At 68.3% G+C, this 57,134-nt stretch carries 51 protein-coding genes, 4 tRNA genes, 4 pseudogenes and 2 riboswitches (2 of these 61 only partly in view); of the genes and pseudogenes, 39 read left to right on the forward strand and 20 right to left on the reverse strand.

Features of this window, described 5'->3' with window-relative positions; genetic code table 11:
- The 3 genes in view from QAD21_RS04965 to QAD21_RS04975 are tightly spaced (at most 57 nt apart) and all read right to left on the reverse strand, a layout consistent with a single transcriptional unit that may run on beyond the window.
- On the reverse strand, window positions 1-847 hold the 5' portion of the coding sequence (locus QAD21_RS04965; protein ID WP_058253359.1) for a saccharopine dehydrogenase NADP-binding domain-containing protein. 446 nt of this gene lie to the left of the window's left edge; only the first 847 of its 1,293 coding nucleotides appear in the window; the start codon lies at window positions 845-847; its stop codon lies off the left edge, out of view.
- Between the two features lie 57 nt (window positions 848-904).
- The gene (locus QAD21_RS04970) at window positions 905-1,990 is read right to left on the reverse strand and encodes an AbrB family transcriptional regulator (RefSeq protein ID WP_068970029.1); all 1,086 of its coding nucleotides are present in this window, start codon (window positions 1,988-1,990) and stop codon (window positions 905-907) included.
- A gap of 45 nt (window positions 1,991-2,035) precedes the next feature.
- Window positions 2,036-2,653 carry a class I SAM-dependent methyltransferase gene (locus QAD21_RS04975; RefSeq protein ID WP_058253339.1) on the reverse strand — a complete coding sequence of 206 codons (618 nt, stop codon included), beginning with the start codon at window positions 2,651-2,653 and terminating at the stop codon, window positions 2,036-2,038.
- 64 nt (window positions 2,654-2,717) lie between these two features.
- Here QAD21_RS04975 and menD point away from each other — a divergent pair, with 64 nt between their 5' ends.
- Window positions 2,718-4,421 carry a 2-succinyl-5-enolpyruvyl-6-hydroxy-3-cyclohexene-1-carboxylic-acid synthase gene (gene menD, locus QAD21_RS04980; protein WP_280360594.1) on the forward strand — a complete coding sequence of 568 codons (1,704 nt, stop codon included), beginning with the start codon at window positions 2,718-2,720 and terminating at the stop codon, window positions 4,419-4,421.
- A 77-nt stretch (window positions 4,422-4,498) separates the two neighbouring features.
- Window positions 4,499-5,041 (forward strand): hypothetical protein, encoded by a 543-nt coding sequence (locus tag QAD21_RS04985; RefSeq protein ID WP_068970036.1) that lies wholly within the window; start codon window positions 4,499-4,501, stop codon window positions 5,039-5,041.
- Here the strand turns inward: QAD21_RS04985 and QAD21_RS04990 are convergent.
- Window positions 5,022-5,642, reverse strand: coding sequence for a Type 1 glutamine amidotransferase-like domain-containing protein (locus tag QAD21_RS04990; RefSeq protein ID WP_078113036.1), 621 nt, complete (start codon window positions 5,640-5,642; stop codon window positions 5,022-5,024). The two genes, QAD21_RS04985 and QAD21_RS04990, sit on opposite strands and share 20 nt — an antisense overlap.
- A gap of 107 nt (window positions 5,643-5,749) precedes the next feature.
- Between QAD21_RS04990 and QAD21_RS04995 the strand changes: the two genes are divergently transcribed.
- Both QAD21_RS04995 and QAD21_RS05000 read left to right on the forward strand, forming a co-directional pair.
- Entirely contained in the window at window positions 5,750-6,904 is a 1,155-nt protein-coding gene (locus QAD21_RS04995) for a glycosyltransferase family 1 protein (protein ID WP_068970035.1), read from the forward strand.
- A 75-nt stretch (window positions 6,905-6,979) separates the two neighbouring features.
- Window positions 6,980-7,717, forward strand: a complete 738-nt coding sequence (locus QAD21_RS05000) for a demethylmenaquinone methyltransferase (RefSeq protein ID WP_068970034.1) — start codon at window positions 6,980-6,982, stop codon at window positions 7,715-7,717.
- On the opposite strand, the gene QAD21_RS05005 is transcribed toward QAD21_RS05000, so the two are convergent.
- Both QAD21_RS05005 and QAD21_RS05010 read right to left on the reverse strand, forming a co-directional pair.
- Window positions 7,714-8,670 carry an oxygenase MpaB family protein gene (locus QAD21_RS05005; protein WP_078113037.1) on the reverse strand — a complete coding sequence of 319 codons (957 nt, stop codon included), beginning with the start codon at window positions 8,668-8,670 and terminating at the stop codon, window positions 7,714-7,716. The two genes, QAD21_RS05000 and QAD21_RS05005, sit on opposite strands and share 4 nt — an antisense overlap.
- 124 nt (window positions 8,671-8,794) lie before the next feature.
- Window positions 8,795-10,053 (reverse strand): annotated as a pseudogene (locus QAD21_RS05010) (geranylgeranyl reductase family protein).
- A gap of 117 nt (window positions 10,054-10,170) precedes the next feature.
- On the opposite strand from QAD21_RS05010, the gene QAD21_RS05015 reads away from it, so the two are divergent.
- On the forward strand, window positions 10,171-11,187 hold the full coding sequence (locus QAD21_RS05015; RefSeq protein WP_280360596.1) for a polyprenyl synthetase family protein: 1,017 nt from the start codon (window positions 10,171-10,173) through the stop codon (window positions 11,185-11,187).
- 33 nt (window positions 11,188-11,220) lie between these two features.
- Here the strand turns inward: QAD21_RS05015 and htpX are convergent, their stop codons facing one another.
- From htpX to QAD21_RS05045, 6 genes are all read right to left on the reverse strand, one after another.
- On the reverse strand, window positions 11,221-12,078 hold the full coding sequence (gene htpX, locus QAD21_RS05020; protein ID WP_280361594.1) for a zinc metalloprotease HtpX: 858 nt from the start codon (window positions 12,076-12,078) through the stop codon (window positions 11,221-11,223).
- Window positions 12,079-12,244: 166 nt separating this feature from the next.
- Window positions 12,245-12,736 (reverse strand): YajQ family cyclic di-GMP-binding protein, encoded by a 492-nt coding sequence (locus tag QAD21_RS05025; RefSeq protein ID WP_058253332.1) that lies wholly within the window; start codon window positions 12,734-12,736, stop codon window positions 12,245-12,247.
- Window positions 12,737-12,787: 51 nt separating this feature from the next.
- Window positions 12,788-13,615: an ABC transporter ATP-binding protein gene (locus QAD21_RS05030; RefSeq protein ID WP_159370200.1), complete on the reverse strand. Its 828-nt coding sequence runs from the start codon at window positions 13,613-13,615 to the stop codon at window positions 12,788-12,790.
- A complete protein-coding gene (locus tag QAD21_RS05035) occupies window positions 13,608-14,402 on the reverse strand; it encodes an ABC transporter permease (protein ID WP_058253330.1) in 795 nt (264 codons plus the stop codon). Before QAD21_RS05035 ends, QAD21_RS05030 begins: the two co-directional genes overlap by 8 nt.
- Window positions 14,377-15,402: an ABC transporter substrate-binding protein gene (locus tag QAD21_RS05040; protein ID WP_203235931.1), complete on the reverse strand. Its 1,026-nt coding sequence runs from the start codon at window positions 15,400-15,402 to the stop codon at window positions 14,377-14,379. The genes QAD21_RS05035 and QAD21_RS05040 overlap by 26 nt, the downstream gene beginning before the upstream one ends.
- 8 nt (window positions 15,403-15,410) lie before the next feature.
- Window positions 15,411-16,121 (reverse strand): TenA family protein, encoded by a 711-nt coding sequence (locus QAD21_RS05045; RefSeq protein ID WP_159370202.1) that lies wholly within the window; start codon window positions 16,119-16,121, stop codon window positions 15,411-15,413.
- Window positions 16,109-16,202: riboswitch (TPP riboswitch) on the reverse strand. Its footprint overlaps the gene before it by 13 nt.
- A gap of 155 nt (window positions 16,203-16,357) precedes the next feature.
- Between QAD21_RS05045 and QAD21_RS05050 the strand changes: the two genes are divergently transcribed.
- The 11 genes and pseudogenes from QAD21_RS05050 (at window position 16,358) to rplA (ending at window position 23,181) form a co-directional block, all read left to right on the forward strand.
- Window positions 16,358-16,438: transfer RNA gene (locus QAD21_RS05050), tRNA-Tyr, on the forward strand.
- 117 nt (window positions 16,439-16,555) lie between these two features.
- A tRNA-Thr gene (locus QAD21_RS05055) sits at window positions 16,556-16,628 on the forward strand.
- Between the two features lie 21 nt (window positions 16,629-16,649).
- Window positions 16,650-16,723 (forward strand) — tRNA-Met (locus QAD21_RS05060).
- Between the two features lie 93 nt (window positions 16,724-16,816).
- Entirely contained in the window at window positions 16,817-16,984 is a 168-nt protein-coding gene (gene rpmG / locus QAD21_RS05065; protein ID WP_045823858.1) for a 50S ribosomal protein L33, read from the forward strand.
- Window positions 16,985-17,078: 94 nt separating this feature from the next.
- Complete coding sequence (locus QAD21_RS05070) at window positions 17,079-18,176, forward strand: fused (3R)-hydroxyacyl-ACP dehydratase subunits HadA/HadB (protein WP_058253328.1); 1,098 nt, start codon at window positions 17,079-17,081, stop codon at window positions 18,174-18,176.
- A 225-nt stretch (window positions 18,177-18,401) separates the two neighbouring features.
- Window positions 18,402-20,054 carry an ATP-binding cassette domain-containing protein gene (locus QAD21_RS05075; protein WP_280360605.1) on the forward strand — a complete coding sequence of 551 codons (1,653 nt, stop codon included), beginning with the start codon at window positions 18,402-18,404 and terminating at the stop codon, window positions 20,052-20,054.
- A gap of 222 nt (window positions 20,055-20,276) precedes the next feature.
- Window positions 20,277-20,349, forward strand: a tRNA-Trp gene (locus tag QAD21_RS05080).
- Between the two features lie 39 nt (window positions 20,350-20,388).
- A complete protein-coding gene (gene secE / locus QAD21_RS05085) occupies window positions 20,389-20,862 on the forward strand; it encodes a preprotein translocase subunit SecE (RefSeq protein WP_058253327.1) in 474 nt (157 codons plus the stop codon).
- Window positions 20,863-20,932: 70 nt separating this feature from the next.
- Window positions 20,933-21,811: a transcription termination/antitermination protein NusG gene (nusG, locus tag QAD21_RS05090; RefSeq protein WP_280360607.1), complete on the forward strand. Its 879-nt coding sequence runs from the start codon at window positions 20,933-20,935 to the stop codon at window positions 21,809-21,811.
- A gap of 137 nt (window positions 21,812-21,948) precedes the next feature.
- Window positions 21,949-22,383 (forward strand): 50S ribosomal protein L11, encoded by a 435-nt coding sequence (gene rplK, locus QAD21_RS05095; RefSeq protein ID WP_004021736.1) that lies wholly within the window; start codon window positions 21,949-21,951, stop codon window positions 22,381-22,383.
- Between the two features lie 82 nt (window positions 22,384-22,465).
- A pseudogene (rplA, locus tag QAD21_RS05100) lies at window positions 22,466-23,181 on the forward strand (50S ribosomal protein L1).
- A gap of 70 nt (window positions 23,182-23,251) precedes the next feature.
- On the opposite strand, the gene QAD21_RS05105 reads toward rplA, so the two are convergent.
- From QAD21_RS05105 to QAD21_RS05120, 4 genes are all read right to left on the reverse strand, one after another.
- Window positions 23,252-24,895: an HNH endonuclease signature motif containing protein gene (locus QAD21_RS05105; RefSeq protein WP_280360609.1), complete on the reverse strand. Its 1,644-nt coding sequence runs from the start codon at window positions 24,893-24,895 to the stop codon at window positions 23,252-23,254.
- A gap of 205 nt (window positions 24,896-25,100) precedes the next feature.
- On the reverse strand, window positions 25,101-26,180 hold the full coding sequence (locus tag QAD21_RS05110) for an ABC transporter substrate-binding protein (RefSeq protein WP_280360611.1): 1,080 nt from the start codon (window positions 26,178-26,180) through the stop codon (window positions 25,101-25,103).
- Window positions 26,181-26,191: 11 nt separating this feature from the next.
- Window positions 26,192-26,998 carry an ABC transporter ATP-binding protein gene (locus tag QAD21_RS05115; RefSeq protein ID WP_280361596.1) on the reverse strand — a complete coding sequence of 269 codons (807 nt, stop codon included), beginning with the start codon at window positions 26,996-26,998 and terminating at the stop codon, window positions 26,192-26,194.
- A gap of 23 nt (window positions 26,999-27,021) precedes the next feature.
- Window positions 27,022-28,101 carry an iron ABC transporter permease gene (locus QAD21_RS05120; RefSeq protein ID WP_068971794.1) on the reverse strand — a complete coding sequence of 360 codons (1,080 nt, stop codon included), beginning with the start codon at window positions 28,099-28,101 and terminating at the stop codon, window positions 27,022-27,024.
- A 46-nt stretch (window positions 28,102-28,147) separates the two neighbouring features.
- Window positions 28,148-28,326: riboswitch (cobalamin riboswitch) on the reverse strand.
- A 116-nt stretch (window positions 28,327-28,442) separates the two neighbouring features.
- Here QAD21_RS05120 and QAD21_RS05125 point away from each other — a divergent pair.
- Window positions 28,443-29,396, forward strand: a complete 954-nt coding sequence (locus QAD21_RS05125) for an L-lactate dehydrogenase (RefSeq protein ID WP_078113046.1) — start codon at window positions 28,443-28,445, stop codon at window positions 29,394-29,396.
- Window positions 29,397-29,398: 2 nt separating this feature from the next.
- Here QAD21_RS05125 and QAD21_RS05130 read toward each other — a convergent pair whose 3' ends face one another.
- Window positions 29,399-30,283, reverse strand: coding sequence for an alpha/beta fold hydrolase (locus QAD21_RS05130; protein ID WP_137809762.1), 885 nt, complete (start codon window positions 30,281-30,283; stop codon window positions 29,399-29,401).
- 125 nt (window positions 30,284-30,408) lie between these two features.
- Here QAD21_RS05130 and QAD21_RS05135 point away from each other — a divergent pair, with 125 nt between their 5' ends.
- From QAD21_RS05135 to QAD21_RS05160, 6 genes are all read left to right on the forward strand, one after another.
- The gene (locus tag QAD21_RS05135; protein WP_280360615.1) at window positions 30,409-30,801 is read left to right on the forward strand and encodes a hypothetical protein; all 393 of its coding nucleotides are present in this window, start codon (window positions 30,409-30,411) and stop codon (window positions 30,799-30,801) included.
- Between the two features lie 150 nt (window positions 30,802-30,951).
- Window positions 30,952-31,224, forward strand: a complete 273-nt coding sequence (locus tag QAD21_RS05140) for an excalibur calcium-binding domain-containing protein (protein WP_280360616.1) — start codon at window positions 30,952-30,954, stop codon at window positions 31,222-31,224.
- A gap of 21 nt (window positions 31,225-31,245) precedes the next feature.
- Window positions 31,246-31,722, forward strand: a complete 477-nt coding sequence (locus QAD21_RS05145; protein ID WP_280360618.1) for an AraC family transcriptional regulator — start codon at window positions 31,246-31,248, stop codon at window positions 31,720-31,722.
- Window positions 31,719-32,177 carry a VOC family protein gene (locus QAD21_RS05150; RefSeq protein WP_159370208.1) on the forward strand — a complete coding sequence of 153 codons (459 nt, stop codon included), beginning with the start codon at window positions 31,719-31,721 and terminating at the stop codon, window positions 32,175-32,177. The genes QAD21_RS05145 and QAD21_RS05150 overlap by 4 nt, the downstream gene beginning before the upstream one ends.
- Before the next feature lie 50 nt (window positions 32,178-32,227).
- Window positions 32,228-32,929 carry a DUF1275 family protein gene (locus QAD21_RS05155; protein WP_280360620.1) on the forward strand — a complete coding sequence of 234 codons (702 nt, stop codon included), beginning with the start codon at window positions 32,228-32,230 and terminating at the stop codon, window positions 32,927-32,929.
- 10 nt (window positions 32,930-32,939) lie between these two features.
- Window positions 32,940-33,770 (forward strand): DUF2786 domain-containing protein, encoded by an 831-nt coding sequence (locus tag QAD21_RS05160; RefSeq protein WP_058253315.1) that lies wholly within the window; start codon window positions 32,940-32,942, stop codon window positions 33,768-33,770.
- Here the strand turns inward: QAD21_RS05160 and QAD21_RS05165 are convergent.
- Window positions 33,767-34,709 (reverse strand): annotated as a pseudogene (locus tag QAD21_RS05165) (YhjD/YihY/BrkB family envelope integrity protein). The gene QAD21_RS05160 and the pseudogene QAD21_RS05165 overlap by 4 nt on opposite strands.
- 117 nt (window positions 34,710-34,826) lie before the next feature.
- On the opposite strand from QAD21_RS05165, the gene QAD21_RS05170 reads away from it, so the two are divergent.
- Window positions 34,827-35,345: a TIGR04338 family metallohydrolase gene (locus tag QAD21_RS05170; RefSeq protein ID WP_280360622.1), complete on the forward strand. Its 519-nt coding sequence runs from the start codon at window positions 34,827-34,829 to the stop codon at window positions 35,343-35,345.
- Between the two features lie 6 nt (window positions 35,346-35,351).
- On the opposite strand, the pseudogene QAD21_RS05175 reads toward QAD21_RS05170, so the two are convergent.
- Window positions 35,352-37,378 (reverse strand): annotated as a pseudogene (locus QAD21_RS05175) (CocE/NonD family hydrolase).
- A gap of 214 nt (window positions 37,379-37,592) precedes the next feature.
- Window positions 37,593-38,780: a glycoside hydrolase family 76 protein gene (locus QAD21_RS05180; protein ID WP_159370211.1), complete on the reverse strand. Its 1,188-nt coding sequence runs from the start codon at window positions 38,778-38,780 to the stop codon at window positions 37,593-37,595.
- Window positions 38,781-39,059: 279 nt separating this feature from the next.
- Here QAD21_RS05180 and rplJ point away from each other — a divergent pair, with 279 nt between their 5' ends.
- From rplJ to QAD21_RS05255, 15 genes are all read left to right on the forward strand, one after another.
- Window positions 39,060-39,590: a 50S ribosomal protein L10 gene (gene rplJ / locus QAD21_RS05185; protein WP_004019499.1), complete on the forward strand. Its 531-nt coding sequence runs from the start codon at window positions 39,060-39,062 to the stop codon at window positions 39,588-39,590.
- 87 nt (window positions 39,591-39,677) lie between these two features.
- Window positions 39,678-40,067 (forward strand): 50S ribosomal protein L7/L12, encoded by a 390-nt coding sequence (rplL, locus tag QAD21_RS05190; protein ID WP_004019500.1) that lies wholly within the window; start codon window positions 39,678-39,680, stop codon window positions 40,065-40,067.
- 306 nt (window positions 40,068-40,373) lie between these two features.
- Window positions 40,374-41,330, forward strand: coding sequence for a hypothetical protein (locus QAD21_RS05195; protein WP_280360627.1), 957 nt, complete (start codon window positions 40,374-40,376; stop codon window positions 41,328-41,330).
- Between the two features lie 371 nt (window positions 41,331-41,701).
- Window positions 41,702-42,928 carry an ABC transporter ATP-binding protein gene (locus QAD21_RS05200; protein ID WP_068970872.1) on the forward strand — a complete coding sequence of 409 codons (1,227 nt, stop codon included), beginning with the start codon at window positions 41,702-41,704 and terminating at the stop codon, window positions 42,926-42,928.
- Between the two features lie 2 nt (window positions 42,929-42,930).
- Window positions 42,931-43,737 carry an ABC transporter permease gene (locus QAD21_RS05205; RefSeq protein ID WP_004023366.1) on the forward strand — a complete coding sequence of 269 codons (807 nt, stop codon included), beginning with the start codon at window positions 42,931-42,933 and terminating at the stop codon, window positions 43,735-43,737.
- A gap of 2 nt (window positions 43,738-43,739) precedes the next feature.
- Window positions 43,740-44,621 carry an ABC transporter permease gene (locus tag QAD21_RS05210; RefSeq protein WP_058253306.1) on the forward strand — a complete coding sequence of 294 codons (882 nt, stop codon included), beginning with the start codon at window positions 43,740-43,742 and terminating at the stop codon, window positions 44,619-44,621.
- A gap of 1 nt (window position 44,622) precedes the next feature.
- Entirely contained in the window at window positions 44,623-45,990 is a 1,368-nt protein-coding gene (locus QAD21_RS05215; protein WP_165630498.1) for an MCE family protein, read from the forward strand.
- Window positions 45,987-47,069, forward strand: coding sequence for an MlaD family protein (locus QAD21_RS05220; RefSeq protein ID WP_058253304.1), 1,083 nt, complete (start codon window positions 45,987-45,989; stop codon window positions 47,067-47,069). The genes QAD21_RS05215 and QAD21_RS05220 overlap by 4 nt, the downstream gene beginning before the upstream one ends.
- Before the next feature lie 5 nt (window positions 47,070-47,074).
- A complete protein-coding gene (locus QAD21_RS05225) occupies window positions 47,075-48,181 on the forward strand; it encodes an MCE family protein (protein ID WP_065629320.1) in 1,107 nt (368 codons plus the stop codon).
- A complete protein-coding gene (locus tag QAD21_RS05230; protein WP_205333515.1) occupies window positions 48,181-49,512 on the forward strand; it encodes an MCE family protein in 1,332 nt (443 codons plus the stop codon). The genes QAD21_RS05225 and QAD21_RS05230 overlap by 1 nt, the downstream gene beginning before the upstream one ends.
- Window positions 49,512-50,855 (forward strand): MCE family protein, encoded by a 1,344-nt coding sequence (locus QAD21_RS05235; RefSeq protein WP_159370212.1) that lies wholly within the window; start codon window positions 49,512-49,514, stop codon window positions 50,853-50,855. Before QAD21_RS05230 ends, QAD21_RS05235 begins: the two co-directional genes overlap by 1 nt.
- On the forward strand, window positions 50,852-52,093 hold the full coding sequence (locus tag QAD21_RS05240; protein WP_205333516.1) for an MCE family protein: 1,242 nt from the start codon (window positions 50,852-50,854) through the stop codon (window positions 52,091-52,093). The genes QAD21_RS05235 and QAD21_RS05240 overlap by 4 nt, the downstream gene beginning before the upstream one ends.
- Before the next feature lie 102 nt (window positions 52,094-52,195).
- Window positions 52,196-52,849 (forward strand): hypothetical protein, encoded by a 654-nt coding sequence (locus tag QAD21_RS05245; protein WP_065629321.1) that lies wholly within the window; start codon window positions 52,196-52,198, stop codon window positions 52,847-52,849.
- A 296-nt stretch (window positions 52,850-53,145) separates the two neighbouring features.
- Window positions 53,146-53,922 carry a hypothetical protein gene (locus QAD21_RS05250; RefSeq protein ID WP_307814805.1) on the forward strand — a complete coding sequence of 259 codons (777 nt, stop codon included), beginning with the start codon at window positions 53,146-53,148 and terminating at the stop codon, window positions 53,920-53,922.
- A gap of 343 nt (window positions 53,923-54,265) precedes the next feature.
- Window positions 54,266-57,134, forward strand: the 5' portion of a protein-coding gene (locus QAD21_RS05255; protein WP_247451586.1) for a DNA-directed RNA polymerase subunit beta. 638 nt of this gene lie beyond the right edge of the window; only the first 2,869 of its 3,507 coding nucleotides appear in the window; its start codon is at window positions 54,266-54,268; the stop codon falls past the right edge of the window.

A 57,134-nucleotide genomic window follows, 5' to 3' on the forward strand; every position in this document is an offset into this window, starting at 1 on the left:
TGCCGTAAGCGTTGTCCAGCAACGCATTCGAGCGCCGCACGATCCGGGTGTTGTGGGCGGCCATGAAGAAGGGCGCGAGGGTGCCGCGCAGCGATGGGTCGACCTTCTTGGCGTTGATGATGGACAGGTCGCTCGGTTCGTCGGACAGGCTGACCCGCGGGACCTCGCCGGGGCCGCCCGAGAGGGCCTGCGGGTTGAGCATGAGCCGTCGGGACTGGGCGTTGCGGGCCTCCTCGGCGATGACCCGCATCGAGTCGATCGTTCCGCCGGAGATCCCGCCGCGGAAGGACGCGACGACGAGGGTCGTGTCGGTCATCTCGCCGGCGGCGTCGTCGGAGACCTTTCGATGCAGCGCGTAGGTGGTGATGTCGGAGGGCACGGAGTCGAAGCCGCAGGAGGGCACGATGCGGGCCCCCGAGGCGGCGGCGACGTCATGGACCTTGTCGATCGCGTACCGCACGAACGGCACCTCGCCGGTGAGGTCGACGTAGTCGGTTCCGGCGGTGGCCGCCGCCACGATGAGGGCCTCGCCGTACTTGAGGTAGGGGCCGACGGTGGTGCAGACGACCTGGGTGCGCGCGACCATCGCGTCGAGCGCCGCGGGTGATTCCGCGTCGGCGATGATCAGCGGCCAGTCGTGTGCGCGCAACGGCAGCCGCTTGCGGGCGTCGGTCAGCTTCGACTCGTTGCGGCCCGCCAGCGCGATCTTCGTACCGATCGGCGCGTGGTCGGCCAGATACCGTGCCGTGAGTTCGCCGACGAAGCCGCTGGCGCCGTAGACCACGACGTCGAATTCGCGGCCGTGGGAGGTGGATGATGTCGTGTCGGTGTTCGATTCCCCGCTCATCTTCCCGACCTTACGTGGGACCGGGGTCACACGTAACCGTCGAGTCGGGCGAGACGGTCACGACGCCCGCCGAGCGGCGAGGCGCGCGGCGAAGGGCGCCACGAACAGCATGAGCAGGACGCGCAGGATCTGGGCGGCCACGACGAACGCGACGTTCCCGCCCGCCCCGGTGGCCGCGGCGAGGACGGCGTAGATCCCGCCCGGAGTGGTCGCGAGATAGCAGTCGAACATCGACTCGCCGGTCCACGCGGACAGCACGACCCCCAGCAGGGCGCAGCCGGCGCCGATGACGAGGATCAACACCAGCGCCAGCGGCAGGACACGGCCGATCGCACGCAACCGCGGCATCGTGAATCCGAGGCCCGCCTGCCAGCCGATCACCGCGTAGGCGACCGCGAGCAGTGCGGGGGACACCTCGGCGGAACCGGCGATCCCGGTCAGTTCGGCCGCGGTGGCCAGCGCCAGCGGACCCAGCAAACCGGCTGCGGGCATGCGCAGCAACCGGCCGAGCGGGATCCCGACGCCCAGGCACACCGCCAGCAGTAGCAGTCCCCAGCCCTGATTCTGCAGCGTTTCCGCCGACCAGGCGTCGGATCCCGGTGCGACGGCTCCGTTTTCGGCACCGAACACGAGCGAGGCGACCACCGGGATGGTGACGGTGACCAGCGCGACGCGCAGGTACTGGATGACCGCAACCATCCGTTCGTCGCCGCCGAACTCGCGGGTCAGCGCCACCAGCCCGGACGCGCCGCCCGCGACGAGCGCGAGCGAGCCGGTCAGGGAGTCGACGTCTCGGTGCAGCCCGAGCAGGGCGCCGCAGGCGATCGAGATGACCAGTGTCCCCAGGCCGATGACGAGCACCGGGAACCACGACGACCCGAGTCCGCCGACGGTCTCGGGCTCGGCCATTGTGCCGATGAAGACGCCGAGGACACCCTGCGACGCCACGAACGCCCATCGCGGGACGATCGGGTCGTCGGATTCGTCGGCGTCGGTGTTCGTCCGGCCGGGCGCGCGGCCGGCGATCGCGAGAGCACCCGCGACCACGAGCCCCGCGAACAGGGCGGCGGCGTCGACCTCGAGGAGCTCCAGAACGAGCGTCGCGACCGCGGTGAGGAGAATCAGCACTGTCCAGCGACGCACTGGCTCCACAGTAGGCCCGCCGCCGGGAGCGGAGCGAGCGGGACCTCAGACCGGCCGGGCGGTCCCGACGGTCAGCGCGCCGAACGGCTTCGGTACGCCGGGCTGATAGAACGCATCGACCGGCCCGAGTGCGAAGCCGGCGGCGGTGAGCTCGGCGCGTACGTCGCGGGTGAGATGGCAGCCGCCTGCGACGCGTTTCTGGATCGGTTCGAGTCGGCGCTGCCACCGCCGGACGCGGGCGTCCGGGGCGGAACCGTGTTCGAGGAATCCGAGTTGTCCGTCCGGACGCAGCACGCGGCGGAGTTCGGCGAGCGCCGCCTGGTGGTCGGGGATGGTGCACAGGGTGAAGGTGGTGAGCGCGGCGTCGAACGAGTCGTCGTCGAACGGCAGTCGTTGGCCGTCGAGTCCGGCACGTTCGATGGGCACCGGGGAGGTGGCGACGCGGTCGGCGGCCATCGACCATCCGACGGTCGACGGTTCGACGGCCGCGACCTCGGTGAGCCCGGCCGGGTAGACGCCGACGTTGAGGCCCGAGCCGAAGCCGATCTCGATCATCCGGCCGGACAACGACGCGCAGGCCCGCGCCCGCAGCGGGGTCAACGCCGCCATGCCGCAGGTGCGCTCGATGAGGTGCGGCAGGACTCGATCGTCGTAAAAGCCCACGTGACGAGGGTAACCCCGCTCCCCGCCGCGATGTGTGGACTCGGGAGAGCACTAGGCTTGTGGGATGAACCGACCGGCCCAGAACGCCCCCGGGCCCAACCCGTCCACACTGCAGGCCCGGGTCATCGTCGACGAGATGATCCGCGGCGGTGTCCGCGAGGCCGTGCTGTGTCCGGGGTCGCGCAACGCGCCGCTCGCCTTCGCCCTCCACGCCGCCGACGCCGCCGGGCGATTGCGTCTGCACGTGCGGATCGACGAGCGCTCGGCGGGTTATCTGGCTCTGGGGCTCGCGGTGTCGTCTGGACAGCCCGTCCCCATCGTGATGACCAGCGGCACCGCCGTGGCGAACATGGGACCGGCGGTCTTCGAGGCCAACTATGCGCGGGTGCCCCTGGTCGTCGTCAGCGCCAACCGGCCGTACGAGCTGCTCGGTTCCGGCGCCAACCAGACCGTCGAACAGTTCGGCATCTTCGGGACCCAGGTGCGTGCGGCGATCAGTCTGGGCCTCGCCGAACAGGATCTCGACACCAACAGCCAGTGGCGGTCGGCGGTCGGTCGCGTGCTCGCCGCCGCCCGGGGCGCGCGTACCGGCAACGCCGGCCCGGTGCAGTTCGACATCCCGCTGCGCGAACCGCTGGTCCCGGACCCGGACGAACTCGCCGGCCCCGACCCGTCGACCGACCTCGGCTCCTTCTCCGGACGGCCCGGCGGACTGCCCTGGACGCAGGCGCCGGTCGGCAAGCTCGACGTCCCGCTGCCCATCGACCTGTCCCTGGACACCGTGGTCGTGTCGGGGCACGGGTCGGGTGTCCATCCGGGGCTTGCCGGGATCCCCACGGTCGCCGAACCGACGGCACCGCGGCCGGCGACGCCGCTGCATCCGCTGGGCCTGAACTCCGTCCGGCCCCAGCAGGCGATCATCTGCGGTCGGCCGACGCTGCACCGCGGGGTGTCCCGCCTGCTCGCCGACCCCGAGGTCCGCGTCTACGCGCTGACCACCGGTCCGCGCTGGCCCGATGTCTCCGGCAACGTCTACGCGACCGGCACCCGGATCGAGGTCGTCGGCGAGCCGCGCGAGGACTGGCTCAAGGAGTGCGCGGCGGTACAGGAGCGGGCGGCCTTCGCCGTCACCGCCGAACTCGACGAGCCGGGCCCGGCCACCGGGCTCCACGTCGCACGGGCGGTCAGCGACGCCATGGCCGCCGGCGACCAACTCGTCGTCGGCGCCAGCAACCCCATCCGGGACATCGCCCTGGCCGGCCGGATCGCCGACGGGGTGCGGGTCCTCTCGAACCGCGGGGTCGCGGGTATCGACGGAACCAATTCGACGGCGATCGGTGCCGCGATGGCACGTGACCGGGATCAGGCCGGCGCGCGGACGATCGCCCTGATGGGCGACCTGACCTTCGTGCACGACGCGACCGGTCTGGTCATCGGCCCGGGCGAGCCGCGCCCGTCGTCGCTGCGGATCGTGGTCGCCAACGACGACGGCGGCGGGATCTTCGGTCTGCTCGAACAGGGCGACCCGCGCTACAACACCGGGCTGTACGCCGGGGCCTACGAGCGGGTCTTCGGGACCCCGCATCGGACCGACATCGCGTCGATGTGCGCGGGTTTCCACATCCCGCATCGTCGGGTGGGGGTCGGTGAGCTCGGCGCGGTGCTCGCGGAGGAGCCTGCTCCCGGCGGGATCGAGGTCGTCGAGGTCGCCACCGACCGCGAACGGCTGCGATCCGTCCACGCGGCGATTGCGGCGCGCCTTCGGTAGTGCGGCCGGTGCGTCCCGGCGGTGCGCGACCGGTCGGGCCGGGCACCGGCGGATCGGTGCCCGCTAGTCTGAACGGCATGAATCCGGTGATCCAGCGACGCGTGCAGCTCGGTCTGCTCGTCGTCGGCGTGACGATCACCTTCATGGCGATGACGCTCATTGCCGGTTGTTTCAAGAACGACGCGACGATCGAGGCCAGCAAGGCGACCGTGATGGCCGAGGTCGTGTCCGTGGACAGCCTGCACGCCGCGGTGAATTTCCAGACACCCGACGGCTCGTTCCACAGTCCCCGCTTCGGGCTGCTGTATCCGACCGAGCTGAGCGAGGGACAGCGCATCAGCGTCGACTATGCGGTCTACAACCCGGATCTCGCCCGCCCGACCGGTCGCACCGCGGTGCTGTCCATCATCCCCGCCCTGTCGGTGATGGTCGGAGCGTGGCTCGTCATCGGCCTGCTGATGGTCGGGGTCGCGGAGTCCAGTCGTCGCTGGGCCCGCCGCGGCACCGCCGACGACGCTGTCGCCGAGGACTCCGACGCCGAGGACTCCGGCAGCGACGCGGCAGACCGGGACCCGGCCGCGGCCGACCAGGACGAGACGGTCAGCCCGGGATCACCCTGAGGTCTCCGCCGGCGACGACGATCGCCTCGGCGTCGGTCAGGAAGTGCAGCCGGTGCTCGGCGCCGAACCGCTGCCTCGTCGCCGCGATCGGTCCGCGACCCCCGACGGTGCCCTCCGCGTGCGGGATCACCGTGGTGTCGATCAGTCCGAGGCCCGCGGTCGAGGTCAGGGGTGCGGCCTCGGCGGGATCGTCGAGCAGCGACAGGGGAGCGATGTCGGGGCCGACGACCGCGGCGCCCGCGCTGACCCCGATGTAGGGGAGGCCGGCGCGGACCGCGTCGACGAGGGTGCGGTCGGCACCCGCCAGGCGCAGCGCCCCGAGTAGATGGAAGGTGTTGCCGCCGGCGACGAACACCGCGTCGACCCCGGCGAGCTCCTGGGCGAAGACGGCTGACCCGGTCAGTTCTGGATCGAGGTCGGTCACCTCGAAACCCTGCTGCCGAAGGGTGTCCCGCTCGAGGTCGAGCCACGCGTGATCGGGATAGATCGACGACGCGGTGGGGACGTAGCCGATGCGGCAGCCCGGCTCGGTCAACGGGGCGAGGAACTGCGGGACCGGGGTGAGCCAGCGACTCAGCAGCAGGAGGTGGGTGTCGGCCACCCCTCCACTGTGCCCGGTCGGAGGGCAACGCACCGTTCATCCTGAATTGGGTGGGCCGACACGTGCGCCGTGTGGTCCGGTCAATTCTGCGGGGGACGATCGCGATCATGCGCGTCGCGATCGTCGCCGAGAGCTTCCTGCCCCAGATGAACGGGGTGGTCAATTCCGTCCTCCGGGTTGTCGACCATCTCGAGTCCACCGGCCACACCGTGGTCGTCATCGCACCCGACACCCCGCGCGGCGTGCCGGGCGGGCCGCGGATGGTCGGCCGCCGGACCCCGGTGCACCTGCTGCCCGCGGTGCAGGTGCCGCGGGTGACCTCGCTCCCGGTGGGAGTGCCGTCGCCGCTGCTGTACCGCACCCTGCGCGACTTCGAACCGGATGTCGTCCACCTGGCGTCACCGTTCGTGGTGGGTGCCGCGGGCGCCGTCGCCGCCCGGGCGCTCGGCGTGCCCGTGGTCGCCGTGTTCCAGACCGACGTCGCCGGGTTTGCGGCAGCCTATCGGCTGGGTGCGGTGGAGAAGCTGGCCTGGCGCTACACACGCCGGCTGCACGAGATGTGCGACCTCACCCTCGCGCCGTCGACCGCGACGCTGGAGGTCCTCGCCGCCCACGGCATACCGCGACTCGCGCGCTGGGGTCGCGGCGTCGACGTCGGACTCTTCTCGCCGGACAAGCGCGACCCGTCGCTGCGCGCGGACTGGCTGGGTGCCGCCCGCGACGCCCTGGTGGTCGGGTTCGTGGGCCGGCTCGCGCCGGAGAAGCACGTCGAGCGACTGGCCGGACTGTCGGGCAACCCGCGCGTGCAGCTCGTGATCGTCGGGGACGGCCCCGAGCGGGACCGGCTCCAGCGCGCCATGCCGGATGCGGTGTTCACCGGTGAACTGCGCGGGGAGGCGCTGGCCCGCGCGTACGCGAGCTTCGACGTGTTCGTGCACGCGGGCGAACACGAGACGTTTTGTCAGGCCATCCAGGAGGCGATGGCCAGTGGCCTGCCCGTGATCGGTCCCGACGCCGGCGGCCCGCGCGACCTGGTGTCGGCGTTCCGGACCGGATATCTGCTGGAGGTCGGACGCTTCGCCGCGGAGCTGCCCGCGATCGTCGAATCCCTGCACGACGAGTCGGTCCGGGCGGCGTTCGGCCGAGCCGCGGTACAGGCCGTGCGTGCGCGCACCTGGCCGTCGGTGTGCGCGGAGCTCGTCGGTCACTACGCGCGCGTGACGGGCCGCGGAGTCGTCACCGAGGTGGGGCGGCCCGCCTGAGGTGGCGGCCGACCGCCCGGCGAGGCGACGCACCTCACGGCGGTCCTGGCCTGAACGACCGGTAGCGTGATCGGCATGTCATCGACGGGCGCGACACCACCGGAACGAGCGGGTCTGGGCCGGACGAGTGTGGGCCGGGCGAGCCTGGAGAAGGACCCGGCCGAGGTCGCGGCCATGTTCGACGGCGTCGCACGCCGCTACGACCTCACCAACACGGTCCTGTCGTTCGGCCGGGATCGCGGCTGGCGCAAGAAGACCCGTAGGGCACTCGACCTGCGCCCGGGCGATGTCGTCCTCGACCTCGCGGCCGGCACCGCGGTGTCGACCGTCGAACTCGCCTCCTCGGGGGCGCACTGCATCGCCGCGGACTTCTCGCTCGGCATGCTCAAGGCCGGTGCGCATCGGGACGTGCCGAAGGTCGCCGCCGACGCTCTGTCGCTCCCGTTCGCCGACGATTCGTTCGACGCCGCCACCATCTCCTTCGGCCTGCGCAACGTCAACGACGTCCCGACGGCGCTCGCCGAGCTCCGCCGGGTACTCAAGCCCGGCGGACGACTGGTGATCTGCGAGTTCTCCACGCCGACGCTGAAGCCGTTCCGCACGGTGTACATGGAGTACCTGATGAAGGCGCTGCCCGCGGTCGCGACGAAGGTCTCGAGCAGCCCGGCCGCGTATGTCTATCTCGCCGAGTCGATCCGGGCGTGGCCGGACCAGTTCGCGCTGGGCGACCTCATCCGCGACGCCGGGTTCACCGGGGTGCGGTGGGAGAACATGACCGGTGGGATCGCCGCGATCCACTCGGCGCGGGCCTAGTGGTTCGCGGCCCGCGGGGTCTCGTCGTGCGACACCGGGCACCCGGGCGCGAAGGTGCCGAGGTCGTCGATGCGGAAACCGCCGGGGTAGCTGCGAACCTGCTTCGTCTGGCGACCGAAGAGCGGTTCGGTGCGGGGTGACGCGAAGAGGCGGATCGCGAGACCGCGAGCCTTGAGCCCGCCGCGCACCAGGACCCGTTCGACCGCGGTCGGTTTCGGATATCCGAACGCGCCGAGGAGCCGATCGTCCATGAGCGCGAACGACATCCGACGCACCACCGCCCGCGGCAGCAGCTTGTACGGCATGAACGTGCCGAGCAGGTCGAGGGTGGCGTCGGCGACGGCCAGGGAGTCGGGACTGAAGGCGAAGTGGGCGGTCTCGTACTCGTCGTAGAACGTCTTGAAGTCGTCGTAGGTCTCGGGGATGTCCTTGATGCCCATCAACTGGCCGAGCCGGCGGTAGTAGTTGGTGAGGCCGAGGATCTCGTGGTTGGTCAGTGAGCGCCACTCATAGGAGTTGACCCACTCGACCGGGCAGACGACGAAAGTGGCCAGCACGTAGAGGAAGTCGCTGTTGGGGATGTCGTACATGCCGTGCATCTGGTTGATGCGCCGGATGCCGGCCCGTCCGGCCGGGCTGTCGACCCCGTGCTCGATCGGGGCGTCGAGCAGCAGGACCGTGTCGTCGTAGCGCTTCTGCGTCGACTCGGTGAATTGGCTGGTCTTGTACAGGAGGTCGCCGATCGACGGCACCGCGTAGGTCCGGAACAGGGCGAAGCTCAACGCCTGCGTGATGCCCCACGGGAATTCCTGCGTGCCCAGGGCGCGGGCGATCGCGGTCGGGTCACCGACGGCATCCATGCGGTCGATCTCGCCGCGCAGGTGGTAGCGCTGTGCCAGGCGGTTCTGGACGGCGTGCTTGGCTCGGGTGGCGAGAGTGGATGCGGCGGACATCGTCCATCTCCTGGGTCGACGGGTGGCCTGATTCTGTCACAGCTGTGGCCGCGGCCACACGTGTTGGAACACTACAGCCCGATCGTCTCAAAGCGCCACCGGGTTGGCGGCCCGGCGGCCCCTCTCACGAGAAGGGCGGGCGCGGGTCGACCTGCCGGGAGACCCGCCCGGCGGTGCGCCAGGCGCGGGCCACGAGGTCGGCATCCTCGGCGGTGATCAGGTTGCCCATGACCCGCACCACCATGGACATCAGTTGCGGCGACCGGATGCCGGGCCGGCCCAGGGTGGGGACGGTCTTGGGCATGGTGAGCAGGCCGGCGAGACGGCGGGCGGCGGAGAAGGCGAGCCCGTAGTGCTCCACCAGCACATCGCGCCACCGGTCGGTGTAGTCGTCCGTGCCGAGGAGTTCGACGGCGAGCCGGGCGGTCTCCAGGGCGTAGTCGATGCCCTCGCCGTTGAGCGGATTGACGCACGCGGCGGCGTCGCCGATCAGCATCCAGTTGCGACCCGCGACACCGGACACCGCACCACCCATGGGCAGCAGGGCGGACGTGATCCGGACGGGTGGGCCGTCGAGAGCCCACTCGTCGCGCACCATCGCGGCGTAGTGCTCGAGGATCGGTCGAAGTGCCATGTGCGCCGGGCGTTTCGACGTCGCGAGCGCGCCCACGCCGACGTTGACCTGTCCGCCCCCGGCCGACCCGAGGGGGAAGACCCAGCCGTACCCGGGCAGCAGTGCGTCGTCGGGTCCCCGGAGTTCGAGGTGCGACCCCATCCAGTGCGAGTCGCGCGCGCCGACGGTGCGTACGCCCGGGCGGCGACTCCGTAGGCGGTGTCCCGATGCCATTGCCGCCCCAGCGATTTGCCGATTCCCGAACGGACGCCGTCGGCGACGACGAGGTCGGTGACCCGCATCGTGTGTGTGCCCGCCGGCGTCGCGAAGGTCACCGCGCCCACCCGGTCGCCGTCCATCTCGACGCCGATGGCTTTGGCGCCCTCGATCATTCGCGCTCCCGCCGACACCGCATGCGTACGGATGGCGTCGTCGAACTCGGTGCGTGCCACCGCGCTGCCGTAGGCGGGGAACCGGCCGGAGGGCCACCGGACCTGCTGGCGTGCGCCCCAGCCGTTGAGCAGGAGTCCGTCGATGCGCGGACGGTCGTCGAGGAGTGCGCCGAGCCCCAGCGCGTCGAGTTCGGCGACGGCCCGCGGCGTGAGGCCGTCGCCACACGTCTTGTCGCGCGGGAACACCGCGGCGTCGGCGAGGACCACATCCCGGCCGGCGGCGACGGCATGGGCGGCCGCCGCCGATCCACCCGGTCCGGCGCCGACGACGAGGACATCGGCGGAATCGGGGAAAGGAGGCGTCGTGTCCGTGCTCACCCGACCAGTATGTCCGGACCCCCGACGGGCTAGGCTCGCAGCAGGTGGGGTCTACGCGGCAGCCGCGTGTCCGCCGTCGAGTAGTTGCCGGATCAGACGAGATGGGGCCGCGTTTCCGTGAAGTCCACATTCGCCGGGGTTGACCTGGTGTCGGATGAGTTCGCCGATACGGTGCGCTCGTCGCTGCAGCGGGTCGAGAATCTGTTGCTCGCCGAACTCTCGTCGGGTGACGAGGTCATGACCGAGGCGGCGACCCACCTCGCGAAGGCCGGGGGCAAGCGGTTCCGGCCCATGTTCGCGATCCTGGCCGCCCAGTTCGGTCCGCGCCCGGATTCCGACGATGTCATCACCTCGGCGACGGTGGTGGAGATGATCCACCTCGCCACGCTCTATCACGACGACGTGATGGACGAGGCCGCGATGCGCCGCGGTGCGGCGAGTGCCAACGCGCGCTGGACGAACAGCGTGGCCATCCTGTCCGGAGACTTCCTGTTCGCGCGCGCCTCGCGACTCGTCTCGACGCTGGGCCCCGAGGCGGTGCGCATCATCGCCGAGACGTTCGCCGAACTCGTCACCGGCCAGATGCGGGAGACGGTCGGGGTCAAACCCGGCGCCGACCCCATCGAGCACTACCTGCAGGTCGTCTGGGAGAAGACCGGCTCGCTGATCGCCGCCGCCGCCCGCTTCGGCGCGATGGCCTCCGGGGCCGAGCCCGACGACATCGAGCGGCTCTCCCGCATCGGCGACATCGTCGGAGTCGCCTTCCAGGTGTCCGACGACATCATCGACATCAGCTCGGTGTCGGTGGAGTCGGGCAAGACCCCGGGTACCGACCTTCGCGAAGGCGTCCACACGCTGCCGGTCCTCTACGCGCTCGTGGGCGACGACGCGACGTCGGCCCGGTTGCGCGAACTCCTGGTGGCCGCCGACGGCGCCGCCCGGCCGCTCACCGACGACGCCGAGGTCGCCGAGGCGATCGAACTGCTCGGTTCGTCGGCGGGTATGACCGCCGCCCGGGCGAAGTTGCAGGAGTTCGCCGACGAGGCGCACGCGATGCTGGCCGAACTCCCCGAGTCGCCGGCCCACCGTGCCCTGGCGTCGCTCGTGGACTACACGATCGAACGCGTGGGCTGAGGGGTCGACCGGCAGGATCTCTGCTCAGCCGGCTCAGCGACCGTCGCGGGCCATCTCCTGCAGGCGGCGGATGCGTTCCGCGGTCGGCGGGTGGGTGGCGAACATCTTGGCCATCCGGTCGGTCGCGCGGAACGGACTCTCGATCATCATGTGCGACTGGGCCGCGATGTCGGGCTGCGGCGGCAGCGGCGCGGCCTGCACCCCGCCGGAGATCTTCGCCAGCGCCGATGCGAGTGCGAGCGGATCCCCGGTGAGTTCGGCCCCGGACTGGTCGGCCTGGAACTCGCGTGAGCGGGAGACGGCCAGCTTCACCAGGGTGGCCGCGATCGGTCCCAGCAACGCGATGAGCAGCATCGCCAGCGGGTTCGGCGCGTTGTCCCGCCCGCCGAACGCGCCCATGAACATCGCGAAGTTGGCCAGGCCGCTGATCACCGCCGCCATCGCGCCGGCGATCGAGCTGATGAGGATGTCGCGGTTGTACACGTGGGACAGCTCGTGGCCCAGCACGGCGCGCAGCTCGCGCTCGTCGAGCAGGTGCAGGATGCCGGTGGTGCAACACACCGCGGCGTTCTTCGGGTTGCGGCCGGTCGCAAACGCGTTGGGCGACTCGGTGGGGGAGATGTAGAGGGCGGGCATCGGCTGGTGTGCCGTGGTCGCCAGCTCACGCACGATCCGGTACATGACCGGAGCCTGCAGTTCGGTGACCGGTTGCGCGTGCATCGCCTTCAGCGACATGGTGGCGCTGTTGAAGTAGACGTAGGCGTTCATGCCGACGGCGACGATCACCGATCCCCACAGGATCAGCGGGCTCTGGAACAGAGCGCCGATGCCGACGATGATCGCCGACATCAGACCCAGCAGAGCCGCCGTCTTCAATCCGTTGAAATGCATCGGGTCCTCGTCTGTCCGGCGCCGCGGGTCTCGGGCTCCGCGGGCGGCCCGGGCGAACCCGGTGCCGGCGGCGGAGTGCAGGCGCCTCATCCGGTCAAACGACGCAGCGCCCGTCTGGGTTTCCGACGGTCGGGGTTCGGTGCCGCCGACCCACAGACCGGGCGGGTCAGCGGTAGTTGACGAACTGCAGGGCGATGCCGAAGTCCTCGCCCTTGAGCAGCGAGATGACGGCCTGCAGGTCGTCGCGCTTCTTGCTGGACACGCGCAGCTCGTCGCCCTGGATCTGCGCCTTGACGCCCTTCGGCCCCTCGTCGCGGATCTTCTTGGAGATCTTCTTGGCGTGCTCGGAGTCGATGCCCTGCACCAGCGAGCCGGTGATCTTGAAGGTCTTGCCCGAGCCGACGACCTCGCCGGCGTCGAAGGCCTTGAGCGAGATGTCGCGTCGGATCAGCTTCTCCTTGAACACCTCGAGGCCCGCCTGCGCGCGCTCCTCGGCGTCCGAGGTGATCACGATGTTCTCCTCGCCGGACCACTCGATGCCGGTGTTGGTGCCGCGGAAGTCGTACCGCTGCGACAACTCCTTGGCAGCCTGGTTCAGGGCGTTGTCGACCTCTTGCCGGTCGACCTTGCTCACCACGTCGAAGGATGAATCAGCCATGTCCGACAGGGTATGTCATGGCGATCAGCGACAGTGGGCGGCCGCGGGAGTCTACCGGGGCGTCCGACGCTGTGCCTGCTCGGCGAGGGCACGACGTGACTCGTCGTGGAGCACCTCGAGCAATTCTCGCTCGAGGGCGACGAACTCGGGAGCGGTGAGCCCCGCCGGATCGCGCGGGCGCGGGAGGTCGACACGCACCTCGTGGACCACGGTGGCCGGGCGGGCGGACAGCACGATCACGCGGTCGGAGAGGTGGACGGCCTCGCGGACGTCGTGGGTGATCATCAGCACGGTCCACCGGTAGCGCTGCCACACCGACTGCAACCACGTCTGCATCTCGGTTCGGGTGAGTGAGTCGAGGGCGCCGAACGGTTCATCGAGCAGCACGAGGTCGCGATTCTGGACGACGGTGCGCAGCAGTGCGGCGCGCTGCCGCATCCCGCCGGACAGCTGGAACGGGCGGGCGTCTTCGAATCCGGCGAGTCCGAAGGCGGGGAACAGGTCCGCGGCCCGGCGTCGGGCCTCCTTCGTCGGCACGCCCTGCACCTGGAGGCCGAGGATGGTGTTGTCCAGCACGGTGCGCCATGGGAACAGCAGGTCCTTCTGCGGCATGTACGCGCAGTGTCCGGCGATGGCGGGTTCGGAGCCGACGGACGCGCTGCCGGAATCGGGGACGTCGAGTCCGGCCAGCAGGCCGAAGACGGTGCTCTTGCCACATCCGCTGGGCCCGATGACGGAGACGAACTCGCCGGGCTCGGCGGTGAACGACACCCCGTCGAGGACCTCCCGGCGAGGTTGTCCGCGTCCGGGTCGGGGATAGGACTTGGTGAGCCGGTCGACGACAAGTCGGTGGTCCGGGACCAGCCGGTGGTCAGTCATGGTGGTTCCGGTCCTCGGCGCGGGCCCAGGGCGCGACGATCCGCTCGACGGCGAAGGTGAGCAGGTACAGCGTGACGCTCAGGAGCGCGGTCACCAGCACTGCCGCGAGCACCAGGTCCGTGCGGAACGAGTTCTTCTGCAGGCTCATGTAGATGCCGAGCCCCTGGGTGGCGCCGACGTACTCGGCGAACACGGCGCCCACCACCGCATAGGTGATGCCGATCCGCAGCGCGGTGAAGAACCTCGGTAGCGCGGACGGGAGCCGCACGTACCGGAAGACCTGGCGGCGGGTGGCCCCCATGCTGCGCATCAGCGCGCCGGCCTCGCGGTCGGTGGCGGCGAATCCCTCGATCAGGCCGATCGCCACCGGAAAGAACGTGACCAGGGCGATGACCAGCACCTTCGGGAGTAGGCCGAAGCCGAACCAGATGATCATCAGCGGTGCGATCGCGATGATCGGCAGGGTCTGGGAGGCGACGAACAACGGCACGAACGCCCGTCGCAGCGCCGGCGAGAAGTCGACGACGATGGCCAGCAGCCAGGCCAGGACCAACGAGACCGTGAACCCGATCAGGGTCACCTGCAGCGTCGCCGCGGCGTGCACCCCGATCTCTGCGCGGTGCGACCAACCCTGCGCGACGACGCGCGACGGCGACGGCAGCACCTGCGGCCGGATTCCGCTGACGTCGACGTAGACCTGCCAGACCGCCACCAGGACGACCACCGCGACGAGCGCGGGCGCGATGCGACGCAGGCCGGTGCTACCGAGGGGTGTCGAGGTAGTCATTGGTGAAGTACGTCGACCAGTCCGGCTCGGTCGTGAGCGGCGCCCCGTCCGGGCCGGTCAGCAGACCGCTGCGGTACAGGAACCCGGAGTTCCCGGCCCACTGTTCGAGCGTCTGTCGCCCGACCCGGCCTTCGGCGTCCTTCATGTACTGACCGGCGAGCATGCGCTGGCTCTCGAACACCAACTGCTCGTCGTTGAACGCACCGGGGTTGGCGGCGAGGAGGTCGCGGGCCGCCGCGTCCGGGTCGTCGGCCGCTGCCTGGTAACCGCGCTGCAGCGCCGTCACGAAGGCCGCCGCGCGGTCCGGGTTGTCCGCCAGCCAGTCCTCGTTGGCGTCGACGACGATCGCGTATGCCTCCGGGAAACCGAAGTCGGTGTAGTGGAAGTACCTCATCGGGGTTCCGCGATGCTCGGCCTCGATGCCCTCCCACGCGAGATAGGAGACGGTGAAGTCGGCCTGACCGGAGTAGACCGCCTCGTATGCCGAGGTCCCGAGGGTCACCGAGGTGAACTCGCCGGTGCCGCCGTCGTTTCGGATCACCTGCTCGAGGGTCTTCTCCTCGCCCGGGTCGCCGAAACCGGCGTATGTCTTCCCGTCGAGGTCCTTCGGGCTCGTGATGTCGCGGCGGTCGGCGCGGACACCGATGCCGGTGGCCCACTTCTGCAGCGGCGCGAACACGGAGATGGTGTGCGCGCCCGATGCCCGCGAGAAGGTCGACGAGTTGTGGGTGCTGATCCCGAACTCGGCGTTGCCCGCGTCCACGATGGTGTCCACGGCGGTGTTGTTGTACGGCAGGATCTCGACGTCGAGTCCGGCCTCCTCGAACCAGCCGCGCTGCTGCGCCACGAACAATCCCGTGTGGTTGGTGTTCGGGGACCAGTCGAGCGCGAATCGGATGGTGCCGTCCGAACCGGCGCCCGAACCGCACGCGGTGATCGCCGACGACGCGACGACCGCGGCGGCGAGCGCGGTGAGGAGGCGGCGCGCGCGGGCGCTCATGCGGGCGCTCATGCGGCGGGCCACGGTTGCGGGTTCAGCGCGGTGTCCCAGAACAGAAGCTCGAACCGGGTGGCGACGGTGAACGCCGTGGCCATCGCGGCCCGCTCCCGCTCGCCGGCGTGCGCCGCGGCCTCGTCCACGAGTTCCCTTGCCCGCGAAGCGGATTCCTGGAACTCCGGGGCGTCGTAGGTGGTCACCCACTGCGCGTAGGGGTGGTTTGGGTCGGCGGCGAGTACCTGGGCCGCACTCGCGGCCAGGGCCCGGCCGACTTCCGCGTAGATCCAGAAGCAGGGCAGGGCCGCGGCGGCGCCGACCGCATACGATTCGGTCGCGGCGACGGCGGTCAGGTAGGACACGTACCCCAGGCACGCCGGCGACGGCTCGGGTTCGCCCTCACGCGGAGGCAGCTGGCCGCCGTTGAGCAGGTCGCCGTGCAGCGCCGACTCGACGGTGGCCGCGGTGGCCGACGAGTTCGCCCAGAACCCCGCGGTCTGCGGGTCGGGGGACTTCGACGCCAGGATGGCGAGGGCCTTCGCGTACCCGGCCAGGTACAGCGAGTCCTGCTCCATGTAGGTGCGGAACACCTCGAGTGGCAGCGTCCCGTCGCCGAGCCGCCGCAGGAACTCGAGGTCGTCGATCGCCGTCCGCAACCCCTTCGTCTCCTCCCAGAGGTGGTCGGAGAATCGGCCGGAGACCGGCACGTGCGCATGCACAGACATGACATCCCTTCGTCAGCATTACCTGGACAGTTCTCGGGTCTCATCTCAGCCCCGCGTCGCGGAGCACCCCGTGTCAGAACGCAGCCACAGTAGCAGGAGTGGGGGTCGCAGTGGGACGCCTGTGCCACGACCATGTCCCGGCCTGTTGACCAGCCGGTTTGCGCGTTGATGCGGTGTTCGTTGTATTCTTCACGGCGTTGTTCGTACGGCCGTCACGGTGGCCGGAAGAGCGGCACGGCAGGTTGCCCGAGCGGCCAAAGGGAGCGGATTGTAAATCCGTCGCGCAAGCTACATAGGTTCGAATCCTATACCTGCCACAGCGTGGTCCATTCTCGCGAAACTGCTCTACAGACGGTCTCCGACCAGCGATTTGTCTAGCGCAGACGCGAGTGTGTAACCTCGTTAGGGCTCTCGGGCACAACCGCCCGGGGCACGCCCCCTTAGCTCAGTCGGCAGAGCGTTTCCATGGTAAGGAAAAGGTCGACGGTTCGATTCCGTCAGGGGGCTCGCTGGACGAGAAGTCCGCGGGGCGGTGTAGCTCAGCTGGTTAGAGCGCACGACTCATAATCGTGAGGTCGAGGGATCGAGTCCCTCCACCGCTACACATCGGGTCCGACCGGAACCGAGCGCAAGGGTCGCAAGCCCTGAGGGAACTTCCGAACCCGACCACGTACCACCCGAAAGAAGGCAATCAAGTGGCCTCCTCAACAGATGTTCGCCCCAAGATCACCTTGGCCTGCGAGGTGTGCAAGCACCGTAACTACATCACGAAGAAGAACCGCCGCAACGATCCCGATCGCCTCGAGATCAAGAAGTTCTGCCCGAACTGCGGCAAGCATCAGGGGCACAAGGAATCGCGCTGACGCCGTCGTCGGCCGTTTCGAAGTACCACCAGCAACGGGCTGCCTCTCGATGAGGCAGCCCGTCTTGCTGTGTCGGCCGAAGGAGTAGAGCTCAATGTCACAGGTAAGCGGAGCCGAGATCCAGGATCGTCCGGACGAGGCGTCGAGCGGTGGTGCGAAGCCGACCCCCGACGAGATCGCCGCCCACACGCAGAGCCTCGTCGGCTTCCACTACACGGTCGACGACTATTACGAGATCGGCCGCGAGGAGATCCGTAAGCACGCGATGGCGGTGCAGGATGCGCACCCGACCCACTGGAGCGAGGAGGGCGCCCGGGCCTTCGGCCACGACCGCCTGATCGCCGCGCCCACCTACGTGTCGGTGCTCGGGATCATCGCCCAGCGCAAGCTCTTCGAAGACGTCGTCACCGGCTACGACATGTGGCAGATCATGCAGACCGACCAGCGGCTGGTCTACCACCAGCCGATGAAGGTCGGGGACCGCCTGATCTGCGACGTCTCGCTCGAGTCGTTCCGGCACGTGAGCAGTCCCGAGATGATCGACCTGATGGTCACCAAGAACGTCATCTGGAACCAGCACGACGAGCCGGTCATGACCACGTGGACCTCTCTGGCCGCGCGTCCCGGCATGGACGTCGACCCCGAACTCGAGGCGTCACTCGACCACGTGATGATCAAGGTCGACGCCATCGGCGAGTCCGGGCACACCGTCGAGCCGAAGGCGGGTCGCTACGACCTCCCCGACCCGACGCAGTCGCCGGGCGCCTTCGGTGCCGTCGACTTCGACACGCTCACGGTGGGTCAGGAACTCACGCCCAAGCGGTACCTGCTGACGCGCGGCAATCTCGCGAACTATGCGGGCGTGGCCGGCGACCCCAACCCGATCCACTTCTCCGACCACGTCGTGAACGCGGCCGGCATGGACGACGTCGTCGCGCACGGCATGCAGACGATGGGGCTCGGCGCGAGCTTCGTCTCCGAGTTCATCGGCGACCCGGCGGCCTTCTGCGAGTACAACGTGCGCTTCACCAGCCCGGTGTACGTCCCGGCCGACGACAGCGCGGCCGTCGACTTCACCGGCAAGGTGAAGTCGCTCGATCCCGCAACTCGTCGCGGGACCATCGCGATCACCGCCAAGCAGGGTGACCGCCGGATCTTCGGACGCGCGCAGGCCGTCATCCAATTCAATTGATCGAGAGTGATCGTCGCTGCTAGGGTCGCCACCCATGTACTCCGGCATCGCCTCGTTGAAGCTCTGGACTCGTCGCTGACGGCGACGAGTTCCCTGTGAGTTCCCACCTGTAGTTCTCGTACGCCGTCCCGGTCCAGACGCCGGACGGCTGTGTCGTGCTGTCCGGCTCCCGACCCGATGAGAAGCCACGTCTCTCATCGGCTACCGAAGAGCTGAGAACTCACCATGTCTGCTGAACGCAGTACCCACATATCCGAAGGTCGACTCCCGGCGGGTTCGGCCGCCCACGTCCGTGCCGAGGCCGTTAGCGTCGTACGAGGCCCGCGCACGGTCCTCCGCGACGTCGATGTGACCGTCTCCGCGGGGTCGAGGCTTGCGGTGGTCGGCGAGAACGGTCGCGGCAAGACCACCTTGCTCCACGTCCTGGCCGGCGCCGTGATCCCGGACGCCGGGACCGTCACCCGCGCCGGCACGGTCGCGATGGTCGAGCAGGACCTGCCGACGGGCGACGCGCGCACGGTCCGGGACCTGATCTCCGACGCTGTCGGGGACTCGCTCGCAGCACTGGCCGAACTCGACGCCGCTACCGATGCGCTGGCCGAGGGAGCGCCGGGTGCCGACGACGGTTATGCCGCCGCCCTCGAGTCGGTCACCCGGCTCGATGCGTGGGACGCCGAACGTCGCATCGACATCGCGCTCGCCGGCATGGCGGCATGCACCGACCGGGACCGCCCCTTGTCGACTCTGTCGGTGGGGCAGCGGTACCGCGTGCGGCTGGCGGTGGTGCTGGGCGGCGGCACCGACCTGCTGCTGTTGGACGAGCCGACCAACCACCTCGACGCCGAGTCGATGGCCTTTCTGTCCCGCAGGCTGCGGTCGCACCCCGGCGGAGTCGCGGTCGTCAGTCACGACCGCGCCTTCCTGCGCGACGTCGCGACCGAGTTCATCGACCTCGATCCGACGCGGGACGGACGCCCGCGAACATACCGGGGCGGTTACGACGGATGGGTCGTCGGCAGATGCCGCGAACGTGAGCGCTGGGAGCGAGATCACGCCGCTCAGCAGGCTGCACACGCCGAACTCATCCGTGCGGCGGACGCGGCCCGCGGGCGCCTGCAGAGCCACTGGACCCCGGACAAGGGCACCGGCAAGCATCAGCGGGCGACCCGGGCCGGCGGAGCCGTGCAACTGTTCAACCGCCGCGTCGACGAGCTGGAGAGACATCGGATCACCGTGCCGGTGCCGCCGGGGCAGTTCTGCCTGCCGGGTTCGGACACCCGCGCCGGGGCGCCGCTCGTGGACGGATGGGACCTCACCGTCGCAGGCCGCCTCGAGACGCCGGTGTCGGTGTCGATCGTCGGCGGATCGCGCCTGCTTCTCGTCGGACGCAACGGAACCGGCAAGTCGACCCTGCTCGCGGTGCTCGCCGGACTGCTCCCGCCCGACGAGGGCCGGCTCGACGTCCGTGCCGGTGCGCACCTCGGTTTCCTCACGCAGGAGGTCCCGCGGTGGGACCCCGACCGGACCGCGCACGAGATCTACGACGAGCAGCGGCGTCGGCTCGAAGTGCGCGGCGCCGACGCCCCGTCGCTGCGCAGCCTCGGTCTGCTCGACGCGGACGCCGCCCGCACCCCGGTCTCGCGGTTGTCGCAGGGGCAGCAGCGACGGCTCCACCTGGCGTCCTGCCTGGTCGCCCGGCCGGACGTCCTGCTCCTGGACGAGCCGACGAATCACCTCTCGGCCGGCCTCGTCGACGAGCTGACGGCCGGACTCGCCGACGCGGCGTGCGCGGTCGTGGTGGCCACTCATGATCGGCAGATGCGAGACGATCTCGACGGGTGGCCACGCATCGAACTCACCGATGGACGCGAACCGTGACGGTGAGCCGTCGCGGCGGGTGTACGGTCGTCGGGGGAGCGGAGGCGAGCCCGTTTTGGGTCCACCGCCCCGGTGATCTACACTGAAGTGTCTGATTGATTCAGACTTGCGCGCTACCCATAGGGTGGCGCGTTGGTTTTGTCGGCGACGAAACGTCGACGGGCCGCGAGGCCGGATCGAGAAGGACGGCAACGCCGACCACTCCGGTGGCGGGCGTCGCAAAGGGGCGTAGCTCAATTGGCAGAGCAGCGGTCTCCAAAACCGCAGGTTGCAGGTTCAAGTCCTGTCGCCCCTGCCCTGGTGAAGGGCACACGCTGACGAGAGGACCGCGAAGTTGAGCAAGCGAGACCGGGCCGCCCGCGCCAAAGACGCCGCAGAGGGTTCTGCGGCCGATTCGGCCGCGGCTGAGCTCGACGGTCGCGACGAGGCCACCGACGCGGGTACGGACGACGAGACGTCGACCGGAACCGCGAAGGAGCTGCGTCCGTCCGGTAAGCGCTCGGCTCGCGGACGTCGCTCGGCGGCGGGTGCAACCGACGGCGACACCGACTCCGACACGGGGTCCGTCGCCGTCAAGGAACGCAAGACCAAGAAGAAGGCGTCTGCCGAGGAGAGCCGGAATCCGTTCGTACGGATCTGGGTCTTCCTGACGCAGGTCGTCGCCGAGCTGAAGAAGGTCATCTGGCCTACGCGGCGCGAGATGATCACCTACACGATCGTCGTGCTCGTGTTCGTCATCGTGATGACCGCGTTCATTGCCGGCCTCGACCTCGCCTTCGCCAAGGGCGTGCTCTGGTTGTTCGGCTGACCCACGCGGTGGGCTCGGCCGGCGACGAGGAACACGACCGCCAGATGAACCATAAGGAGCGTGGGCTGCAGTGAGCACCCCGGAGAACGAACTCGCCTCGACCGATTCCGTCGACGTGGCTGCTGCCGACGTCGACGCTGTCGACGCGGCCGTGACCGACGCGGTGGACACCGAGGGTGACGCGGTCGCCGACGACGCGGTCGTCGAGGGTGACGAGGCCCCCGCCGAGGACACCGTCTCCGAGGATGCCGACGAGTTCCCGGTTGACGAGGCCGCCGCTGACGAGGCCCCTGTCGAAGAGGCCCTGGTTGAAGAGGCGGAGGTCGATCCGGTCGAGGAACTGCGCAAGCAGCTCCGCCGCGCGCCCGGCGACTGGTACGTGATCCACAGCTACGCCGGTTACGAGAACAAGGTCAAGGCCAACCTCGAGACCCGCGTGCAGAACCTCGACGTCGGCGACTACATCTTCCAGGTCGAGGTGCCGACCGAAGAGGTCACCGAGATCAAGAACGGCCAGCCCAAGAAGGTCAACCGCAAGGTGCTGCCGGGCTACATCCTCGTCCGCATGGAGCTCAACGACGAGTCGTGGGGCGCCGTGCGCAACACGCCGGGTGTCACCGGCTTCGTCGGGATGACCAGCAAGCCGTCGCCGCTCTCGCTCAACGAGGTGCTGCAGTTCCTGATGCCGCGGACCGAGGCCAAGAAGCCCGCCGCGTCGCGCGGTGCCGCCGCCGAGGGCGTCGAGGCCGCAGCGGCCGCCGCGTCGAACGTCATCGAGGTCGACTTCGAGGTCGGCGAGTCGGTCACCGTCATGGACGGCCCGTTCGCCACGCTGCCCGCGTCGATCAGCGAGGTCAACGCCGAGCAGCGCAAGGTCAAGGTCCTCGTGTCGATCTTCGGTCGCGAGACGCCGGTCGAGCTCGGGTTCAACCAGGTCGAGAAGATATGACCGACGCGAAGCGGCGCTCGTATCTTCACCGACCTCTGAGAGTCACGGTCGAGAAGATCTAGGGCCGGACCACCAACCCAGAACTTTCACGTCTCCAGCGGGCGTGAATTCGCAAGGAAACAAGCAAGGAACAGAAGATGCCTCCCAAGAAGAAGAAGCTCGCCGGGATCATCAAGCTCCAGATCTCGGCAGGCCAGGCCAACCCGGCCCCGCCCGTGGGTCCGGCGCTTGGTCAGCACGGCGTGAACATCATGGAGTTCTGCAAGGCGTACAACGCGGCGACCGAGTCGCAGCGCGGCAACGTCATCCCGGTCGAGATCTTCGTGTACGAAGATCGCTCCTTCGACTTCAAGTTGAAGACCCCGCCGGCTGCGAAGCTCCTGCTGAAGGCCGCCGGCCTGCAGAAGGGCTCCGGCGAGCCCCACACCAACAAGGTCGGCAAGGTGAGCATGGACCAGGTCCGTGAGATTGCCAAGACCAAGGCCGAAGACCTGAACGCCAATGACATCGACCAGGCCGCGAAGATCATCGCCGGTACTGCTCGGTCCATGGGCATCACCGTCGAAGGCTGACGGACCTCATCATCACCGTGGGAGGGCCGGCTCGGCCCGCACCACACACCCCGCCGACTGACGGCGGAGAAGGAACAGAGCAATGAGCAAGAAGAGCAAGGCCTACGCGCCGCGGCCGAGAAGGTCGACAAGACCAAGCTGTACAGCCCGCTGGAGGCTGTGGAGCTGGCCAAGGACACGTCGTCGAAGAACACCGACGCGACCGTCGAGGTCGCGATGCGGCTGGGCGTCGACCCCCGTAAGGCAGACCAGATGGTTCGAGGCACCGTCAATCTGCCGCACGGCACCGGTAAGACTGCCCGCGTGATCGTGTTCGCCGCCGGCGACAAGGCCGCTGAGGCCACCGCCGCCGGTGCCGACGAGGTCGGCGCCGAGGATCTGATCGAGCGCATCCAGGGCGGTTGGCTGGACTTCGACGCCGCGATCGCCACCCCGGATCAGATGGCCAAGGTCGGCCGTATCGCGCGTGTCCTCGGACCCCGCGGCCTGATGCCGAACCCGAAGACGGGCACCGTGACCACCGACGTCACCAAGGCTGTCAACGACATCAAGGGCGGCAAGATCAACTTCCGCGTCGACAAGGCTGCGAACCTGCACTTCGTCATCGGCAAGGCTTCGTTCGACCCGGCCAAGCTGGCCGAGAACTACGGCGCTGCCTACGACGAGATCATGCGCGCCAAGCCGTCGGCCGCCAAGGGCCGCTACATCAAGAAGGTCACCGTCTCCACGACGACGGGCCCGGGCATCCCGGTCGACCCGGCGGTCACCCGCAACTTCGCGGAGGCACCGCAGGCCTGATCTGATCAGGCGCACTGACACCCACGAGGGGCCCGGCATTCCGATGCCGGGCCCCTCGTGTTGTGTGCAATCACGCGTGGTCGGTGAGTATGCGTGCGAGTGCGGCTTCGACCGGGGTCAGCGGTGGGGTGGTGAGGTGCTCCGGCGGTGTTCGCGGATGGACGAGTTCTCGGTAGGCGAGTTCGAGGCGCCGGCCGCGGTCGCCGTAGCCGACGGCGTCGGGCCGCGACTGGTGTGGGCGCGAGTCATCGCCGGACCTGGTGGCAGGTCCGTGGATCTCGTTGCGCACGGTGTTCAGGTGTTGGGCGAACCGCCGGGGCATGTCGGGTCGGCGGTTGAGGCGTTCGGGGTTGGGCGGGGCGCCGGGTTCGACGTTCAACCGCCACAGGCAGCGGCCTTCGTCGGGTCCGGACCGTTCGATGCGGGTGGTGTATTGGCCGGGTTGGTCGCCGACCATCCGGTTATGACGGGGGCAGGCAGGGGCGAGATCATCGATGTCGGTGAGACCGCCCTTGGCCCAGTCCCGTTGTGCGTGGTGGAGTTCGACCTGGGTGGCGGGCTGGTCGCAGCCGGGTGCCGAGCATACTTCCCCGTCGGGGCGGGCGAAGGAGACGAGGCGCTGTTCGCGGGTCGCCAGGCGTTTGCCCCGCCCGAAGTGCAGCGGCACAGCGGTGGCGTCTTTGAAGATCGCCAACCAAGGTTGGACGTCACCGGCCATCGCGATCAGGTCCCGGATGGGCAGCAGGGTGCCGGTGGCGGTGGTGGCGAGTCCGGCTTCTCGGATCAGGTCCCCGAGGTCGGCTTTGACGATCAGTTGCACGGGCAGGCCGCGGTGCGAGGTTCCCAGTGTTCCGTCGGCGAAGCCTGCGGCCAGGGCGGCGTCGAGCGCGTCGTGATTCGTTTGGGCGAGAGTGCGACCGTCGCGGTCGGCTGCGGCGGTCAGGGCGTCGGGGTCGGCGGTGCCGGCCGGGCCTTGGGGCGAGGCGGGGTCGTCGGGGTTGTTGAGTCCGGGTTTGCCCCATACGGCGAACATCATCGTCAGTCGGGCGGCAAGTGCTGGAGTGAGGGTGCCCGATATTTTGGCTGTCCCGTCGGCGCGTTGCCGACCGATCCACAGGCCGCGGCGTCGTTTCTGGTCGGTGTCGTCGGTCAGTGTGCCGTCGGGGTCGAGGTGGGCAAGCAGGCGGGCACCGAGTTGGGTGATCTCGGCGGGGGTGTGGGCTTCGGCGATCTCGGCCATCTGTCGTTCGGCGGCGACTTTGATGTCGTGGTCGATGGTGCCGGGGATGCGGTCGAGGACGTCGAGGGTGGCTTGTACGTGCGCGGTGCCGACCGCGCCTTGTGCGAAAGCTTCGGCGAGGCAGGGGTATTCGGGTGGGAGTACCTCGCCGCCGAGGCTGGTGCGGTGGGCGGTGGCGTCCATCTGCTTACGGCGGCGCATCGGGTTCGACACCCGTAACCGGTGCGTCATGTACTGCATGAGGGAGCGGCAGCCGGCCTTGCGTGGCAGGTCGCGAGCGACGGCCTGATCGATCTGCCGGTCACCGGCGACGGTCAGACGTGCGATGGCGCGTTCGGTCTCCGCGGCCACTTCAGCGAGTTCGGCATCGGTACACGGCGACAGATCCACGGTCTGCAACTCACCGAGGATGCGGTGCAGGTCGGCCACCAACTCGAGGGCACGCGGTCGCCGCGACGCTTGTTCGTCAGACATGGTCACCCCCCGAGAACCGTTGCCGCGAATGTACGTTCGAGTGTACACCGGTGCGAGCGCATTGCAAGCCAAAACTGATGTTGTGCAACGCTATTCAAAGCCGGTAACGTGTCGGTGCCTCGTGGTAGGGGTCCACCGACTTCTCCGTGGGGCGGCGGCATGACGATCGCCGCGGCCCCACGTGTTCAACGGGGCGTCCCGCGACTCACTCCAGCCAGTTGTTGCCCCCGAGGTCCAATTGCGCGAAATCCAGGGACGGGGTGATACCGGATTCCGGTGCTAGGCCGTGGTTCTCGAGAACGCCGCGCATGATCTCGGCGGCGTCGATGTTGAGTGGGCTCGACACCCACATCGCGTACGGCAGGTTCACGAAGCGGTTCTCGCGCACCGCCTTCAGGTTCCGGCTCGCGGGATTCGATCGCAGGGCGGCGATCTTCTCGTCGACCGACTGGCCGGGATAGTCGACGAACACGATGACGTCGGGGTCCGCGGTGGTGAGGCGTTCCCAGCTCACGGCGGTCCAGGTGTCCTCGATGTCCTCGGTCGCGTTGCGCGCGCCCGCGGCGTCGATGATGCCCTGCGGGCCGCCGAAGGATCCGGAGGAAAAGATGGTGTCGGAGACGCTGTCGAAGACGAACACGGTCGGTTTCGCGGCGGGTTGTGGTGCGGCGCGCAGCTTCTCGAGGCGGTCGGCCACCTCGTCGGCCGCGGCGGCGCCCTGCTCGGGATTGCCGGTGAGGGTGCCGATGTTGCGCAGATCGGTGTCGAGCGCGACCCACGGGTCCATGGTGCCGCGCTGCGCCTCGCCCTCGGTCTGCCGGCACGCCTCGGACAACTGGTACACGTCGATGCCGTGTCCGGCGAGGATCTCGGGTGTGATCCCGCGCGACTCGCTCATGCCGTAGTTGTATCCGGCATACAGCACTTGGGGTTTCGCCGCGACGATGTTCTCGAGGGTGGGACGTTCGGTCGCGACCTCGTTCAGCGTGTCGACCTGGGGTCCGTACTCCAGCCGCAGGACGTCCTTGTCCCGGGCGAGCGCGCTGACCGCCACCATGTTGTCACGGGCACCCGCGGCGAGTGCGATCGCGATCATGCCGCCGTCGTTGACGAACAACCGGTCGAGGGGTTGCGGGTAAGCGACGTCGGCTCCGCAATTCGATATGGCGACAGTGCTTTCCGACGCCACAGTGCTGTCGGCACCGCAGGCGGTGGCAGTTCCCAGCGTCAGAGCCGCCGCCACGATGGCGACGGTCGGGTGGACTCGGGACGTACGTATGGTCAAAGGATGTCCTCTCACGGGATGTCTTTCGTCAGAGTGCTGGGGGCGGGTGTGGTGGTGGGAGTGTTCAGGAGCAGATGGGGCAGGCCCGTCGATGGATGGTCGACGACGGTGCCGGACACCTCGAAGACGTCGGCCAGCAGAGCCGGCGTCAGCACCTCGACCGGTGGCCCGTGCACGATGACACCGCCGTCGGAAACCACTGCGACGGAGTCGAAGTGACGCAACACGAGGTCGAGGTCGTGCATCGCCGCGACCACGGTGGCGTCGAGCTCGTCGAGAACCTCCATCAGTCGTAGTCGCCAGGCGGCGTCCAGGTGATTGGTGGGTTCGTCGAGCACCAGGATCGGGGTCTGCTGAGCGAGCGCACGGGCGAGGACGACGCGGTGCCGTTCGCCGCCGGACAGCTGGGTGCACGAGCGGGTGCCCCAGCCGTCGAGCCCGACCTGGATCAACGCGCGATCGACCACCGTCTTGTCGTCGGAACTCCCGGTGGACCAGGCCGACCGGTACGGGGTCCGGCCGAGGCCGACCGCCTCGGCGACCGTCAGCTCCGCGGAGGGCTGTTCCTCCTGGCCGACCACCGCCATCGACATGGCGCGGCGTCGCGAGGGGATGCGGTGGAGGTCGTCTCCGTTCACCTCGACGGTGCCGGCGGCCGGGCGTTCGAGACCGCACAGCGTGCGCAGCAGGGTGGTCTTGCCGGAACCGTTGGGCCCGACGATGGCCAGTCGGGTGCCGGCGGGGACCGCGAGATCGACATCCCGCAGTACGACGCGGCCACCGCGACGGCACGCAAGCGCGTTCGCGCGCAACGACATCGACGATGCGCGGGCGGGATCGGTCACGAGCCACCCCCAAACACGTATTGGCGTCGTCCCATGAGGAACAGGAAGATCGGTGCCCCGATCAGTCCGGTCACGATGCCCAGCGGCATCTCGCGCGGTGCGGCCGCCACCCGCGAGATCACGTCGACCCACACCAGGAAGAGCGCACCGCCGCAGACCGCCACCGGCAACATCGCGCGGTGGGTGGCGCCGACCAGGAGTCGCGCCGCGTGCGGGACGATCAGACCGACGAAGCCGATGCCGCCCGCCACCGCGACGAGCACGCCGACCAGGAGACCCTGGACACCGAACAGCGCGTTGCGCATCGCGCGTACCGGCACGCCCAGCGACGTCGCGGTGTCGGTGCCGGCCGCGTAGGCATCGAGCCAGGAGTGGATGGCGAGCATGGCCACGACGGTGGCCAGCACGACCACCCCGGCGATCTGCACTTTCGCCCAGGTGGCCCCGGCGACGCTGCCGAGCATCCAGAACATCACGTTGTCGGCGGCGTGCGGGTCGGCGGCGGTGAACACCAGCAGCGACGACAATGCCATGAATGCCGACGACAGCACGACGCCGGACAGGATGAGACGGAGCGCGGTCAGCCCGCCCTGGGCGCGGGCCACCAGGTACACCGTGACGGTGGCGGCCAGCGCGCCGAGTAGCGCCCCGCCGGACAGCGCCCAGACGCCCAGTCCCGCGAGCACGCCGAGGGTCATCACCGCGGTGGCCCCGACCGCCGCGCCGGCGGACACACCCAGCAGGTACGGTTCGGCCAGCGGGTTGCGGACCAGGGCCTGCATGAGTGCGCCGGCCAGCGCCAGCCCGGCTCCGACCAGCGCGGCCAGCACGGACCGGGGCAACCGGAGATCCCAGATGATGACGGCGTGCGCGGAGTCGAGCTCGGCCCCGGTCATCCGGCCGACGACGGTGTGCCACACGTCGCCGACGGGGATGGTCTCCGCGCCGAAAGCGGTGGCCAGGGCGATGCTGAGGAGGGTGAGGACGAACAGTACTGCGGCTAGCGGCGTCGACGGGAGTCGCCGGACCGACGGGGCGGTCGCGCTCTCGGTCGTGCCGTCGGTACGACGGGACACGGGTGGTACTGCCTATCGGTCTGGGTATCTGTGCGCGAGATACACGATGGACTCGAGCGAGAACGGCCGGTAATCGGACTCGGGATCGTGGCGCCGGCGCCTTCCCGGGTCGCCCCGGTGTCCGCGCCGAATCCGTCTCCCATACCGTTGCGCGCCAGTCCCGGATTCACACCGGGTTCCCTGACACCCACGTGTGCGGGTGTGACCGTTCTCGGGGCTCACGCTATCAACATCGACCGCCGACCGAACGCGCGGTCGGCGGCGCAGCCCGGACAGCCGACACGCGAGCACCTACGCTGGGTGCCGACGATCGATGAACCCGACGCGGAAACGGTGAAGCGATGGACGTACGAGACACGAAGCTGGCCATCATCGGGGCGGGTGCGGTGGGCACCGCGATCGCCTACTCGTCCCTCATCCGAGGTGTCGCACGGACCATCGCCCTCCTCGACATCAACGCTGCCAAGGTGACCGCCGAGGTGCTCGACATGTCGCATGGCCTCGAGTTCGTGCCCCGCGCGGACATCATCGGATCCGACGACGTGTCGGTGTGTGCGGACGCCGACGTCGTCGTGTTCACCGCCGGCGCGAAGCAGAAGCCCGGGCAGTCGCGCCTCGAATTGGCCGAGGCCACAATCGGTCTGACACGCGCCATCCTCCCCGGGGTCTTGGCGGTGGCCCCGAACGCGATCTATGTGATGGTCACCAATCCCGTCGACATCGTCACCTACGCCGCCCAGGAGATCAGCGGGCTGTCACCGCACCAGGTCTTCGGCTCGGGCACGGTGCTGGACTCGTCCCGGCTGCGATTCCTGATCGCGCAGCACTGCGGGGTCGCGGTGCAGAGCGTGCACTCCTACATCGTCGGCGAACACGGCGACAGTGAGATCCCGCTGTGGAGTTCGGCGTCGATCGGGGGCGTGCCGCTCACCTCGTGGACGCCGCTGCCCGGCCGTCCGGCGATGGACGCCGTTGCGCGCGAACGTATTCACCACGAGGTCGTACATGCCGCGTACACCATCATCGAGGGCAAGGGGGCGACGAACTACGCGATCGGTCTGGCCTCGACGCGCATCGTCGAGGCGATCCTGAACAACGAACACCGGGTGCTGCCGGTGTCGACGCGGGCGGACGGCATCGAGGGGCTCGACGGCGTGTGCCTCTCGTTGCCGACCGTCGTCGACCGCGGTGGTGCCCAGACCCGGCTCGATGTCCCGCTGTCGGACTCCGAGCGGGCGGGTCTGCTGGCATCGGCGGAAACGCTGCGCGGGATGCAGGCGCGGTTCGGGTTCTGACGTCACACGGGGACGGTCCCGCGCAGGAACTCGAGCTGATCGGCGACCACCCGCTCGAAGTCGGCGCCGACGTAGATGTCGAAATGTCCTGCCGGATAACGAATCACTCGCGCTGCCGGGGCGCGGCGGGCGTACCGGGCAGTCGGTCCGGCCGGCGCCACGGTGTCCTCGTCGCAGATGCACACGAGCGTGGGACAGGTGAGCTTTCGCAATGACCGACCAGGCGTGTGCAGCGGGATGGCGAGACCGACCCGCGCGGCGACCTCGTTGATGAACTCCAGGTCGTCGGGCACCAGCGGCAGGTATCCCGACACCGCGTCGGGTGCCGTCATCAAGGCGGCCGAGCCGGACGCACCGGCGAGGCCGACGGTGACCGGCGGACGGCCCAGTGCCGAACCCGCCAGATCCGCGAGCGCGCGCACGGTCACCTTTGCCCCGGACGCCACTCCCAGGGCAGCGGTGGAGGCTGTTCCACTGGTGAAGGGGCACTGGGAAATCACCGCGGCCACCCGGCCGTCGCGTTCGCCCGCGACGAGGGCGTGTCCGCCGCCGAAGGAGGTGCCCCACAGCACTATCCGTGAGGTGTCGACACCGCTGAGTGTTCGGGCGAAGGCGATTGCCGCGGCCCAGTCGTCGAGTTGGCGGCGAATGGACAGCAGCTGTCGCGGTTCGCCGTCGCTGTCACCGAAGTGGCGGTAGTCGAACACCAGGCACGAGTATCCCGCGGCGGTGAAACGCTCGGCGAACGCGTCCAGGCGCATCCGCCGGACCGCACCGAGCCCGTGTGCCATCACGATGACCGGTGCCGGAGTGGTTCCCTCGGGCCGGTACCACCAGGCCCGGCATGTCGTCCCGGACGAATCGAACTCGACGTCGTTCCTGCTCATCGTTCCCCCGCTGTCGGTGATTGCCTGGCCGGACTGTACCAATACGCGTTGTCGGATGGCAGGCTTGCCGGAGGCTGTGGAAAGCGAGATGGAACCCGACGTCGACGCTGCTAGCGTCTGCCGTCGTGAAGAGATTGATAGCGGGGGCGTTGATCGCCGGAACAGCAGTACTCGGATTGACTGTGGGCGCGGGTGATTCCAGCGCCAAGATCAAGCCGGGCAACTACAAACATCAGCAGCTCATCTACGGGGTCATCCCGACTCCGGAGTCGAACGTCCGGGTCATCGGCAACGGGTTGTACACCGACTACTACGGACTCGGACCGTGGAATCTGTCGCGTCAGCAGATCCAGCACACGAAGAGTGGTGGCGTCGTCGCGTTGACCGCGGACCCGCCCGTGCAGTGGTACCAACGGGTCGAGTATCGGCGTACCAAGAACGGTTACGTCGGCACGACGTACATCTACGGTGGTATCCCGCTGGGTAACGTCCTGCTCAAGGAACAACCCCGCCGCTGACCCCGCGCCTTCCGATCCCGGGTCCGGCCGACGGCGTGTCCGTCGGCCGGACCAATCTTCGCGTCGCATGCGCTTTTCGCCGGCTGGAACCCGTAGTGTCACCTAGTCACGTTGAGGTGTCGGGGGACACTACGAAGAAGGTCAAGCACGATGCGTTGCTCGCGAAAGATGGTTCTCGGATTCCTGGCCGCGGCGTCGATGACGGTCGCTCCGCTGATGGTGGCGGCACCCGCCTCGGCGGCTACCGACTACGGCAATTGCACCGAACTGCGCGGCGACTACCCGCACGGTGTCGGCAAGACCGGCGCCGTCGACTCGACGTCGGGTACGCCGGTCACGACGTTCACCGTCGACGACGAACTGTACGAGGCGAACTCCGAGAGCGACCGCGACGGGGACGGCATCGCCTGCGAGAAGCACTGAGCGTGCGTCACACTGGGTGACGTGTTCACCCAGGTCGAGGACGAGAACCGCCGGTTGCTCCGTGCGCGCGACGCCATCGACCGCTCCTACGCCGACGACCTCGACATCGCAACGCTCGCCCGCATCGCGCTGATGTCGCCGTCGCACTTCATCCGCCGGTTCCGGGCCGTGTTCGGGGAGACGCCGCACCGCTACCTGCAGCGTCGGCGCATCGAGCGGGCCTGTGCCCTCCTTCGGACCACCGACGTCCCGGTGCTCGACGTCGCGTTGCTGGTCGGCTACGACAGTCCTGGCACGTTCGGCCGGACGTTCAGCCGAATCGTCGGCTCCAGTCCCACGGCCTACCGGCAGCGTGTCGCTCCGATTCCCGTTCCCGGTTGCTTCGTGCGCCGGTGGACCAGGCCGAGCGATGCTGCCACCGGGGTCCCGCGAGCGGCCGAAGTGAGCGATTTCGGAGAAGCGCCGGCCGGGCCGCCGGTCGTATCGTCGGGCGCATGATCAACGGCATCGGTATCCATTCCGTCTACGTCCTCGATCAGGACGTCGCACTCGACTTCTACGTCGGCACACTCGGTTTCACGGTCGACACCGACGTCGACATGGGTTTCATGCGGTGGTTGACGATCGCGCCGCCCGGTCAACCCGACCGGCTCATCCTGCTCGAGAAGCCCGGGCCGCCCGCGCTTTCCGACGAGACCGCCGCGAAGATCCGCGACCTCGTGACGCAGGGGGCGATGCCGGTGACGATCCTGTCGACCGACGATTGCCGCGGCACCCACGCGGCGCTCGTCGCACGCGGCGTCGAGTTCACCCAGGACCCCGAAGACCAGCCCTACGGCACCGATTGTGCGTTCCGGGACCCGTTCGGCAATGCGTTGCGAATGACCCAGCGGGCCGTCGCCGCCCGGCCGATCCGAGCCGAGGACATCGCCTGCTGGGCACCGGACGATTGACCTGGTCCGCCGACCATCCCGACCGGCACGCAGGCGTTAGATTCGTGCCCATGGCGGTCCGACTCGACAAGTACCTGAGCAGCAACCACCCGGACATCGCGATCGCGGCGGCGTTGCTGTTCCTGGCCGGGCTCATCGACGCCATCGCGTTCGTCGTGCTCAAGGGCAGCTTCGTCGCGTTCATGTCCGGCAACTCGACGATCCTGGGAGCGTCGACCGCCGCGGGCCGGTGGTCGACGATCGCGATCGTCGCCGGACTCGTCGCGGCCTTCTTCGGCGGGGCCGTGGGCGGCGCGGCACTCGGTCGCTGGGGCGGACAGCACTCGCCGGTCTGGGTTCTCGTGGCCGTGACGGTGACGCTTCTCGCCGGCACCGTTGTCGCGCTGACCGCGTCGCCGACGGCCGGGATGATCGTGGTGGCGACGGCGACCGGCGCGATCAACTCGGCACTGTCGCACACCTCGACGGTGCCGGGCGGCTTGACGTACGTCACCGGCACGCTGGTGAAGTCCGCGCACGAGCTGGTCGCCTCGCTGGGTACCGATCGACCGTGGGCGTGGCTGGCGGTGTTCTGGATGTGGCCGGTGTTCGTCCTGGGCGCGGTGTGCGGCGGTTTCGCAGAACGTCACTGTGGTGTCGCCGGGTTGTGGGCCGGGGTCGCGATCGCCGCCTGCACCCTCCTCCTGCGGGTTACCGAGACGTTGTCTCGGGGCAATTCGCGCTCAGATGGAACCGAACGGGCCGCTGGATAGTCTGAAACATATGCGCGACGACAAGCTGCTCACCCGGATCTCCGCCCTTCTCCGTCAAGCGGAGAACACCGACAACGAGCACGAGGCCGAGACCTTCATGCAGGCCGCCCAGCGGCTCGCGACGGCGTCGTCGATCGACCTGGCGGTGGCGCGTGCCCACGACCCCGCGGCGCGCAAGAAGGTCACCCCGATCAGTCGACAGATCGCGATCGGCGAGCCCGGCAAACGCGGACTGCGGACCTATGTGCAGCTCTTCGTTGCCATCACCGCCGCCAACGACGTGACCGTCGACGTGGCGAGCAACTCGACCTTCGTGCTCGCCTACGGGTACGAAGCCGACATCGACGCCTGCGAGGCCCTCTACACGTCGCTGATCGTGCAGATGGTCGCGGCCAGCGACGCCTACCTGCGGTCGGGTGCCTACAAGGGCGAGACGTTCGCGCGGGTCGTCACCCGCGGGAACGGGTGGCGTGCCCGGCGGGTGATCGAGGAGAAGCCGTTGTCGCCGATCACGGCGCGGCTCAACTTCCAGTCGGCGTTCGCCGAACGCATCGGCAAGCGTCTCGCCGAGGCCCGCGACGCCGCGCGTGCGGAGGCCCTGGCCGCCGAACGCGACTCCGGGGAGACCACGCGCTCGACGGCGGTCGCGTTGCGCAACAAGGAGATCGAGGTCACCGACTTCTACCGGACCGAGTCGAGTGCCCGCGGGACGTGGCGTCCGTCGAGCGCCTCGGCCGGCTACTCGGAGGCCGCACGCCGCGCCGGCGACCGCGCGGGACGTCGCGCGAAGATCGGTGCCGACCGCGAGTTCGGCGGTGCTCGAGGTGCTTTGGAGGGTTAGGGCTCCATGCGCGTGGGTGGGGCGTCCACCGGACTCCCGGAAGGCCGGTCGTACCAGGATGCAGATGGGTGCGGGACAAACGGTGTCCGGTGTGCCGGCCCACCGCCGCACCCACCGGCCCAGACGACCCTCGTCCGTTGCCACGGCGTGCACGACGATGGCGGTGACGACGAGGATGAGTGCGAACACGAACAGCCAGCTGATCGCGACGAAGACGACACCGAGGGTGCCGTAACTGCGAATGGTGCCCGCCGCGAGCGTCGGCAGTGCGACGCGGCTGCCGGCGAGCAGGGCGGTGATGAGGATGCCGGTACCGAGGCCGTTGAGGACGAGCAGCTTCATCGGTACCTGCGACGAGACCAGGAGCCGCGGGATCGCGGTGAAGGTGACCGACCAGATCAACACGCTCACGGCGACGATGAGCCCGATTCCCAGGACGCCCCGATCGCCGATGTGCATGCCGAACAGCGAGGTGGCCTCCACTCCGGTGGACAGACCCTGCACGGTGACCGCGGCGGGGATGAGAAAGACGACGACGACCCATCGCCAGAAGCTGCTCCACGGCAGTTTGGCGACGTCCCAGATCGACACATACATTCGGCCGAGGGCACGGGACAGGGAGGTGGCGCCGGCGATGGTCATCAGCGCACCGACGATGCCGAAGGTCGTCGCCGAGGTCGGGTCGTCGATCGTGGGCGTGTCGAGACTGCTGACGGGGATACCGAGCTGGGTGAGTGCGTCGTCGACGACGCTGGCGCCCGGCAGGGTGAGCACCAGGATCACGACCGGGAGGATCGAAGTGAAGGCCTGCGCGGCCAGGGTCATCGACCGGTCGGTGAGATTGCCCCGAGCCATGTCGATGACGATGCGAAGCATCAGGGAGGCGCCGGGCAGCCGCATCACGCGCTCGCCTACGGCATCGAGGTCGGGACGGCGCATGAAGTCTCCCATCGGCTCCGGGGTGAGCTTCGGCCCGCTCGCTTCGCTCCCGGCGCCGTGGCTCCTCGGCCCGCTCGCTTCGCTCCCGGCGCCGGGTCTCTCATCATCGGCGATGCCGTGAGTGAACGAGACACCGGGCGCGCACGATTCTATGAGGCCGAGGACCTCGTGCATCGCCTGTTCGACAACGTGTCGTCGTCACGGACGGTGCAACTCGCCGGCACCGAGGTCACCCTCCCCGCGGAGGCGCGCTTCGCCTCGATCGACGCCGTCGACGACTACGTGGGCCGTGTGCTCGCGCTGCCGGGCGTGCGGTCGAGCTTCGAGCGCGCGTCGCACCCGGTATCGGTCCGCGAACGGCGCGGCCAGCGGTCCGCCCACTACGCGGCGCGGGTTCGCAGATCCGACGGTGTGCCGGTCGCCGCCGAGATCGCCATCCCGTCCGCGGCCGACGGACGCTGGGCGCTGCGTGAACTGGTGGTGCTGCACGAGCTCGCCCATCACCTCGACGGCACGACCGGCCCGGCTCACGGGCGCGGATTCGTGCTGACGCTCATCGAACTCGTCGGGCTCGTACTGGGGCCCGAAGCCGCGTTCGTCTATCGCGTCGTGCTGTCGGATTCCGGGGTGGGGTGAACGACCTCAGCGCAGCCCGTCGCCGGCGAGCAGCGTCAGGTGGCTCGGGTGGTCGGGGTCGAGGACCAGGCGCTGGTGTCGGCGGCCGCGTGCCTTGATGAGGTCGGGCACGAGCGTCAGGTAGCGCGGGAGACTCGCGGCGTAGACGTCGACCCGGAGCCGATGACCCGGCTGCAGGACCGCGTCGGTGGGGACGAGATCGACGTCGAGGCGGATCGGTTCGTCGGCGGGTACCGGCAGCTTGCGCTTGCGGGACAGATAGTGGTGCGCCGAGAGCAGGCTGCCGTCGTCGGCGTACGTCGACTTCGATTGATCCAGTGCGCGATTCGACGCCGACAGCGCGCCGTTGGTCAGCACCACCGACGTACCGTCGGGCGCGACGTCGTTCACGGTCACCGCCCAGACGGCCTCGTGTGCCGTGGTGGCGACGTTGAGGCGCAGGTTCATGGCGCCGCTGATCGGGGTGGCCTCTCCGACCGGCTCGGTGGTGAACGACAACGCGCCCCGCTCTTGGTATCGCGCATCCCGGGCGAAGTCCGCGCCGAGGGCCAACGTCGCCCCCGCGGTCACCTGGGTCATGTCCCGGGACCGGAGCCCCCGGGTGTCGGGCCGGACGTGTAGGGACGAAACACCCTGTGCGGGAGTGGTGCTCAGCGAACCGTCATGGACGCAATGGTCGGCGGTCGACGACGATTCGGCAGTCAGGTAGAGCCGCGTCGGGGCCACCCCGGGACGGGGGAAGCTCTGGCCCGCGGTCCACGCCCCGCCCTGCTGCAGCATGGTGACCGGCCCGTAGTACTCGATCCCGTTGCGGTGCCCCTTGAGCCAGCGGTCGAACCACGCGCGTTCGAGGACGTCCAGGCGCGGTGGAGCGAACTTGCCGCCGTATCCCGACCCCACGTCGAGGTGGTAGCCGTCGCCGACGATCATCTGCTTGCGGCCCGGCTCCATCTGCAGGCGTTCGTACACCCCGGTTGCGCTGCGGCCGAACAGATCATGCCAGGCGCCGACGGTGAAGGTGGGTGCTTCGATGCGGTCGACGATCGGGTCGCGGGCGTCGAAGTACGGGTCGTCGAAGATGCGTGGATCACGGGCGGTCAGGAACCCCCACAGCAGCGAGGGGATCTCGGTGGCCGGGGACTTCACCCGGTCGATCGCCCAGCGCACCGCGTCGCCGCGCACGAGGTCGCGGATCACGTTGGCGGGGTTGGGAACCCACTTGAGCATGTTGACCGCGGACAACCACACCGGGATGAAGGCCGACGGCATGCCGCCGGTGATGTAGATGTCGCGCACTAGGTCGTCGCAACCCTCTACGGCGAACACGGCTTTCAGCTGTGGCGGCCGCTTGTCCGCGGCCTGCAGCGAGTTGATCGCCGAGTACGACCAGCCGGCCATCCCGACGGTCCCGTCGCACCACTCCTGCTCGGTCACCCAATCGATGACCTCCACCGAGTCCTGCTGCTCGCGAGGACCGAGGATCTGCCATTTACCCAGGCTCGCGCCGGTTCCGCGGACGTCGACGACGACCTGCACGTACCCGCTGCGTACCAGGTTGCGATTGATGCCGAAGACGTCGAAGACCCCGCCTGACAGGGTCTGTGTCAGCGTCGTGAGTCCCTCGAGGCCGTGCCCGTCGCGTCCATCGACCGGGATGCGGTGTGCAGTGCCTTGCCGAGGACGGGGGCGTGGAGGGTCTGGTCGATGAAGTCGATGGCCGCGCGGTTGTACGGGTTGATGTTGATGACCGCGGGATAAGGGGTGAGGATCGTCTGCCCGAACCGGTTGGCGGGCCGGATGACCGTGGCGCGCAGGACGACGCCGTCGCTCATGGTGATGGAGACGTTCCGGTCGATGACGACGCGCGGGTAGAGCTGCTTGCCGTCGACCTGCTCGCGCCAGCGGATACCGTCGGCGCCGCCGGTGGGATCACCCAGCGGGAGCGTGCCGAAATGCGGCGCACCAGTGGTGCGGGTTCGCGTCGACGGAGCGACGCGGGCGCGCGGCTGTGTGGGATCCAGCTGGTACGTCATGGTGCATCACCCTGCCTGGGATGAGGTGTCGCACCCGCGAGTTGTTGCACGGATCGAGACGGCCGGGTGGACACCGACACCCCGTCGTGTCGGTCGCTTGCTTCCCGGCCCGTCCGCTGGCTGCGGATTACAGTGTGGTCCAGGTCACTTCACGTAGTCGCTGAAGGATAACTCAGCGGCGGTATCGGATGGCTAACGAGGTGGCGTCTTTTGGTCATGGCCGTGTGTGTTCCTGGTCACATTCAGGTAAACCCAGATCGATGGCGGCCGCCGCCTCGAGCACCATCCACGCCGACAACTGCACCGACAGATCCCGCTCCGGGACCTCGGAAGGATTGACGGCGCCTGCCACGAACTGGGCTTTCGTGCCGGCGTCGGTCGGGATCACCGCGTTTCGTCGCCAGTCGCTGGAGAAGATCACCCGTCCGGCGACCTCGGTGCGATGAGCCCACGCGGCGTCCGCGCTACGGGTCACGATCCGGGCTGCCCGCGTACGGAGTTCATCCGAACCGTCGGCCTCGGGCAGGTCGGTGGCGATGAGTGCGAGGTAGCGGGCCAGTACGCCGTGGAAGAGGCCGCCGTCGCCGCCACCTCCGCCGTTGATCACCCCGTCGGTGCAGGAGTGGTGCTCGACGGCGCCGAGCAGCCGGGCCAGCCGGTCGAGGTGCCGGCGATCCCCGGTCGTCCGCAACGCCTCGAGTTCGGCGCCCAGCACGACGCCCTGGCAGTAGGTGTAGGTGCCGGTCTCGGGTTTCAGTGAACCGTCGGGCAGCTTCTTGAGACCGTCGATGACCAGATGGGTGTCGGGATCGACGAGGTTGGCGTCCATCCAGTCGCACATCGCCACGGCGCGTTCGACGTGACCCGTGCGTGCCAGCAGGATCGCGGCCGGGCCGTTGGCCGGTGCGTTGAAGAACTGATCGGCCTTGCGCCAGGGGATGCCGCCGCCGTCCGCGGGCACCCAGGCGTCGAGCATCTGCCCGGCGAGGACACGGAGTCCGCTCGCATGGTCGAGGTGCAGGTGCCGGTCGGCGCGTTCGATGGCCAGTCCCAGCCACGCCATGTCGTCGTAATAGTTGTTGGTCCAGCGGCCGCCGTTGCGGACCCGGATGCCGCGCAGCAGCCGGTTGGCGTCGTCGGCGACGTCGGGGTCGAAGGAGCGGTCCGAGCCGACACGGTGGATCGCGGCGTCGACGATCAGGTCGACGAGGTGTGCCTGCCACCAGTAATGCCAGGATCCGAACTGGGCCTGCACGCGCCCGATGGGCCAGGCGACGGCTCCGGCACGTGTCCCCGGCAGCCAGAAGGCCCGCTGCAGGTGACGGTCGTAGATGGCGTCCGCGGCGGCCTGTGCGCGGGCGTTGGGGTCCCGCAGGTCCGACGATTTGGATTGTTCGTCCACGTCCGCGTAGCCTAGTCGTCGATGTGATGCACACCCGTGCGTCGTATCGGTTCAACCAGAGACCGTTGGTCGTCGGGATTTCCCGGACGAAGGCGCGACGAGGTCGCCGGCCCACGCAGGATGAACGAGGAATGTCGCTCCACACGAACAGTGTGTGCGTTCACGCCCCGTGCCTGTGTGCCGGGGCGTTTGTCATCTCCGCCCTCGATCGCCTCCCGATGCCTGTCGCTCTTCTGTTGGACTCGACCAACTCATAGTGACGAGGAGAGGAGGCGAAGTATGGCCAAGTCCGAAAAGGTCGCCGCAGTTGCGGAGATCGCGGAGCAGTTCAAGAGCTCCACGGCGACGGTTGTCACGGAATACCGTGGCCTGTCCGTCACCCAGATCAGCACGTTGCGACGTTCCCTCGGTGAGGGTGCAACCTACTCCGTCGCCAAGAACACCCTGGTGAAGCGTGCCGCTGCTGAGGCGGGCGTGGAAGGGCTCGACGAGCTGTTCACCGGTCCGACCGCGATCGCCTTCATCGAAGGTGAGCCGGTCGTGGCCGCGAAGGCGATCAAGACGTTCGCCAAGGACAACAAGGCGCTGGTCATCAAGGGCGGGTACATGGACGGCCGCGCGCTGTCCATTGCCGAGATCGAGCAGATCGCCGACCTTGAGACCCGTGAGGTCTTGCTGGCCAAGCTCGCCGGTGCCATGAAGGGCAACTTGGCAAAGGCCGCCGGTCTGTTCAACCAGCCGGCTTCGCAGGTGGCGCGCCTGGCCGCGGCCCTGCAGGAGAAGAAGAACGAAGCCGGCGAGACCGAATAGGTCGTCCGCCGCACCACACCAATCCCCGAACCGTACGGGGATGAACACCGAAGCCCCGTACGGGGACTGACAGGAAGGACGCCAACCATGGCGAAGCTCACCGCTGACGAGCTCATCGATCAGTTCAAGGAACTGACCCTGCTGGAGCTCAGCGATTTCGTGAAGAAGTTCGAAGAGGTCTTCGAGGTCACCGCTGCGGCTCCGGTCGCCGTCGCCGCTGCCGGTGCCCCGGCTGCCGGTGGCGCCGAGGCTGCTGCCGAGCAGGACGAGTTCGACGTCATCCTCGAGGGTGCCGGCGACAAGAAGATCCAGGTCATCAAGGTCGTCCGCGAGGTCGTCTCGGGCCTGGGCCTGAAGGAAGCCAAGGACCTCGTCGAGAGCGCTCCGAAGGCTCTGCTGGAGAAGGTCGACAAGGAGGCCGCCGAGGCTGCCAAGGCCAAGCTCGAAGAGGCCGGCGCCAAGGTTTCGGTCAAGTAAGACCGACTCACGCGCAAGCGTTTCACGAGCCCGGGACAGCACCGCTGTCCCGGGCTCGTTGCTGTCTGCTGTCTGCGCCCCTCGCCCTCGGTCCGCGGCGAACTCGTCGGCCTGCTGCGGCTTCGGCCGGCGGTCTCCCCGGATTGAAGTCGCACGCGACATCGATCCGTCGGTGCGACCTCGATCGAAGTCGCACCGACGGACTGACATCGCATGCGACTTCGATCCGGGGGCTCGGCGCACGGTGCGCAGGGGGAAATCCGGAATGGGATGCAACCGAGACGGGGTCGTGTGCGTCCAAGACGCATGGCCTGGTTCCCTGCTGACAGTTTTCCCACCGACCGCCACGGGCTGATCCGTCGAGAGGCGACACTCCGGGCGGGTATCGGCGATGGCGTGGTCACCACTGCAGTCGCACGGGGAGCACTCGTCCGTCTCGCGCCGGGCGTGTGGATCGCCGCGTCGGCGGAGTTCGACGGCCCCGACGGCGCCGACAGGCTCTATCGGAAGCGGTCGATCGCCGTCGCCACCTCCGCGCGAGACCGCGGTGTCGCGACCCTCAGCCATCAGTCCGCTGCCGCTCTTCTCGGCCTCGCGACACTGCATCCTCAGCGTGAGACGGTCCACCTCACCAAGCCGTCGAGTTCGAGCGGCGGGTTCGTCCGTGGGCACCGCCACGTCCACAACGGCCCACTGGGCAGAGATGAGACGGTGGTCGTCGAAGGTGTCCTGGTCACCCGCGCCGAACGCACCGCGGTGGACATCGCCATGTCCGGCGACTTCGCTCAAGCGCTCGTCGTCTTCGACCAGGCGCTGCGCATGGGGGCGGATCCTGGGCTGATGTCCGCGATGGTCGACAGCCGCGCAGGCTGGCGCAACGTCGGTGTCGCACGTCAGGCGCTGGATGTTGCCGACGCGCGCGCCGAGAGTGTCGGTGAGTCGTGGAGCCGAGCGCAGATGGTTCTGGCCGGACTGCCGACGCCGCGCCTGCAGCACACGTTCCAGACGCCGCACGGCGAGGCGCGGGCCGACTTCGACTGGGATGGACGAATCATCGGCGAGTTCGACGGTCTCCAGAAGTACGGACTCGTGGTTCCGGGCGAATCCCCTCGGGATGTGTTGATCCGAGAGAAGCAGCGCGAGGACGCCCTCCGCGCCCAAGGGATCGTCGTGATCCGCTGGACGTGGGCGACACTGGAATCCGGCGAGCTCGTCGGCCTCTTGCGGCCGTGGCTGGCGAAGTTCGGTCACACAGCTGCCTGAGCCGCACCTCCGCGCTAACGCCGGAGACCGAGCAACCGATATCGTTTCCGACATCATTCCGACGCCACCGCCCATCGACTTCGAGGGTGGTCATCGGCCGTCGGATCGCGTCTCGCAGGTGAAGCCCAGGTCTGCGGTGGCCGTCACATCGAGGGGCCGGCCCGACTTCCCTCACCGCGAACCATCGGATATTGTCATCGGCGCGGCGAGAGTTACCGGGCGGTAGGTTTCCCGCAGCCATCACCGAGAACCACGCGGCGGCGTTATGGGCGGGGACGGGTCGGTTAGAGTGACCCCAACCACAAATGCCGCCGGTTGGTGCGCGGTCACACCGTGGCCGCCTCGGGGGCAGCGATCGTCTGGAGGAAGTTGTGGGTGTTGAGGTCAGCGTCGAAGGACTCACCAAGTCGTTCGGTTCGCAGAACATCTGGCGTGATGTCACTCTGACCCTGCCGGAGGGGGAGGTTTCGGCGCTGCTGGGTCCGTCGGGTACCGGTAAGTCGGTGTTCCTGAAGACCCTGATCGGGCTGCTGCATCCGGAGCAGGGGTCGGTGATCATCGACGGGACCGACATCACGCAGTGTTCGGCCAAGGAGCTCTACGAGATCCGCAAGCTGTTCGGCGTGCTGTTCCAGGACGGCGCTTTGTTCGGGTCGATGAGCCTGTTCGACAACATCGCGTTCCCGCTTCGTGAGCACACGAAGAAAAAGGAGAACGAGGTCCGCGACATCGTGATGGAGAAGATCGACCTCGTCGGTCTGACCGGTGCCGAGGACAAGCTTCCCGGTGAGATCTCCGGCGGTATGCGCAAGCGCGCCGGGCTGGCGCGCGCGCTGGTCCTCGACCCGCAGATCATCCTGTGCGACGAGCCGGACTCGGGTCTGGATCCGGTGCGTACCGCCTACATCTCGCAGTTGCTGATCGACATCAACGCCCAGATCGACGCCACGATCCTGATCGTGACCCACAACATCAACATCGCGCGGACGATCCCGGACAACATCGGCATGTTGTTCCGCAAGGAACTGGTCATGTTCGGTCCGCGGGAGCAGTTGCTGACCTCGGAGCAGCCGGTGGTCAAGCAGTTCCTCTCCGGTGACCGGTTCGGTCCGATCGGTATGTCCGAGGAGAAGGACGAGGCGGTCCAGAAGCAGGAAGAGGCGATGCAGGCCGCGGGTATCTCCGGTGGTGGTACCAAGGAGGACTTCACCGAGATCATTCCGCAGGTGCAGCCCAATCCCGGTATGCCCGAACGCAAGGCGATCGCCCGGCACCGCGAGCGCGTGCACGCGATGCTGCCCGACCTGCCCCATAACGCTCAGGAGGCGATCCGCCGCAGCCAGGAGCAGGAAGACCAGATCCGCGAGGAGAGCCGCCAGCACGCCGACAACATGGCGAACGGCAACGGCCCGTCCGGCAACAACAGCTCCGGCAATGAGTGGACGACCGCGCCGAGCAACGTCGCCGTCGCGGACTCCAAGACCGACGTCATCGACTACGGCGGCAGCGATGCCCCGACCGAACAGTGGCACACACCCGGTGATGCACTGACCAAGCCCAGCCATCGTGCTGATGGGAACGAAGGGCGGACACCCTAGGGATGAGCAGTGCCACCACGCGTGGCGTCGACCGAATCGCGCAAGCCGGGACAGGTGCCCTGTCACAGACCGGCAATATCGTTCAGCTCTTCGTCGATGTTGCACGCCAGACCTTTGTGCGCCCGTTTCAGTGGCGGGAGTTCATCCAGCAGGCGTGGTTCATCGCCAGTGTGACGATCCTGCCCACCGCCCTGATCGCGATTCCGTTCGGCGCGATCGTCTCGCTGCAGACGGGTTCACTCATCAAGCAGCTCGGCGCGGAGTCCTACACCGGCGCGGCCAGCGTGCTCGTCGTCATCCAGCAGGGTTCGCCGCTGGTGACGTCGTTGCTGATCGCGGGTGCGGCCGGGTCGGCCGTCGCCGCCGACCTCGGCTCGCGCACCATCCGCGAGGAGATCGACGCGATGGAGGTGCTCGGCATCAACCCGATCCAGCGTCTCGTCGTACCGCGTGTGCTGGCGATGGTTCTGGTGGCGATGCTGCTCAACGGTCTGGTCGCCGTCATCGGTATCGGCGGTGGTTACTTCTTCAACGTGGTCGTCCAAGGCGGTACGCCGGGCGCCTACCTCGCGTCGTTCGGTGCGCTGGCACAGCTGCCCGACCTCTGGGTCTCGACCCTCAAGGCCGCGATCTTCGGTGTCCTCGCCGGTGTCGTGGCGTCGTACAAGGGCCTCAACCCCAAGGGCGGTCCGAAGGGCGTGGGTGACGCGGTCAACCAGAGCGTCGTCATCACGTTCCTGCTGCTGTTCCTGGCGAACCTGATCATCACTGCGGTCTACCTGCAGGTCGTCCCACCGAAGGGGAGCTAGACGTGACCGAAGGTGGGGGCGGTGTGACCATCGCCAAGAGCCGGCCCGAGTACTACATGTACGAGGCCCGCAAGCAGCTGGGCAAGCCGCTGAAGGTGCTCGACGGCGCCGGCGAGCAGATGTCGTTCTACGGCCGGACGCTCGCGTGGATGCCGAAGACGATCGTGCATTACACGCGCGAGGTCCTGCGCCTGCTCGCCGAAGTCGCGTTCGGATCGGGCGGACTCGCGGTCATCGGCGGCACCATCGGCGTGATGGTGCTGATGTCGGGGTTCACCGGCGTCGTGGTCGGCCTGCAGGGGTACGCCGCGCTCGACCAGATCGGGTCGCAGGCCCTCACCGGCTTCCTCTCCGCCTACGTCAACACCCGCGAGGTGGCCCCGCTGGTGGCGGGTCTCGCGCTGTCGGCGACCGTCGGCTGCGGCTTCACCGCCCAGCTCGGCGCCATGCGGATCTCGGAGGAGATCGACGCGCTGGAGACGATGGCCGTGCCGTCGATCCCGTTCCTGGTGTCGACCCGAGTGATCGCCGGTTTCATCGCGGTCATCCCGCTGTACGTGCTCGGCCTGCTGTCGGCGTACCTCGCCTCCCGCGTGGTGACGACGGTCTTCAACGGCCAGTCCGGCGGCTCCTACGACCACTACTTCAACCTGTTCCTGCCACCGGCCGACGTCTTGTGGTCGTTCGGCAAGGTGCTGGTCTTCGCGTTCGTGATCATCCTCGTGCACTGCTACTACGGCTACTACGCCTCGGGCGGTCCCGCGGGTGTGGGCGTGGCCGTCGGGCACGCGGTTCGAGCGGCTCTGGTGCTGATCGCGGTCCTGGACTTCTTCCTCGGCCTGGCGATCTGGGGCACCACGACAACCGTGCGAGTGGGAGGTTAACGTGACGCTGCTGCGTAAACGGTTGCTCGGACTCGTCTTCTTCCTCGTCGTCGCGTTGTTCCTCACCTTGACGATCACCAAGTTCAACAAGACGTTCACCGAGTTCACCGACGTCACGTTGCTGACCGACTCGACCGGCAACGCGCTGCCGGCGAACGCCGACGTCAAGGCCCGCGGCATGACCGTCGGCGAGGTGCGCGAGGTCAAGCCCGGACCCGACGGTTCCGTCGAAGTCGTGTTGGGACTCAACCCCGATCAGGCGTCGACGCTGTCGGCCGAGACCACCGCGCGCATCCTGCCGAAGACCCTGTTCGGCGAGCGCTACGTCGCCCTGCAGGTGCCGGAGGACAACTCCGGGCCGACGCTGAGCAACGGTGCGACGATCCAGACCGACCAGAGCGGCAACGCACTGGAAATCCAGCAGTTGTTCGACAAGCTGCTCCCGGTCCTCGAGGCGATCCCGCCGCAGGATCTGAACGCCACGCTGACCTCGCTGTCGTCGGCACTCTCGGGCCGCGGCGAGCAGCTGGGCACGACGCTGGAGGAACTCGACCAGATCTTCGGCGAGATCAACGAGAACCTGCCCGAACTCGAGGGCACCCTCGAGGGGTTGGCCAGCTTCTCGCAGACCTACTCCGAGGCGCTGCCCGACGTGGTCGACGCGCTCGACTCCCTGCGCACGACGACGAACACCATCGTCGAACGCCAGGACGACCTGCGGACCCTCATCGCCACCCTGGGTGTCGCGTCCGACGACCTGACCGGCTGGCTCCGTGCCAACCGCACCGACCTCATCGACCTGGCCGTCGACTCCGAGGAACTCCTCGTCGGACTCGCCAAGCAGTCACCGGCGTTCGTGTGCACCTTCCGCAACTTCGCGGGTCTGATCCCGGAGTCGCGCAAGATCGTCGGCCAGGGCACCGACAATCCGGGTGTGCGGGTGAACCTGCAGTTCGTCAACCCCCGTGGCCGTTACCTACCGAACCAGGACGAACCCCGCTTCATGGACCTCGATCCGCCCGCTGTGTGTTACGACCCCAAGATGGGTGGCGACCGCCCGTTCCCGCAGTACCCGGGTGGTTCGCTCGCCGACGGCAGCTACCAACCGCCGTCACGTAACCCCGGTCCGCGCACGATGCCCGAGTTGCCGCAGCCGCAGTTCAGCGGCGTGCCCGCGGGGTCGGTCTCGGCCGCGTCGGGTGCGAAGCCGGTCGCGGTGGAGTCCAACCCGTTCGACGACCCGGACTACCGCAAGCAGCTGCAGGTCATCTACGGCGCCACCTCGGGCAAGGCGCCCGAAGAGGTGCCCACCTGGGTGACCATGATCGGCGGCGGTGCGCTGCAGGGTGCGAAGGTCGACATCAAATGAAGTCGATCGTCGGACCGCTGATCAAGTTGGTCATCTTCGGCGTGGTCACGGTGGTGACCACGAGTCTGCTCGCCGTCACCATCGCCAATGCGGGCGGTGACGGGGACGCGAAGTTCAACGCCGTCTTCACCGACGCCACGCTGCTCAACCCGGGCGACGACGTGCGCATCGCCGGTGTGCGTGTGGGACAGGTCGAGAGCGTCGAGGTCTACGACCGCAACAAGGCGAAGGTCGCGTTCAACGTCGACCGCGACCGGCTGCCGGACGGGACCCAGCTCTTCATCCGCTACCGCAACCTGACCGGGCTCCGGTACCTCGCGCTCGAGCGCGGGGCGGGCGATCCGTCGCAGACGGTCGCGCAGGGGCACACCTTCGGTCTGAACCCGGGCGTCAAGGACACCCACCCGCCGGTCAACCTGACCGAGCTGTTCAACGGATTCCGTCCGCTGTTCCAGCAGCTCTCGGCCTCCGACGTGAACAAGCTGACCGAGCAGATCATCGCGATCTTCGACGGTCAGGGCGGTTCGATCACCCGTCTGGTCAGCGACACCGCCGATCTGACGAACGCGATCGCCGACAAGGACAAGGTCATCGGTGAGCTGATCACGAACCTCACCAAGGTCCTCGACACCGTCAACCGCAACGACGAACAGTTCACCAGCCTGCTCGACAACACCGAGAAGCTCGTGACAGGCCTTGCGGCGCAACGCGGTTCGGTGGGTTCGGCGATCACCTCGGTCTCCAATCTGACCTCGGTCACGGCGAACATCCTCGGTGCGACGCGGCCGTCCATCCAGGGCGACATCGCCGGCCTGAAGTCGCTCGCCGATCAGATCAACGCGCGCGACGAGGACATCGAGGAGACGCTGACCAATCTGCCGATCAAGCTCCAGAAGATCGGCCGCGCAGCGACATTCGGTTCCTGGTTCCAGTTCTACCTGTGCGGTATCGACGTGGTGGCGGGCAACGGCAAGTCGCCGGTGCTGACGCAACCGCTGGTCCCGCTGCCCGACATCAACCATGTGCTCTACACCAGTGCGGCGACGCGCTGCTGGGCCGACGACCGGCCAGGGGGGTGACCACGATGGCAGACAACAACGATCCGAACCCGCGTGACCCGAATGTGAACGACGACGAACGCGACGCGGCTGACGCCCCGGTGCAGCATCCGCACCGGCGCTTCGGCGGCCGGCGCAGCCCGGTCAGCATCGGCGCCATCGGCATCCTCATCCTGATGATGCTCGGACTCAGCTCGTTCTATCTCGCCGAACTGCCGCTGCTCGGCGCGGGTGCGCGCTACACGGCGAAGTTCACCGAGGCCGCCGGCCTCAAGCCGGGCAACGAGGTCCGCGTCGCGGGCGTGAAGGTGGGCGAGGTCGACGACGTCACCCTGGACGGGGACCGCGTCAACGTGACCTTCCGGGTGGAGAACACCTGGATCGGTGACCAGACCCAGGCGACGATCCAGATCAAGACGATCCTCGGTCAGAAGTTCCTGTCGCTGAATCCGCGTGGCAGCGAGCCCGCCGATCCCGACGTCCCGCTGACCGACACGGTCGCCCCGTACGACGTCATCGAGGCGTTCTCCGGTGCGGCCGAGCAGATCGGCGAACTCGACAACGACCAGCTGGCCGAGTCGATGCGCGTGCTGTCGGACACCTTCTCGGGGACCGCGGGTACCACGGGACCGGCGCTCGACGGCATCGCCCGTCTGTCGCAGACGATCTCGAGCCGCGACCAAGAGGTGCAGCGACTGCTCGCCGCGACGAAGGACACCTCGAAGATCCTGGCCGACCGCAACGAGGAGTTCGTGCGCCTCATCGGCGGCGCCGGTCAGTTGCTCGACGAGCTGAACAACCGCCAGCGCAACATCTCGGCGTTGCTGGCCAGCACCACGAGCCTTGGTGATTCGCTCACCGGCATCGTGCGCGACAACGAGGAACAGATCGGACCGGCACTCGACGCGCTGAAGGGCGTGAACGAGCTGCTGCAGCGGCAGAACCAGAACATCCGCGACTCGATCAAGTACATGGCGCCCTTCTACCGCCTGTACGCGAACGTGCTCGGCAACGGTCGATGGTTCGAGTCGTCGGTCGTGAACCTCCTGCCGCCGGCACTGCCGCAGCAGAACACGACGCGGCCGCCGAACAAGCAGGCCATGGAGAACCAGGCCGGAACGGGGGTCGGCTGATGACCGCACCAGACCTGACCCAGAACTCGGGTCCCGGTCGCTGGTTCACGCCGCGGCACATCGTGGTGCTCGTGATCGGGCTGATCCTCGCACTCATCGTCGCGGGTGCGCTGTGGTGGGTGTTCACCTCGGTCGGCACCACCAAGATCACCGCGACCTTCAAGCGGTCGGTCGGCATCTACGAGGGCTCCGATGTCCGGGTGCTCGGGGTGGCGGTCGGCAAGGTCGACTCGGTCACGCCGGAGGGCGACACCGTCAAGGTGACGATGACCGTCGACCGCGGTGTCGAGCTGCCCGCGGATGTCCGTGCGGTGCAGATCATCCCGTCGGTCGTCGCGGATCGCTACATCCAGCTGACCCCGGCCTACACGGGCGGGGAGAAGGCGCCTCGCGACCTCACCCTCTCCGTCGACCAGACGATGGTCCCGGTGGAGGTCGACCAGATCTACGCGAGTGTCAAGGAGCTGTCCGACGCTCTCGGACCCGATGGCGCCAACAAGACCGACGGCACCGGCCGGCAGGGTGCGGTGAGTGAACTCGTCACCACCGGCGCGGAGAACCTCGAGGGCAACGGCGAGAAGCTCGGCGCGGCCATCGAGGGATTGTCGAAAGCGTCGACGACGCTCAGCGACTCGCGCGGCAACCTCTTCGACACCGTCAAGAACCTGAACGTCTTCGTCGGCGCGCTGCGTGAGAACGACGCCCAGGTGCGGCAGTTCAACACGCAGATGGCCTCGTTCAACCAGTTCCTCGCCGGTGAGCGCGAGCAGCTCGCCGCGGCGCTGAACAAGCTGTCGATCGCTCTCGGCGACGTGGCGACGTTCCTTGCCGACAACCGTGAGCAGATCGGGGAGACGGTGAAGGACCTGCAGCCGACGACCCAGGCCCTGCTCGATCAGAAGAACAACCTCAAAGAGGTCCTGACCGTGCTGCCGATCACGGTGAACAACCTGATCAACGCCTACGACGCCGAGTCGGGCACGCTGTCGATGCGCCTGACGATCCCGGACCTGCAGGATCTGATCGGTGCCCAGTGTCGCCTGCTCGACCTCGGCAAGCTGCTGCCGGGCAACCCGGCCGCCGATCAGTTCAGCGACACCCTGCGGCCGCTGATCAGCCAGTGCGAGGAGATCGGTGAGCAGATCCAGGAAGGCGTCCTCGAGCCGCTGCTGCCCGTGCTGCCCTTCGGCATCATGAGCAACAACAAACTGCAGCGTGCGCCGGTGCCGGGCACCGTCCCGGGCAACCCCGATCCGGAGATCGGCAACCCGCCGTCGGAGCGGGCCCCGGCCTCCTCGTCGACCACCCCGCGACCCCGGGGAGGCAACTGATGAACCGCACGTCGATGCGTACGGCGATGGCCGGCGCGGCGCTGTCGCTGACCCTGCTGGTGACCGGCTGTATGTCCAACGGCATCCAGTCGATCCCGCTGCCCGGCGGGGTGAACACAGGCGACAACGCGCGCACGTACAAGATCCAGTTCGACGACGTGCTCGACCTCGTGCCGCAGTCGATGGTCAAACGCGACGGGATCCCGGTCGGGCGCGTGACCAAGGTCGAGGTGCCCAACGATCAGTGGTTCGCCCAGGTCACCGTCGAGGTGCAGAACAACGTCGACCTGTCCGATGAGGCCGAGGCGAGCGTGCAGCAGACCTCGCTGCTCGGTGAGAAGTTCGTGTCGCTCACCGAGCCCGACGGCAGTGCCGACGCGCCGCGCCAGAACCCGGACCAGCCGATCCCGGTGTCGCGGACACGGACCGCCACCGACATCGAACAGGTCCTCGGGGCGCTCGCGCTGCTGCTCAACGGCGGTGGCCTCAACCAGCTGCAGCCGATCGTCACCGAGCTCAACAAGGCACTCGACGGCCGGACCGACAAGGTGCGCGACCTGATCGGCGAGACCGAGGACCTGATCGCCGGCCTCAACCGTCAGCGCGACGACATCATCACCGCGATCGACGGCCTGGCCGAGCTGTCCACCCGGACCGCCGCGCAGACCGCGCAGATCGACCGCATCCTCAAGCAGCTGCCCGCGGGCGTCGAGGTGCTCGAGGAGCAGCGTCCGCAGTTCGTCGAACTGCTGACCAAGCTCGACGAGCTCGGCCAGGTCGGTACCGACGTGCTGGGCAAGTCGCGCAAGGCGCTGATCAACGACCTGAAGGCGTTGCGGCCGGTGCTGACGCAGCTCGCCGCGGCGGCTCCGGATCTGATCACCGCCGCGCCGCTGATGCTCACGCATCCGTTCCCGGACTGGTTGCTGCCGGGTGTGCGCGGTGACTCGACCAACCTGTTCATGACGCTGGACCTCCGCGTGCTCAATCAGCTCGAGGCGCTCGGTGTCGGCCAGGGGACCCCGAGGTACGTCCCGCCCGCTCGGGTGAACGTGCCGGTCGACCGGCGCAACCCGTACTACCGCGGCAACGGCCCGCGCTACGGCTGGCCGACGATCACGCTGCTCCCGCCGGCCCCGAACTCACGTCCGGGACCGAACACCCCGCCGTCGGGTGGCACCTACCCCGCGTCGTTCTCACGCCCGGCCGATGCGGCCGGACAGATGCCGACCCCGGCGGTGCCCGGTCAGGGCATCCTCGACGGTCCGCTGGCCGCCATGGGGCTCGCTCCGGCGGCGTCCGCCGGGAACCCGGCATCCGACCCGTCAGGAGGTGGACGATGATCGGCAAGCTCGTCAAGATCCAGCTGATCGTGTTCGTCGTCGTCGGCCTGGTGGCGCTGGTCTACGTGGGCGCGAAGTACGCCCGTCTGGACAAACTGGCCGGTGTCGGCATGTACACCGTCACCGCCAAGCTGCCCGACTCCGGCGGCATCTTCACCAACGCCGAGGTCACCTATCAGGGTGTGCCCGTGGGTCGCGTCGGCAAGCTGACGCTGACGCCCGACGGCGTGGACGTCGCTCTCGACATCGACTCGGGTGGGCCGGAGATCCCGGCGTCGGCGACCGCGGTCGTCGCGAACCGGTCGGCGATCGGTGAGCAGTTCGTCGATCTGCAGCCGACGTCGTCGGAGGGGCCGTACCTGAAGGGCGGCGACACGATCACCAAGTACGCGCTGCCCGAGCCGCTCGAGGACGTGGTGGCCTCGGCGATCGACTTCACCGATTCGATCCCGGTCGACGACCTGAACACGGTCATCACCGAACTCGGCAACGCGTTCAACGGCCAGGGCGAGAACCTGACCCGCCTCGTCGACTCGCTCGGCAAGCTCTCGCGGGCCGGCGTCGACAACCTGAGCGAGACGGTCGCGCTCATCCAGAACTCGAACGTCGTGCTCGACACGCAGGCCGACCAGTCCGACGCGATCCTGACCTGGTCGCGCAACCTGAACCTGGTGACCGCGACCCTCGCCTCGGCCGATCCCGACCTGCGGCGACTGCTCACCACGGGCACCTTGTCGGCGACGCAGATCTCGGAGCTGATCCAGAAGAACGGAAACGACCTGTCGAAGGTCGTGAAGGATCTCGCCGAGGTGGCCCGCACGATCGAGCCGGCGACCTACACGACGTCGACGACGTTCGCGATGCTCTCCGCGCTGTCGGCGGGCAGCCACGCACCCGCGCCGGGCGACGGCCAGATCCACTTCGGTGTCGTCCTCGAGACGAACAACCCCGCGGCCTGTACGCGCGGATACGAGAGCACCGACGCGGTGTTGGCCGAGGCTCGTCGCCAGAACCCGGACTTCGACGTCCACTACGACGACTTCGCGTTCAACACCGAGGCGAAATGTACGGTGCCGTTCGGTAATCCGACGGGTGTCCGCAGTGCCGGGCGTGCCCAGTACGCCAACCCGGCGTACCCGCAGCCGTGGGACAACACCCCCAAGAAGGATCCCGACAAGCTCAACCTCAACCCGCTCGCCCAGCAGCTCGCAGCGCTGCTCGGCGTCCGGCCGCGCTAGACCCGACCACCCGACGAGCGTCGCCGCCCCTGATCGGACCTCCCACGGTCCGAACCTCGGCCTTGGCTTGCGCTCAGGAGCGATATATACAGTGTGTTCCCGATGACTGGCACCGCAGAACCGACAGAGAACAAGCCCGGCGGCCCCCGTCCCGCCCTGCGGCGGGCGGCGAAGTCCGCACCGTTCGTCCTGGCTGCCGTGGCGGTCGTGGTCGGCGTGGTGCTCGTCGCCGTGTTCGGTGTGCGGGCCTACAACGTCTACTTCGACGAGTACCCGGCGCAGGAGACGCGCGACGCCGCCACCCAGGCCGCCGAGCAGGCCGTCCTCAACATCACGACGATCGACCCGGCCGACGTCGACGGCTTCCGCAAGCGTGCGGAGGCGTCCCTGACCGGGAAGGCCAAGGACGAGGTGCTCGGCAGTGAGAAAGACGGTGAGGGCGGCAACGTGCTCGACATGCTCGGGACCGCCGGACCGAACACCGCCAAGCTGAACGCGCGCCTCTTGCGCAGCGCACCGAGCGAGGTCGACGCCGACGAGCAGAAGGCCAAGGTGCTCGTCTACGTCGTGACGACGCTCGAACGCCCCGGCCAGCCCGGGATCGACGAGACACGCGGCTTCGACGTCAGCATGACCAAGGACGGCGACACCTGGAAGGCCGAGAACATCCTCGGTCTGGAGGGCATCGCCTACGCCGACGGCGGTGGCGCGCCCGCCCCCGCGGCCCCGGCCCCGGCTCCGGAAGGGGGCAACTGATGGCACCGGACCGCGGTAAGAAGAAGCCCACCCCGAAGCGCCGCCCGACCCCGAAGGTCGCCGGCCGGACCTCCCCGCCCTCTGAGGTGCGAGAAGCCCCCCTGCCCCCTGAGGTGTCGGACGAAGCGACAACCCCTCTGCCCCCTGAGGTGTCGGACGAAGCTGCGTCCCCCTTGCTCCCTGAGGTGCGAGGAGCGAAAGCCGCCGGGCCGAGCGAGCGAAGCGAGTCGAGGTCGACGAGCCACGAAGGGCCTGGTGACGCCACCGCGGAAACCGGCAATTCCCTGCCCCCTGAGGTGCGAGGAGCGCGAGCGACGAGCCTCGAAGGGCCTGGTGACGCCACCGCGGAAACCGACACCGCGGAAACCGACGCCGTCAGCCTCGAGAAGCCCTCTCCGGCCGAGTCGCCCACACCCGACGTCACCAAACCCAAGACCAAACCGGTCGCGCGGGTCTCGACCCTGCGCCGCGGAGACACCCCGGCGCCGGCCGGGTCGTCGGACAAGCCGAACCGGCCGATGGGCCGGCGTCCCGGCAAGCGGGACCGGCGGGGGAGGGGTGCCTCCCGCAATCCCCTCGGCATCCGTACCGGAGTGCTGGCGGGCATCGCGGCCGTGTTGTTCGTCATCGCTGCCATCCTCGCGTTCCATCCGGGCGCCGAGATCGGACCGAACAAGGCGTTCGTGGACCAGGAGTCGACATCGCAGCTCACCTCGCAGGCCCAGGAGCGGATCTGCGCGGTGTTCGGGTATGACCACACCGAACTCGACGAGTGGCAGCGGCGGGCGCAGGACGCGCTGACCGGGCAGGCCCGCACGGAGTTCGACGACACGCTGAAGGCGCAGCGCGAGCTGATCACGCAGACCAAGACGGGTGCGGAGTGCCGGGTCGACGCGATCGGCGTCCGGGACCTCTCCGGCGCCGACGACGGCGCGACCGCGACCGTCATCGCGAACCTGGTGGTGAGCGAGACGCAGAACAGCATGGCCACCAACAGCGGTGCACCGCGCGCCCAGTTCGCGATGGTGCGTGAGGGCGACCAGTGGCGGATCCGGGCGGTCGAGCCCTTCTGATCGAGGTGCGTCGCCCCCTCATCACCAGGTCGGACGCCGAGTTCGACACCGACTTCGCGAAATTCGCGCGTAGCGCTTGACGTGGAGGCGATGTCGGGCCAGGCTGTGACCAGCGATCGACGTGCAGGCAGCCACCCGCGCGAAATCGCTTTCCAGACGGCTTGACAAAGTGCGTCTATTTTCTGCTACAGTTGGACGTTGCGCTGGCTGCCTCCTGTCCATCTATCGATCCTTCTTCGGCCACTCTCTAGACGTGTGTGCTGCGGTGATCGCCGATTCCAGGGTGTCACCAGCGAACGGCCCATCAAGCCACGTACTGCACATCTAGGTTGTGAATAACGTCGTGTTGGAAGGACGCATCTTGGCAGTCAACCGCCAGTCCACCTCAACAATCCCCGGCGCGCCGCATCGCGCGTCGTTTGCAAAGATCAGCGAGCCGCTGGAGGTCCCGGGCCTCCTCGACCTCCAACTCGATTCGTTCGAATGGCTCGTCGGTTCGCCGGAGTGGCGCGCGAAGGCGATCGCCCGCGGCGACGAGAACCCGACCGGTGGCCTCGAGGACATCCTCCACGAGCTGTCCCCGATCGAGGACTTCTCCGGTTCGATGTCCCTGTCGTTCTCCGAGCCGCACTTCGACGAGGTCAAGGCCTCCGTCGAGGAGTGCAAGGACAAGGACATGACCTACGCGGCGCCGCTGTTCGTCACCGCGGAGTTCATCAACAACAACACCGGCGAGATCAAGTCGCAGACCGTCTTCATGGGCGACTTCCCGATCATGACCGAAAAGGGCAGCTTCATCATCAACGGCACCGAGCGTGTCGTGGTGAGCCAGCTGGTGCGCAGCCCCGGCGTGTACTTCGACGCCTCGATCGACAAGACCACCGAGAAGACCCTGCACACCGTCAAGGTGATCCCGGGTCGCGGTGCGTGGCTCGAGTTCGACGTCGACAAGCGCGACACCGTGGGTGTGCGTATCGACCGCAAGCGCCGTCAGCCGGTCACCGTGCTGCTCAAGGCGCTGGGCTTCACCGCCGAGGAGATCACCGAGCGGTTCGGGTTCTCCGAGATCATGATGTCGACGCTGGAGAAGGACAACACCGGCAGCCAGGACGAGGCGCTGCTGGAGGTCTACCGCAAGCTGCGCCCGGGTGAGCCGCCGACCAAGGAGTCCGCGGAGAACCTCCTGGAGAACCTGTTCTTCAAGGACAAGCGTTACGACCTCGCCCGCGTGGGCCGCTACAAGGTCAACAAGAAGCTGGGCCTGACGGGCAACCCGATGGTGGGCGAGTCCACGCTGACCCGCGAGGACATCATCGCGACCGTCGAGTACCTGGTGCGTCTGCACGAGGCCGACCCGCACACCACCACCTACATGACCGTCCCCGGTGGCGTCGAGGTGCCCGTCGAGGTCGACGACATCGACCACTTCGGCAACCGTCGCCTGCGTACCGTCGGCGAGCTGATCCAGAACCAGATCCGCGTGGGCCTCTCGCGTATGGAGCGTGTCGTGCGTGAGCGTATGACCACCCAGGACGTCGAGGCGATCACCCCGCAGACCCTGATCAACATCCGTCCGGTCGTGGCGGCGATCAAGGAGTTCTTCGGGACCAGCCAGCTGTCGCAGTTCATGGACCAGAACAACCCGCTGTCGGGTCTGACCCACAAGCGTCGTCTGTCGGCGCTGGGCCCGGGTGGTCTGAGCCGTGAGCGTGCCGGCCTCGAGGTGCGCGACGTGCACCCGTCGCACTATGGCCGCATGTGCCCGATCGAGACCCCTGAGGGTCCGAACATCGGTCTGATCGGTTCGCTCTCGGTGTACGCGCGGGTCAACCCGTTCGGATTCATCGAGACCCCGTACCGCAAGGTCGTCGACGGCGTCGTCTCCGATGACATCGAGTACATGACCGCCGACGAGGAGGACCGCTTCCTCATCGGTCAGGCGAACACCAACTTCGACGGCAGCGGACGCATCACCGACGAGCGTGTCCTGGTGCGCAAGAAGGGCTCCGAGGTGGAGTTCGTCGGCGCGACCGATGTCGAGTACCTCGACGTCTCGCCGCGTCAGATGGTGTCCGTCGCGACCGCGATGATCCCGTTCCTCGAGCACGATGACGCCAACCGCGCCCTGATGGGTGCGAACATGCAGCGTCAGGCCGTGCCGCTGGTGCGCAACGAGTCGCCGCTGGTCGGTACCGGCATGGAGCTGCGTGCCGCCGTCGACGCCGGTGACGTCATCGTGTCGTCGAAGACCGGTGTGGTGGAAGAGGTCTCGGCCGACTACATCACCGTCATGTCCGACGACGGCACCCGCGACACGTACCGGATGCGCAAGTTCGCGCGCTCCAACCACGGCACCTGCGCCAACCAGCGTCCGATCGTGGACGAGGGTCAGCGCGTGGAGTCCGGCCAGGTCCTCGCCGACGGCCCCTGCACCGAGAACGGTGAGATGGCGCTCGGCAAGAACCTGCTCGTGGCGATCATGCCGTGGGAGGGCCACAACTACGAGGACGCGATCATCCTGAGCCAGCGGCTCGTGGAGGAGGACGTGCTCACCTCGATCCACATCGAGGAGCACGAGATCGACGCCCGCGACACCAAGCTCGGTGCCGAGGAGATCACCCGGGACATCCCGAACGTCTCCGACGAGGTCCTCGCCGATCTCGACGAGCGCGGCATCGTGCGCATCGGTGCCGAGGTCCGCGACGGCGACATCCTGGTCGGCAAGGTCACCCCGAAGGGCGAGACCGAGCTGACCCCGGAAGAGCGTCTGCTGCGTGCCATCTTCGGTGAGAAGGCCCGTGAGGTCCGCGACACGTCGCTGAAGGTGCCGCACGGCGAGACCGGCAAGGTCATCGGCGTGCGCGTGTTCAGCCGCGAGGACGACGACGACCTGGCTCCCGGCGTCAACGAGCTGGTCCGCGTGTACGTGGCCCAGAAGCGCAAGATCCAGGACGGCGACAAGCTCGCCGGTCGTCACGGCAACAAGGGCGTCATCGGCAAGATCCTCCCGCAGGAGGACATGCCGTTCCTGCCCGATGGCACCCCCGTCGACATCATCCTCAACACCCACGGTGTGCCGCGGCGTATGAACATCGGCCAGATCCTGGAGACCCACCTCGGGTGGGTGGCCAAGGCCGGCTGGAACATCAACGTCGCCGAGGGTGTGCCGGAGTGGGCGTCGCGTCTGCCCGAGGACATGTACTCGGCCGAGC

This window comes from Gordonia sp. SMJS1 (assembly GCF_029866425.1).
GTDB classification, from domain to species: Bacteria; Actinomycetota; Actinomycetes; order Mycobacteriales; family Mycobacteriaceae; genus Gordonia; species Gordonia hongkongensis.

Excerpts from the sequence above, each read along its gene's own strand:
- menD (WP_280360594.1), top strand. The coding sequence starts at position 2,718 with ATGAACCGACCGGCCCAGAACGCCCCCGGGCCCAACCCGTCCACACTG.
- QAD21_RS04985 (WP_068970036.1), top strand. The coding sequence starts at position 4,499 with ATGAATCCGGTGATCCAGCGACGCGTGCAGCTCGGTCTGCTCGTCGTC.
- QAD21_RS04995 (WP_068970035.1), top strand. The coding sequence starts at position 5,750 with ATGCGCGTCGCGATCGTCGCCGAGAGCTTCCTGCCCCAGATGAACGGG.
- QAD21_RS05000 (WP_068970034.1), top strand. The coding sequence starts at position 6,980 with ATGTCATCGACGGGCGCGACACCACCGGAACGAGCGGGTCTGGGCCGG.
- QAD21_RS05005 (WP_078113037.1), bottom strand. The coding sequence starts at position 8,670 with ATGTCCGCCGCATCCACTCTCGCCACCCGAGCCAAGCACGCCGTCCAG.
- htpX (WP_280361594.1), bottom strand. The coding sequence starts at position 12,078 with ATGCATTTCAACGGATTGAAGACGGCGGCTCTGCTGGGTCTGATGTCG.
- QAD21_RS05025 (WP_058253332.1), bottom strand. The coding sequence starts at position 12,736 with ATGGCTGATTCATCCTTCGACGTGGTGAGCAAGGTCGACCGGCAAGAG.
- QAD21_RS05030 (WP_159370200.1), bottom strand. The coding sequence starts at position 13,615 with ATGACTGACCACCGGCTGGTCCCGGACCACCGACTTGTCGTCGACCGG.
- QAD21_RS05035 (WP_058253330.1), bottom strand. The coding sequence starts at position 14,402 with ATGACTACCTCGACACCCCTCGGTAGCACCGGCCTGCGTCGCATCGCG.
- QAD21_RS05040 (WP_203235931.1), bottom strand. The coding sequence starts at position 15,402 with ATGAGCGCCCGCGCGCGCCGCCTCCTCACCGCGCTCGCCGCCGCGGTC.
- QAD21_RS05045 (WP_159370202.1), bottom strand. The coding sequence starts at position 16,121 with ATGTCTGTGCATGCGCACGTGCCGGTCTCCGGCCGATTCTCCGACCAC.
- QAD21_RS05070 (WP_058253328.1), top strand. The coding sequence starts at position 17,079 with ATGTCACAGGTAAGCGGAGCCGAGATCCAGGATCGTCCGGACGAGGCG.
- QAD21_RS05075 (WP_280360605.1), top strand. The coding sequence starts at position 18,402 with ATGTCTGCTGAACGCAGTACCCACATATCCGAAGGTCGACTCCCGGCG.
- rplK (WP_004021736.1), top strand. The coding sequence starts at position 21,949 with ATGCCTCCCAAGAAGAAGAAGCTCGCCGGGATCATCAAGCTCCAGATC.
- QAD21_RS05105 (WP_280360609.1), bottom strand. The coding sequence starts at position 24,895 with ATGTCTGACGAACAAGCGTCGCGGCGACCGCGTGCCCTCGAGTTGGTG.
- QAD21_RS05115 (WP_280361596.1), bottom strand. The coding sequence starts at position 26,998 with ATGTCGTTGCGCGCGAACGCGCTTGCGTGCCGTCGCGGTGGCCGCGTC.
- QAD21_RS05125 (WP_078113046.1), top strand. The coding sequence starts at position 28,443 with ATGGACGTACGAGACACGAAGCTGGCCATCATCGGGGCGGGTGCGGTG.
- QAD21_RS05130 (WP_137809762.1), bottom strand. The coding sequence starts at position 30,283 with ATGAGCAGGAACGACGTCGAGTTCGATTCGTCCGGGACGACATGCCGG.
- QAD21_RS05140 (WP_280360616.1), top strand. The coding sequence starts at position 30,952 with ATGCGTTGCTCGCGAAAGATGGTTCTCGGATTCCTGGCCGCGGCGTCG.
- QAD21_RS05150 (WP_159370208.1), top strand. The coding sequence starts at position 31,719 with ATGATCAACGGCATCGGTATCCATTCCGTCTACGTCCTCGATCAGGAC.
- QAD21_RS05155 (WP_280360620.1), top strand. The coding sequence starts at position 32,228 with ATGGCGGTCCGACTCGACAAGTACCTGAGCAGCAACCACCCGGACATC.
- QAD21_RS05160 (WP_058253315.1), top strand. The coding sequence starts at position 32,940 with ATGCGCGACGACAAGCTGCTCACCCGGATCTCCGCCCTTCTCCGTCAA.
- rplJ (WP_004019499.1), top strand. The coding sequence starts at position 39,060 with ATGGCCAAGTCCGAAAAGGTCGCCGCAGTTGCGGAGATCGCGGAGCAG.
- rplL (WP_004019500.1), top strand. The coding sequence starts at position 39,678 with ATGGCGAAGCTCACCGCTGACGAGCTCATCGATCAGTTCAAGGAACTG.
- QAD21_RS05195 (WP_280360627.1), top strand. The coding sequence starts at position 40,374 with ATGGCCTGGTTCCCTGCTGACAGTTTTCCCACCGACCGCCACGGGCTG.
- QAD21_RS05205 (WP_004023366.1), top strand. The coding sequence starts at position 42,931 with ATGAGCAGTGCCACCACGCGTGGCGTCGACCGAATCGCGCAAGCCGGG.
- QAD21_RS05220 (WP_058253304.1), top strand. The coding sequence starts at position 45,987 with ATGAAGTCGATCGTCGGACCGCTGATCAAGTTGGTCATCTTCGGCGTG.
- QAD21_RS05225 (WP_065629320.1), top strand. The coding sequence starts at position 47,075 with ATGGCAGACAACAACGATCCGAACCCGCGTGACCCGAATGTGAACGAC.
- QAD21_RS05230 (WP_205333515.1), top strand. The coding sequence starts at position 48,181 with ATGACCGCACCAGACCTGACCCAGAACTCGGGTCCCGGTCGCTGGTTC.
- QAD21_RS05235 (WP_159370212.1), top strand. The coding sequence starts at position 49,512 with ATGAACCGCACGTCGATGCGTACGGCGATGGCCGGCGCGGCGCTGTCG.
- QAD21_RS05240 (WP_205333516.1), top strand. The coding sequence starts at position 50,852 with ATGATCGGCAAGCTCGTCAAGATCCAGCTGATCGTGTTCGTCGTCGTC.
- QAD21_RS05245 (WP_065629321.1), top strand. The coding sequence starts at position 52,196 with ATGACTGGCACCGCAGAACCGACAGAGAACAAGCCCGGCGGCCCCCGT.